This is a genomic window from Halorubrum marinum (genome assembly GCF_048381195.1).
GTDB lineage: Archaea > Halobacteriota > Halobacteria > Halobacteriales > Haloferacaceae > Halorubrum.
Genome location: NZ_JBLWMM010000008.1, coordinates 1 through 55,616 on the forward strand (window position 1 = coordinate 1; position 55,616 = coordinate 55,616).

Sequence of the window (55,616 nt, forward strand, 5' to 3'; positions counted from 1 at the left end):
ATGCAATGTATTGAGTATTTCCAGCGGCTCGAGGCTGAAGGGCAAGGCTGGGAGCTAGAATCCAGAACGCGAGAAGAGATTGAGGAAATCGAGTCTGGAAAAGGCTCCTCATCACTGTACGCAAAGCGAACGGCCATACTCAACAATTTGTACGGAGTCGATATCGACGAAGGTGCTGTTGAGATTTGCAAGCTCAGGCTCTGGTTGTCGATGGTCGCTGATATCGAGGATGAACCGAGCGAGGTGGAGCCGCTCCCCAACATCGATTTCAACGTACGACAGGGCAACAGCCTAATTGGTCAACTCGATACGGACATCGAAAGTAACGAAGACGGAGACAGCGATCTCGATTCTTGGGAGGTGAAAACTCGTTTTGAGGACGTGAAAGAGGCCATCAAGAAGCACAAGAAAGCGGAAACCAGTGTTGAAGCTCAAGAATGGCGGAAGGAGGCAGAAGACAGAATAGAGGAACACCGGGACAAATTTGACAAAATCCTTCAGCGAGAATTTCAAGACGCTGGCTTTGACGACATAACGATCGAGGAAATTCGGGAGTGGTCCCCCTTCCACTGGCCGTTGGAGTTCGCCGACGTCTTCGAAAAAGGTGGATTCGACGTGTTCATCGGGAACCCACCATGGGACATGCTCTACGCGAATCGCGACGACTTCTTCATCCGCTACGATGAGCAGTTCCGTACCTATCCGTCGGAGGAAAAAGACGGTGTGATGGAAAACCTCCTCTCAAGCCCAGAAGTTGCGTGGGAATGGGAGGACTACAAGGGCTCGATGGAAACTCAGGCAGACTTCTTCACGCAGGGAGACGTCTACAAGCTCCAATCTCCGGTGGTGGGCGGTCGGACGATGCCGACAAAAAATGAACTGTCTGCTCTCTTTCTAGAGCGGGTCTTCAGACTCTCTCGAGACGGCGTGAGGGTGAGTCTGCTCCTCCCGGGAACTATCTTCGGTGGAGTGATGGGGAAAGACCTCCGGACACATCTACTGGATCACACAGACGTAGAGAATCTCATTGGATTCGAAAATAAGGGCATCTTTGAGGCGATTGACGATCGCTATCGATTTGCTGTACTGACGTTTAAATACGGAGGGAGGACGTCAGTACTTCGCGGCCTCTTCAACCAGCATAACATGGACATCGTATATCGAATCGAGGAGGAAGCAGTTACTATCCCACGAGAGGTGCTTCTTAGCTACTCGCCTGAGGGGCGGATATTCCCTTCAATCACCTCACAGATGGAAGCAAGCGTCTTAGAGAAAGTGGTTGACCAACCGTCTTTGGGAGAAGGGGTGGAGGGGGCCTGGTCAGTAGATATGCTGACGAAGGAATTTGTAGAATCGACTGACAAGGACCGATTACAGAATACACCTGAAGGTGCTGACTACCCAGTTTACGGGGGTAAAAATATCCATCAATTCCAGCACGATAATAGCCTCAATAGTGACTTAGCGGGTCCTGAGTACTGGAGTAAGGGACTCCAGGATCCGCCGAATAGTGCACAATATCGTGTCCGGGAAAAGAAGTTCAATAGAGGCCACCTGAAACGAGCAATCTACGAGGCATTCGGTGGGCCAGAAACCAGCAAGTCACAAGTACAATTCGTGGACGAACTCCTCAAGGAACATCGTGGCCACGGATTAGAAGAAGAAGATGTACTCCTTGATTGTGACGAGTATCGCGTCGGAATTCGAGACGTTACGAACTCCACAAATGAGCGGACGATAATCGCCACTGTACTCCCGAAAGACATCATCTGCCTCCATACGATTAACACGTTCAAACCGTTCGATATTAGGCCCAAAGAGGGACACCTCTCAGAGTCTCCGCTTCGGTCACCCTACATCCGGCGATTCACGGATCAGGAACTCTTCGTGGCGACTGGACTCCTGAATAGCATTGCGTTCGATTTCCTGATGCGGACCAAGGTCGAGACGCACATCATCAAGCGAGAGTTATTGGAATCCCAGCTACCACGTCTCACCGACGGTGATGACTGGTTCCATTATATCGCTGAACGAGCTGCCCGGTTGAACTGTTACGGGGAAGAATTCAGAGAAATGCGTGAGCGACTCGGCGGAATCGAGGCAGCAGTAGAAGGTCAAGAACGTAGAAAATTACAGGCTGAAATCGACGCGGCCGCATTCCACGCGTATGGCCTGGAACGTCGTGACGTGAAGTTTGTCCTCGACGACTTCCATCGCGTTGAAAATCCGAAGCTGATGGACGAGATGTACTTCGACCTGGTCTTGGAGAAATATGATTTACTGGATCAGAAGGGGCCCCTACCGTAGCTCCCGAATCACTGTCCGACAACCCCCCAGCATACGAGCTTCGCTTGTACATCACTTTCTCCCATCAGTTTCGTCTGGTATTCAGTAGAGGCTTCGACGTTCTCGTCCAAGAACTCCTCAAGCTGACTGAGGAACTCCCCGGTTGGCCACTCTGGGAAAGAGTCGTACTGCTCGTTCTGGCGAAAGATCTCCCGTAGAATTCGGTCTTCATCTGTGTTCGCCAGCTTTACCTCCTGCAGCCGCTCTTCGATGTCGGTAGCCCATTCTCCTAGCGTTTCGAACTCTTCGACAGGGGCCGGCTCATCGCCGTAATTCGGCTGAACGTAGCGACTGATGAAATCGAGGATTGTCTCCTGTTCCTTCGAGAAGGCCTCTCCCTGTTTGAAGGCTCCCTCAACCTGGCCTTCTCGAATCACCTCAAGACGCTCGTCAAGCACTGCTTGAATCTCCTCACGGTTCGACAACACCGTATCTGGATTTCCGGTGATCGGTTCGCCGTTAACTGAAGGGTCAATGTTGAGCGTGCTCACGGGCCGCTCTTTGACCTCGTCGGCGAAGGGCTTGTAGTAGAAAGCACGACGGACGCGACCAAGCGGGGACTCGTGGTCATCATCGTCAAACCAGAGGTGGGCAAGGGCGAACACGCCCGGACGAGGACCGGCATCGTGGTCAGTTACATTCGTGTAGAGGAATTCCCGTTCTTCGGGCGGGTCATCGAAGAAGTCCTCAGCGTACTCGAAGTCTTCCGCAGTCAGGTCATAATCCTCGTTCAGTTCTCGCTTCAGAAGGTACCGCTCGAACGCAGCGTGTTCATTACTCCCAGCATTGCGGAGGAGCGGATTCTTGCTCGTGTCGTCGAGTTCATTCACGTCGTCAATTTCACGGGATTTCTGGAGGGAGTCCTCGATCTCGTCCACCTGCAATTCCCCGATAGTCTTCTCCGTGTCTACACCCGTCTTTTCAAGAACCTGGTCTTCGTTCGGATCGAGGATGTTGTTCTCCTTTCCGACGATGAGCGCGATATCGTTGATCTTTGCCTGTAGGCGTTTCAGGAGCTTAATCGCCGCCTCGATGTCGCCGTCCGGGTAGAAGTTGTGGACGTGTTTCTCGGCGGTACTCCCGATCCGGTCGACTCGCCCGACACGCTGGACAATCCGCATGGGGTTCCACGGCAGGTCGTAATTGACCACCACATGAACGTCTTGAAGATTAACCCCTTCACTCAGCGTGTCAGTGGCCACTACGTACTGTAGCTCTGAGTCCCCCGACTCGGCGAGCGTTTGCTGATAGCCTGACGCCTCGGGGGCAAAGCGTTGAATGATGTCCTGTTTATTCTCGTCGCCACCCTTGACGACGGCACTGTTCGCCTCTGTGAGTGGTGAATCCTCGTTATCACAGAGGGTTCGATAGACGTAGTCTGCAGTTGCCCGATACTGCGTGAAGATGAGCACCTTCTGATCGTGGTTAGTGAGGACATCTGCAAGTCGGTCGATCTTCGGGTCGCGGAACTCGCGGAGTGAAAAGACGGCCTCGTAAAAGTCGCGTGTAGCAGGGTCGACTTTGCTCAAGTCACTATTCGGGTAGAGAATCGGATTCATCTCTTCTTCAGGAATATCTGGGAGGACACCAGCGCCGTGGTCAGCGAGCCATTGGCGCGTGGAGACTGCATAATCGCTCAAATCACTCGCATCACGGGCCACATCACCGATGAACTGCGAGAGGAAGTATGAGAGAAGGGTGAGGTCCTCCCTGATGTATGTCTTCACCTCGCCGATGGTGGCGTCTGCCAGTTCATCTCCCTCGGTATCAGCTCCTTCTTCCGATTGAATAGCGGTGGTATCGAAACCGAATTCTTCGAGTGTTTGTTCGAGATCTTCAGCAGCGTCGGCTCCTTCGACAAAGTCACCGAGTTCAGAGTCATCCCCCTCCCGAACAGTTCGGAGCATATCGATGTCTTCGTCTTCGGGGAGTTCACCAAGAAGACCGAGAAGCTGGCGTTCGCTCTGATGTAGCGTCTCGATCGACTGGACGAACGCGTACGTTGAGGACTCGAGCCGTTTGAGGAGGTTCAGCTTGTAGAGAGCTTTCAGCGTGCTCCCTGCTTTCGGGTTTTTGACTGTGATGTGGGGTAGGTGGAGGGCGTCCATCACGTCGGGAAGCATCCGATATATTGGCTGGTAGGCCGCCGGCAGGGAGTACTGTTGCTTGTTGAGTTTCGGCGGCTTGAAGCTCATCTCGAAGTCTTCGCTGTCCTGTATCTGGTCTTTGACGTGCTTGCGTGTCCGGAGAACCATCACTTCATTCAGGATATTCGAAATCTCAGAGGAGTGTCGCTGTAGCTGCTCGGAGAGTTCTTGCTGTTCGTCGTCGCCGACCTCTTCTTTCCCGGATGCGATGCGTTTTCGCGTCTCCGAGAGTTCGATATATTCGCCGAACGCATCAAAGTCGAGTGACGCCTTGTTCCGAAGTTCCTCCGGGCTGGTGAACAAGCTGATGAGGTTCTTTAGGTCGGTAGCGCTGTTATTGATCGGGGTCGCGGTCAGCATAATCATCGTCTTTCCGCGGAGTTGCCTGAGATTCGCGTGTCGTCGCGTCCCCTTGTAGTCGTCATCGTGGTCCGGGTTCGGTCGCCACTTCCCGTAGTTCCGGAACCGATGGGCCTCGTCAATAAGCAGGACATCGAACCCGTCTTTGAGGTCCTGCACCTCGTCGTAGGAGAGATTCTGGAACTTGCTGATACTCATCACGTCAAGGTGCGTGCCGTCTACCTCTAACCCGAAGTACGGATTGCCGTCTTCGTCAGTGTCGTTCTGGAGTAGGTCTTCCCACTGATCAGTCAGATTGGCCGGGACAATGAGGAGACAGTGGTCGCCACGTTGGCGGTAGTCGTGGAGGAGTTCACCCCCAATAAATGATTTCCCCAGGCCGACCGAGTCGGAGACAATGCACCCGTTGAACTGGGAGAGCTTCTCCTTTGCACTCTCGTACCCGAGCTTCTGGAAGTAGTACAGTGGGCTGTCACGGATGTTGACGTTCCCACTCAGTTCGTCGTAGGCGAGCAGCTTGTAGAGTTCGAACGGTTCGAGATACGTGCCCAGCTCCTCAGATGACGTCTCCTGGTCGGACTCGTCCTCCTGCTGTTCCTTCCAGTCCTTATACTCCTCGCTATTCTCGATGATTCGGATGATCTCCTCACTGAACTCCTCAGCGTTGGCCCACTGGTTGTCGTACCACTCCTCGAACGCTTCGGCCTTGTGTCGATCCTGGCTCGTGAGGTTCAGCTCGATGTTGTTCTGGTGGCCGCTCTTGGTGAAGTTCGAGGAGCCGACAACTGTAGCACATGGGCGGGTGTCTTCATCCCCGTCGTGTCCCCAATCTTCGTCATCTTCGAGTGGCGCTCGAAATGATGCACCCTTTGCGTGGAAGTAACCGTTTTCAGGATTTCGCACACGGACGCTCACCTCGCCTTCGGCGATAAAGTCTCGCAGCCGGTCTATTCGGCCGATCTGAGCGTTATTCAGCTCCGAGATGCTTTCTCTCACCTCTCTTTTGAGTTCCTCTTTGAGATTCTGTCCCTCACCGATTTCGTCAGCAGTTCCCCTATTCGTCTGACGACCCATCAAAATCCGAAGCGGAGCGTGGCCGAGCTCATCGGGGTCAGCCAGGTTTTCAAGGTCTTCCCGGTAGAGGTCAAATCCTGAGAGATAAAAGTAGCCAGTTGCGATACGGCCTTCCTCAATCTGGGGAATAATCCGTTTGTAAGCGTCTTCTAGTGTTCTGTTGGCGTTATCGACAAGCGGAGGAAGTGAGAGCATCGTAATGCCGAGATGTATTCAGTACGCGAACTTAGTGTTTAGTGACCTCCCTACAGAGGTGGCACCAGACAATAGTCAATCAAACTGGCCGAAGATCCCGCCAGCGAGCGTCAACGGTGTCACCATTAGCGATTTCAATCCGAAAAAGATAGCCCTCTCGTTGATCATCAGTCACAGCTCCCGCATCGTCTGAGATGATCTCAACGACTGTTCCTCGACGTCCATGGAGGCGCTCGTGATCTGGATCTGTCTCGTCCGGGATATCGATTCGGACCGTGTCTCCAATATCGAATCGTTTCATAGTAGGTGTCATCAGCTCCGCATCCAGAATAGCCCTATCGAACCAACCATAACGGTTGCACCGATTATTAGCCCGACTGTGGTCGGAGACGGAAGGGAATAGCCTGCATTCGTGAGCAAAGGAGTTAGAATGAACCCGCCAGCGTATCCTCCGACAGTAAGATATCCAGCGGCAAGGAGACGGACAAACCACTGTTCGACAATCGTATGCGAGCGGTGATCTGGGTCGTCATCAGGTCGGGGCTCAACGATTTCCGGATCGGGCTTTTCCCGCTTGAGGTAGCGCCATTCATCAAGATACATTTGGACAGGAAGGGCAGACTCGATTTGGTTGAGAATAGCATATCGGGCCTTGTTCAGCCGGCGATACGACTGTAAACTCTGATACCAAAAGTAACAGATCAGACTTCCAAATCCAGAGGCGAATAGAACGATTGCAGCACTCGTAGTCGTCAAATTTCCTCGGGCGAGAGCGAAGAGTCCGGCTAGTATCGACGTCAAAATCAAGCCGAAAAATCGGTTCATCTGAACCCGCTGATTCGCAGTCTCGATTGCCACCTCCCCATAGTGGATGTATTGATCCATCAAGCGATCCGTCTCTTCGTCGTTCAGATCCGTTAACGGCCCATTCTCTACGGCATTGGGCTCGGCCGATTCAGCCGGGTCTCCCCCAGTAACCTCTTCGGGGTGTTCTGGCTCTGTTTCAGGCGTGTCTTTGTCCTCGGTATTTTCGGCAAGATTTGCATTATTCGGCTCGCTCTCGCCAGAGGTCTCGTCAGTTGGTTCAGACATATTCCGCTAAGGTGTCGGCGAATGATGCTTTGCGCCATCCTAAGAATAGGGGACCGTAGAAACAGTTCAGTTCCAAACGCTGTTCGGTCGCCATTGCGCTTTCTGCGTAGTGCCTATACTGATTGATGAGCGTCTTATCACGCACTGGCCGTTTGGGTGAAGATCGTGTACGGCCATCCCTCTGTCTTGGGCCATACTCGACCGAGGGTGAATTATGCATGCTTCGCGATGGCGTTCACGATAGACTTCTGCCGCCAACCGACAATCTCATCGGCTTCCTCCTTTACCACAGCTGGAAGTCGCTCGTTCCCGTTCGGTCGCACACCGATAATAGGTTTCTCGAAATGGTCTGCCATCTCAATCTCCTCCTCGATCCACTCGCTGTGCGAGACGTACATCCCAGCGACGACGACGACCACATTTGCCTGCCCAACCTGCTGATAGAGCTGCTGACGAAGATCATTCTTATCTTCAAACTCCATCGGATCGTCCTCTGGGACACTGAAGTTCTGCCAGTCCAGCCGATTTTCATCATCGAGGAACTCCTCGATGCGTTCACGCTGTTCGGAGTACTTCCACGAGTGACTCACAAACACCCGATACGGCCGATCTTCCAGAGGGAGACGCGGCTGCGTCGACGTGCCGGTCTCATCTGTTGTTGAACCTGATGAAACTAGGCCACCAAGTCCTTGAGCACCCTTGTATGTGAAATAGCCTGCCACAGCGGCAGCGATAATGAGTTCAGGGGCGTCGTGCCAAAGGTAACGAAGTGGATCATCGTGTGGATCATGGTCAACTTGTCCACCTTTCCAGTCGGCGTATCCGGCGAGGAGGTCTTTTCCGAGATCGACGACATCCGGGTTTTGCTGGTTTGCGGTTGGAACTGATGTTGTATCGGAGCCGTCTGTAGTGTCCTCGAACAGGCCAGCAAACGGATCGTCTTCCCCGTTTGATTTGATAAGGGTATTCACGTCAAGGCTTCCGGTGGGGCTTTGCACCTCGACGGTTGGGGCGTTGGTGACAGGGTCGTTTTCGTTGGGTGTCACAGGCGATACATCGCAATTTGGATATTTAAACCCAAGGGGATATTTGCTATTCAGGAAGGTTCGTGTTTTCGTGAACTTCCGAAAAGCCATCACGACAGATTCCTTCCGGATCACCACAAAGAGACCCGGTATTCAACGATGGCCAATTGGTGAGATTTGCTTTCCGGAAACAACCCGGTCACGTATTTATGGCCTGACGCAGAACCAGTCACTTACTAACATAATGATCCGCGATGCTCGCGTACTCCGCGCCGGGTTCGTCCCTCGGGAAGTTGAGCATCGCGACGCCGAAGTCAACCACCTTTCCAGCGTTCTTGAGCCCATCACGAACGGGGAACCCGCCGACACGGCCATCGTCACTGGACCCAGCGGCGCCGGCAAGACCTGCATCTCGCAATTCGTCACCGAACGACTCCGGGAAGAGGTCCTCGACGTCGAGACCACCTACGTCAACTGCTGGCGCAACTACACGCGGTTCCGCACGCTCTACCAGATCCTCGACGACCTCGGCGAGACCATCGACATCCACCGGCAGTCGACGCCCCACGACGAACTCGTCGACCGCCTCCAGCAGCATGACGGCCCGCGAACCGTCGTCATCCTCGATGAGGTCGACCAGCTCGAAGACCCCAGCGTCATCTACGACCTCCACAGCCTCCCGCAGTTCGCGATCATCTGCATCGCGAACAAGGAAGAGGAGCTGTTCAGCCGCGTCGACGACCGCCTCGTGAGCCGCCTGCGCTCCAGCGAACACGTCCGGATGGACAAGTACCACGACGAGCAGCTGTACGACATTCTGAGTGCGCGGGCGAAGTGGGGCCTCGATGAGGACGTCATCACCGACGACCAGCTCTACCGGATCGCCGACGCGGCCGCCGGCGACGCCCGCCTCGCTATCGGCATCCTCCGAACGGCCGCCGGCAAGGCCGATCGCGAGAACCACGAGCGCATCACCGACGATATTCTCCTGGACGCCGCCGAGGATGCTCGGGCCCAGATCAAGCAGAAGAGCCTCGACTCGCTCACGCCGCACCAGCGCGTCGTCTACGACATCGTTCGCGAGCACGGCCCAGTCGGGCCGAGCGAGATTCACGAGCGCTATACCGAGGACGTCGATGACCCACGGACGAAGCGGACTATCCGCACGTACCTCTCGAAGATGGAGCAGTACAACCTTCTCGAGGCGGAAGGGACGAGTCGGGACCGAGAGTACTCGCTCGTCGATTCAGCGGCGGCGTCACCGATGCAGTAACGGTGACCCCGTCAGCTATCAGGAACTGAACTCGCCGAGGCCCGATTGCTCGTGGTCCAGTGGCTCGATGACCTGGGGATCGTCGTTGCCGGGGTTGTTGACCCGCGTCGAAATCTCGTAGGCGTCCAGGTCGTCCTTCGGGTACGGCTGGCACAGTTCCTTGCGGGTGTCCGGGTCTGCGGCGAGCCAGTCAGATTCCGCGTCCTGCGGGAGGACGACCGGCATCCGGTCGTGGATTGAGTTCATCAGGCCGTTCGGCTCCGTCGTGAGAATCGTGACGCACGAGATCGTCTGGTCGTCGCCCTCCCAGACGTCCCAGAGCCCGGCCATCGCGAATGCGGGGTCGTCCTCCCTGTAAATCCGGTAGGACTGCTTCGACCCGCCGTTCGGCGATTTCCATTCGTAGAACCCTGACGAGGGGACGAGGCAGGGACGTGATTCCCACGCCCGCTCGAAGACGCGTTTCTCGTCGGCAGTCTCGGAGCGAGCGTTGATGATGCCCTCCTCGGGTTCGTCCGCCCAGAACGGAATCAGCCCCCAGTGGTAGGCGTCGATCTCGTCGGAAGCCTCGTTCGTGATGATGTGGAGGTCGTCGCCAGGCGCGATGTTGTATCGGGATGTGTACCCGCCGTCCGCGACGACCTCGGCTTCGAAGCGGGCCTCGAGGTCTGCTTGGTCGATGAAGAGCGAGTTCCGGCCACACATACCGAGGGGTTCGGAGGGAAGCATCTTCAACGTAATCGCACAGGTATCTCACCGTTAACCAACAGATCGTCCCGATGGGCCTGAGTTGTTGGTTAACGACAACGGGGAGGAGAATCTCCTAATGACAAACGGTACACCTAAACAAACGATAGAAGAGGCCACACTAACTACGCTCATACAAAATGACCCACATACTCGCCGTATCTGACTGGCGCTCTCAACCTATTGACGATCTCTACACCATTCTCGAAACTGTTGAACCAACTCCAGATTTACTACTATATGCCGGCGACGACCTCTCACGTTTCAAAAACGCCGATACTGAGACAGATCATCTTGCAGAACTTGCTCGCCTCACGAAGCACCAACAATCGCTCTATGTCCGAGGAAACGACGACTTCCCCCCGTCAACCGGCCCGCAGTTCGATGCGGAATTTACCACCGACCTCCACAGGACACCATACATCTACGAGGATCTCGTGTTCATCGGCCAGGAAGGATCAACCCAGGGACCTGGTCTCATCACCTATACCGAGGACGACGTCCAACGGCACCTTTCCGAACACCGCACCGCTTATGAAGACAGAACTCCGATTCTTGTCACACACACTCCTCCCTTCGGCATTCTCGATATCGGGAAGCGATTCGGGCAACAACATATCGGGTCGAAGGCCGTCAGGAGCTTCATAGACGACATCCAGCCCCCAGCTACCGTCTGCGGTCATTGCCATCAATTCGGAGGTAGAGCTGAAACCCTCGAGTACGGCACGGTGATCAACATCGCGTCCCACGACGGAGTAGACGACCCAGGAAGATACGCACTCATCACCATCGACGCCTCGAACGAGTCAATCGAATACGAGTTCTACGACACTCGCCATCTGCTAGGCAGTCGCCTGACTGATCTCGTCCAGGTCGGGAGAAACCGAGTAGAACAGTTCAGTGAGTTAGGGATCACTAACCCAGATGAAATTACCGAAGAACGGCGTGCCGAACTCGAAGCCCTCCCTGGAGCCTCGTCATGGCACGTGGACCGGTGGATTGCTCATCGACAGGCTTTCGAAAACGATGAGGTCGTGATTCTAAACAAGTCCGCCTTCGACGACCTTCACGATACGGAGCCTCTCCTCTTGGACATAGAAACGGATCTTCAGCAGGATCGGATCTGGCTGGTCGGCACCTACAGTTACCAGAACGATGCGTACCGACAATTCTTCGAGCCGGACGACGAGTCAGCACTTCTTCAGGATCTGTCTGAGTACCTTGATGATCATGGCTCCGAGCCGATCATCTACTACGGAGGGAACTACTTCGACGAACAGTGTCTCAGTCGCAGATTCGACGAACACGGCATTACTGAGGGGATCGACCATCTGGAGCGAGCACACGACCTCGGGATTACTGCCCAACAGGAACTCTTTGGGCCCTTCAATCGGCATAAATTGGACGTCGTAGCGAGCGCACTCGGCTTTGAATATCAAGACCCGACCGTCGACGGGTTTGTGGTCGGGAGCAAGTACACGCGATATCTCCTCGACGGCGAAGAACCAGACTGGGATCGACTCAAACAGTACAATAACGACGATGTAACCGCGCTGAGAACAATCGTCGATCACATCAGATCGTAGGCTCGGGGGATATGCGGGGCCGTCAACAGAATTACGTGAGGGCGAGATCACCCTACGTTCAGGGAGTCTTAACCAACAATCGAGTTGGGATCCCCGGTCTGTTGGTTAAACCGACGATACTGTCTGCCTTCCTCTCTGGAAACGTTCTCGGAAACGGTCGGACAATAGCAGAAATCAGCTGCCTGGGTCCGGTTCTACATACCTCTCAGCTCTTCTCTGAAACGCGGAAGCGCCACGCCGCGGCTTATCGGGAACGTAGACAACTAATCGGGTATGGGAGAACACTCAACGTCGAACCGATTGGCAGTGGACCAGCCGACACGGGGCGCTGACCGCAATCGGTCCCTCGCTGATCAGGCCGATCCGGCTATGGACGAAATGTTGTTGCCGCAGCTCGACGACGGCATCACGCTGCTTGATGTCGAGGGAGGCCGCGGCGTCCCGATCCTGCAGTCGCTCGTACTCGACCATCTCCTCCTGCACGACGGGCCCGCCTTCTGGGTTGACGCAAACGGGCACGCGACGACGACGACACTCGCCCAGATCGCGCCCAGTCAACGGTTGCTCAACCGAATTCACGTCGCCCGCGGATTCACCGCCTACCAGCACTACGGCGCCGTCTGTGATCTCCCGACGGCAGTGAACAAGTCGATCCAGATGTCCACCACTGACGCCGGGGCGGCCGGTCGAGGGGAACCAAGTCGTGACGAGGACACGTCGCCCCACACGCCCACCCTCATCGTCGCGCCGGCCGTCGACGCCCAGTACCGCGCCGACGATACCCTTGGCGAGACTCACGCGAAAACCCTCCAGGCTCGAACCCTTGCCCGGTTGTCGACCTACGCCGAGGGGTACGACACCCCGGTGCTCGTTACGCGAAACGAACGAAACGAATTCACCGAGTCAGTCGCGACGGTCGCCGACCACCACCTGGAGTGCGAGCAGACTCGGATGGGGCCACGGGTCGTCGGCAAAGACTTCGAGACGCTCGTCTATCCCGTCGACGACGGCGCGTACTACCAGACGACGTTCGCGTACTGGCGGCAGCTGCTCGCGGCACGCGCCACGCAGGTCGGCGTGGAACCGACAACGCCGACGCCGTCGACGCCGACTCCGGAGGGTGTCGGGACAGGCGTCACCGCTGACGGTGAGACGGTGGCGGCCACCACGGATCCCTTGCTCGATGCGTGGACCGCGACCGGGACAGGAGGCCGATAGCGATGGGGCGGACGAACCCGACATACCGGGATGCGCTCCGGGCCATCGAAGAGCGGTGGGCGGAGTTCCGCCGGGCACTGCGGCGTCGCGACCAGCCGCGCTTCGACCGGCTGTTCGAGTACGCCCGCGAGCACGCCGACGCGAGCGGGCTGTTGAACCACCAGAATCCGCTGCTGCCGGCGCTACTCAGCATCGATCTCGAACAGGAGGCCCGACTCGACGACCACGAAGAGCGCCTCGAGGAGCTCGAAGCCGCGGTCGCAGCACGCGATGATCAAGAGAGTGCCCCACCAGACTCGGACCCGTGACGATGCCGTTCAGTATCGACTTCCTAGACGATGGCCGCGTCCTGGAGTGGGAGGCAACCGCCAACGGCGCCGTCGCGACCGAGCGCGATGACTACACTCCCCGCTTCTACGTCGCCGCTCGCGACCCAGCGTCCGACATCGATCTCACGACGCTCCAGTCGGTGTACGACCAGCACCCGGACGTCGTCGCGACCGAACTGGTTGCGCGACGCCCCGGCTTTCGACGAGACGAGGAGGCCGTTCTCGCAGTCGACGTCGCCCACATCGACCGCGTCACCCCACTCGCCCGGCAGGCACGCCAGCTGTCGGACTATCCAGTCGGGGATCTCGCCTGTTTCAACGTCGACTTCTCGCGAGAGTTCCGGTACTGTCTGGAAACCGGCGCCGATCCGACGCTGGCGAGCGAACTGTCGACGCTCCGGCTCAGTGTTCCGGTGACCGAAACGAACAACGACGTCTACGGAGAGTTGACCGTCGCCGGCGATACTGTTACCGGCTCGCCGACGGATATCCTGACCGCCGTCCAAGGGGCACTCGACGCACACGATCCGGACGTCCTCGTCTGCTCGACGAGCGAGATCGTCCCGACCCTGTACGAGATGGCGACGGACGCCGGCGTCGACGACTTCTCGCTGAGTCGGTGGCCGGACGTCGATTACCAGCAGCTTGCGAGCCGGTCGACGTACTCGAGCTACGGTCGTGTCGGTCACTCGCCGGCGCGGTACAACGTGCCCGGCCGGGCGATCATCGACGAGTCGAACACGTTCTTCTACGGGGAGACGAACCTCGAGGGCGTCCTCGATCTCGTGTCGCGCTCGAAAAAGCCCGTCCAGGAGCTCGCGTGGGCATCGATCGGGAATGTCCTCACGGCGATCCAGATTTGCGAGGCCCACGACCGCGGCGTCCTCGTGCCGTGGAACTCCTGGCGTCACGAGTTCTACAAGCCGATGGGGACGCTCCACGATGCCGACCGCGGCGGCTTCATCTTCGCGCCCGAGGTCGGGCTTCACGAGAACGTCCACGAACTCGACTTCTCCTCGTTGTACCCGAACATCATCTGTACCCGGAACGTCTCACCGGACGTCATCCGGTGTGAGTGCCACAGCGACCGCGACGACGTCCCCGGCCTCGGGTACTCGATCTGCGACGACCGGGGTTACCTCGTCGACGTGCTCCAGCCGATCATCGACGCTCGCGACGAGATCAAGGCGGCCATCCGTCGCGAGAAGGAACGAGACGACCCCGATGAGGATCGGCTGGCGGAACTCGAAGGGCGGTCGGGAGCGCTGAAGTGGATTCTCGTCGCCTGCTTCGGCTATCAAGGGTTCAGCAACGCGAAATTCGGCCGCATCGAGTGTCACGAAGCAATCAACGCGTTCGCTCGTGAGATTCTGCTGACGGCGAAACAGCGGCTGGAAGCTGGCGGCTGGCGGGTCGTCCACGGCATCGTCGACTCCATCTGGGTGACGCCTGACCCCGACGTCGACGACGATGACCGAGAGGACCTCGGGACGCTTGCGACGGAGATTACGGAACGCGTCGAGATTCGGCTCGAACACGAGGCTCACTACGACTGGGTGGCGTTCGTCCCGCAGCGCGAGAGCGACGCTGGTGCGTTGACGAAATACTTCGGGAAGGTCGCGGGCGACGACGACTTCAAGGTCAGAGGTATCGAAGCCCGACAGCGTTCGACCCCGCCGTTCATCGAGGACGTCCAGCGGGATTGTCTCGACCGGCTCGATACCACGCGGTCACCGGACGCAGTGCTCGGACGGCTCGAACGAGCTATCGACGAACTGCAGGCGGGCAACGTAGCAGTGGAGCAGCTCGTCGAGCGGAACCGTGTCTCGAAGCCCCTGGAAGGCTACTCACAGAACACCCAGAACGTGGCAGCCTTGAAACGGGCTCGTGAGCAGGAACTGGCAGTCCACCCGGGCCAGGATATCGAGTACGTCGTCGTCGACGACGAGAAATCCTCGCGAGACCGGGTCGCCCTCGCCCACGAAGCGATCGAGACCTACGACGCCTCGTACTACGAGACGCAGCTGGTCAGAGCAGTCGAGAGCGTGCTTTCACCGCTCGGGTGGGACCGAACCGATATTCGCCGAGAGCTCTCCGGTGAGAGGGGCGCCGTTTTGACCTCGTTCGGAGCCTCCAACGAACTGTCGTAGTGGACTCCACCCCTGGTTTCCGTCGTTTCGATCCAACCCCACGTTTCCGACGTAATTTTCGACCCCCCTCGTTTCCGTCGTTTCCTCACGCCCCACCCCGGATTTCCGTCGTCCGCACTCACTCAGTAGTAGGGGGTCACTACTCGCGAGTCCAATCCTGCATCCGGCTGTCCTCGAGGATCGTTTCGCGGACGACCTGGGGATCTTCGATGAGTCGGTTCTGGAGGTGGATGCCGCCCGCACTCCCCTTGTTGATCTTCTCGATTTCGACAACCCCGAGGAAGGCTTGCTCTTTCAGGATGTCGCGGAACCGGCGGACTGAGAGGATATCCATATCGAGATGGTTGCAGATGCGTTCGTACTGGTCGTACACCCGACTCGTGAGGAACGCATCGTCGTTGCTGTTGACACTCAGCTCCGTGAGCGCCAGCAACGCTGCCTTCGCCTGCGTGGGTGCGCCGTTCACGAGTTCTCTGAACCGGTCCTTTTCGGCATGCTGCTGTGCCTGGCGGACGTGTTCCTCCGTCACCTGCTCTGCTCCGCCCTCGTAGGCGACCTCCCCGGCGTGGCGAAGAATGTCGATCGCCTTCCGAGCGTCACCGTGCTCCTGCGCGGCGAAGGCCGCCGAGAGCGGAATCACGTCCTCGGAAAGGACGCCGTCCTGGAAGGCGTCCTCACGGTTGAACATAATCTCCCGTAACTGGTTGGCGTCGTATGGCTTGAAGAACAGCTCCTTGTGCTGGAAGCTGCTTTTCACGCGCTCGTTCACGTTGTCGACGTACTGGATCTTGTTGCTGATCGCGATGACACCGACGCTACAGTCGATTTTTCCCGCCTCCTCAGCGCGCGAGAGCTTCATCAGCACGCTGTCGTCGTTCATCAGATCGATCTCGTCGAGGATGATGATCACAGAATCAAATTGGGCGTCGAGCGTCTTCCAGAGGAGTTTGTAGTATTTCGACGTACTGAGGCCGGTATGTGGGACGGAGATTCCAGTCGAAGATTCATCGTTCAGCTTCGCGGCCAGTGAGGAGATTGCTTGAGTCTCCGTGTTGTCTTCAGCACAGTCGATATACGCGGTTCCAATCTCGACGCCATCCTGAGCGGCATTCTTAGCTCGTTGGCAGACGTGTTTTGAAACGAGAGATTTACCGGTCCCAGTTTTCCCGTAGATCATCACGTTTTCCGGGGAGTACCCGTGGACAGCACCGTTGAGACGTTTCGCGAGCTTCGAGATTTCCTCGTCGCGACCGACGATCCGGTCAGCCTCCGGCACGTGGCCGATTTTCAGGAGATCCTTGTTCGCGAAGATGCGATGCCCGGATTCAAAGAGTGGATCGTCGACAGAACTGGGTGAAGAGTCGGGCGTCATTGAATATCACACGGTGTGAGCGGGGGGAGTATAAATCTAGTGGAGAACGCCACCCCGCGTTTCCGACGTTACTTGTACGATATCAGCGGGAAATGCCGTAATTCGGTGGAATTGGATTGCTGACAATATAGCCGCGTTTCCGACGTGAGGGAGGAAACCCGTAGACGGAAGCGTCGCCTCGATGTCGAATCCCGAACCCACACACCCCACGTTTCCGTCGTAATCACCGAACAGGTGGGGAGGGGGCTCGAAGAAGACGTCCACGACGAGATACCAAAGACGAGAGCGGCCTAGCCGTCCAATACTGGCCGCCTACAGACGCAGCTGGAAAGGATCGTTTCATCTGAGGGGGCGAAGTACTTCGCCCCCTCCTTGGTCGAAGTACACTTAATGAGCGTTTCTCAGCTATACTACTTTAATCTATGTGTTGCAGAAGTTAGTTCATCTCTAGATTGGTTCTAGGTCAACAGAATTAGTGGCTGCATAGCACTATCGTAGTCTCCCCCTACGCCGTCGTGGAGAAACGACGGAAACGCGGGGGGTGTGGTCCCTTCGAAATCAGCGTCACCCCCTCCACCAACATCCAGTTACGACGGAAACGTGGGGTGGGTGTCCTCCATCATCGAGTTTTACTCGTCCGGGTTGACCGGACCCTTGTACTGAGAACGAATCTTCTCTCCCTCCCGCCACTGCCAGTAGTAGTAGCGATTGTCGTTGATTTCCTTGATCGTGATCGTCGCTTTTGCAGGGACGTCGTCCGGGAGATCGTCCAGTCGCTCTTCGACCTCTTCTTGATCTGCCGACTCCTCAAGACGGGCCTCTCGTTCCTTGTGCTCGGCGAGCGCCTCAGCGTACGTCGCAACGTCTCGGAGCTGCTCCGGGCTCGACTCGTTGAGCGTGTTGACGATCTCCGTCGGGAGGTTCGCCGGTGGGGTCGGGGGTTCGTAGGACATCGGCTACTCTCGTGTTAACCAACACGACCCGCGAATCCATAGTTTTGTTGGTTAAGACGATAGAGACGGCTCTCGTGCCTGCTGACTGTAACACTACTCGAAACTTATTTATATATAAGTTTCGTACTATGTTACACCGTGCTCCGGCGTATCGAACTTGAGGTCCTCGCCACGGTCGACCGCGGCGACACGATCTCCGAACTCGCGACGAAGCTCGACCACAGCGAGAGTTACCTCTCTCGTGCCGTCGCCGACCTCGTCGAGAAGGGACTCGTCTACACGGAACGCGACGGCCGCCGAAAACGAGTCATCCCGTCAGATGCTCGCGCCGTCGAACTCTACCGGGACCTCGTCCGTCAGCACTCCCACATCGACTTCCCCGAACTGCTGACCAGCAAGGCACTCGAGGTGCTGTACTACCTCGACCAGCCGCGAACCGTCTCCGAGATCGCCGGCCGGAGCGACAACTACCGCAACACGGTCAACCGCGTCCTCAAGCGTTTTCGCGACCGTGGGCTCGTCGGGACGGCCGACGGCCGCTACGAGTTCAACGCCGACTTCGACCGCCTCCACGAGTTCGCTCGTGAACTCGCACACCATCTACATCGTCAACGCCTCGAATCCGTCGCCCCGAAGGGCACGATTCTCTGGGAGGACTACGACGAATTCCTCGCCCAGGCTGAGACGGAGATCGAGGCAGAGGGATTCCACGAAACCGGCCTCGCTCGATTCACGGCCTTCGACCTCCAGTTCCTGCTCACCGGCCACCGCTACTACGTCTACTCCGAAGACCTCGACGCAGTCTCGCCGGCGGAGCTCTGCTGTCACACGATGCTGATCGACGACGGCAGCCGCCACCGCTCGTACTGTCTCCTCCTGCTCAGCCACGTCGACGTCGACGAGGCGGACCTCCGAGAGCAGGCGGCGAAGTATGGCCTCGAAGACGAAATCGACGCCTTGCTGCGCTACCTCGAGACGCACGGCGAGGTCGACGATACTCGGCTCCCGGAGTGGGACGAGTTCCAGGAGCTGGCGGCTGACTACGAAATCGAACAGTGATCAAGTGCTGACACGGAGCCGATTCTGCAGGAGTTACGCGCCGTCCGGGCGGGGGGCGTTCTCGTACTTGACCATCTTCTTGGGCTTGTCAGTGATAGTGTCGTAGATTTGCTGGAGCGTCTCCTCCGCGGCGAGCAGGTTGTGCTCGTCGAGGAAGGTTCGGCCCTCCTCTGTGAGGCCGTAGAACTTCCAGGGGTAGCCCTGCCGGCGCTGATCGTCATCGAGGGCGACCTCTTTGACGATACCTGCGTCGATCAGCTTCTGGATGTGTTTGTAGACAGTAGCGTCGCTCACGCTGGGGTTGAGTTCCTCGAGTTCGTACATCGAGGGTAGCTGATCGGGATGCTGGAGGATATTGTTGATCAGCGCGAACCGCGTCTGTTGGGTAACGAAGTGCACGAGTTCGCGGGATTCCGTCCCTTCAGCAGTCCCCAAGTCAGTGCTCATACGACACAGTACACGCTCTGACAGCAAGTAGTTTACCCTTGAGTAAACTACCTCGGAGTAAACCATAGTGGATTACTTGGTAATTTACTCCATAAACCATATCGTGTGGCGCTGAGAGAGACAATGTATGTCCGACGAGGAGCCGCCAGTCCCCGAGGAGGTCCTGAAGAGTGCGAAGGACCAACTCGACAAGGAGGAGATTTCACTGGCGGATAACGAGGAGATTCTCCACGCATTGAGTGAGCTGACGCCCGTCTACGAGAACGACCGGTCGTACTTCGTGCTGGGAAACTACGACCGGGAGCCGATCCGCCGGCTGAACCTCGTGGTCGACCGACTGAATCGGCGGCAAGACGCCTACGCCTTCCGGATGGTTGACATCCGCGGGGAGTGGGACAACAGCATCCAGAAGTTCTGCCTGATCGCCGACATCGTGACATATCTCGTCGGCGTCGCCGAGAAGGACCCGAGCGACTTCCTCGTTGAGCAGGGGCTGCTCGTCGGCACGACGGAGTACTTCGCGAAGAGTTACGTCCTCAAGCGAGAGTACGAGGACGAAGAACACCCCTTCGGCTGGATGCAAGATGGCGTCTTCGAGCTATTCGACCTGGATGGACGGTTGTATCGGTGGCAGACCGAGGAGCAGCTCGTCGACGTAACTGCGGAACTCCCGTGATGGTGGGTAGGTCAATTTCTGTCTGCGTTACCCAACGCAGGCGGTGACAGAAGTGACCTGTTGGGTACACAGGATTAGTCGGCAACAGCCGGGAGTCGACCGTCTGGTCGGGGAACACGGCCCCGTTTGATTTCGTGATCGACGCGGCGCAGGTGCTTACAGCCACCCTCGGGTGAGCGCTGTTGCCAGTCGGGACAGGTACACGACTCGTCGATGACGTCGACTTCGTACCTGTTGCCGGATGCGGACTGTACCTCGTAGCGGCCACCTTTCGAGAGGAGCGAGACGTCCATCGTTTCGGTGACGGCACGCTTCGTGCGGGGCTCGATATCGTCCTGTGACTGTGCGTTCTCGTCGACGACCAGTCGGTCGCGAACGTCGCCCGTTCGGCCACCGTCGGGAGCGACGGCTTCCGCAGGGCCACTGAGCCGCTCGTGGAGTACTTCCTCCACCGGATGGCCTTCCGGCCACAGATGACATCCTCCCCGGCGTTTACGCCGGGGTTTCCTCCGTGGGAATCTCAGCCGGTCTAGGACTCACCGGAGGCAACATTCCCGTCACGGTGGACGGTACTCGGGTCTGTGCGCTGTTCTTTGGGACTTTCGTGAGGGTGTGGTGTCCCCGACCAGTTGTGGTCGTCCCACTCGAACCACACGGGCCGTGCCATCGACCTGACTGCCTTCTCTGTGTGCCGCTTCAAGAACGTCTCTGACGCTGTGAGGTCGGCATGCCCCTCGAATCCACACGGACACGTTAGTGTGTCCTGATGTCGTTTCGTTCGGTCTGTTGAACCGCACTGCGGGCACTCCTGGCTTGTCCACGCTTCCGACTGGACTTCCACCGAGATACCGTATTCCTCAGCAGTACATGCTAGCCGCTCAGTAAACTGCTTGAACGCCCAGAAGTTGTGGGTCTTGGCATTGGTTTCGACCGACCAATGCGTGTCCAGCACGTCGGTCAGTCCACCGATATACACCGTGTCTACGCCGTCCTCGTACAGCCGTTCGATTAGGTCACGACACAACGCTTCCTGTGCGTGGTCGCGGCGGCGGGTTCGCTTCCGATACAGCCGTCGGATACGCTCGCTACTGTATTGGCCTTCCTGTAGCTTGGACTGTAACCGGGCGATTTCTCGCGTTGTCTCACGGAAGCGGTTGAACAGGTCCCGACCTTCGTACAGGTATTGGTCGCTGGTCGTGGTGGTACAGGCGACGAGATTGTTCGCACCAATATCCAGAGCGGCCTTCTCGTCGGCCAGTGGAGTCTCCCGTGTATCTGTAACAGTCACGGGTTGGGAAGCTCGGAAGATGCTGTCAGTCTCGTCATACCACAGGTCCAATCGTCCTTGTTTCTCGTAGTCGGGCCAATTCGGGTCGCCAGCGATTTCGAGTCGGAGACGCCCGGTGTGATCGTATCGGTCTTTCAACTCGCTCCCGACCAGGATCTCAAGCCGGGATCGCTCGCCCCACTCAACAGTGTATGCGTCGTTGCGAATGACGCCTTTGAGGACACGCCCATCGTCTTTGTTACCACGGAAGCCCGGCGGTTCCGGGTGTTCCGTAACGGATGTGTTCGATCCGTCGTGATACGCCTTCTTTGTATCGAAGAACCCGCGCCACGCTTCGCTGTTTTTGCGTATTACCTGTTGGGCGGTGGACGCGCCAAGCACACCTTTGTACTTGCCTTCGAGACTGCCGGTGTCAGCGTTCCACACGTCCTCGTCCTCAAACCCGTCTTCGTCGTTGTAGCGCATGAGGCGCTGATAATTGACCTCGTTCCAGAGAGCGGCGGAAGCGTCCAACAGGTCCCGTAGCAGTTGCTCTCTCGTATCGGAGAGGGGACGCACGGCGAACGTGTTGGTGCGCTTCATCACCCATTTCCAGATATGTTCGTTTGGAACTTGAACATCAGCCAACCACGGTGAAAGTAGAACCCAATCATCTCGTTGGAGGCTCAAGACCAGCATTGATGCAGTGATTCTCATCGGAGCTTACGTGATTCACGCACGCCGTGAACGGCAGGACTCTCTCGCTGTCAAAGGTGGACTTCGTGACGCTCGCGATGGTCGTAGGAGCCGCACGCGGCTGCGCACCCAGTCCAGACGCGCCAGGAACCAAGCGCGGCCATCACGTCGACGATGTCACGGGGAACCGTCTGGTGGTCGTCCGGGAAGAACACCCGGAAGCGGGTACACGCCTCCTGGGGCGCGACAGTTTCCCACCAGTCTTCGCTGGAGCCCCAGCTGTCGTACATCGCCTCGTCGCTCCCGTAGCCGACTGTCACGCCATCGATCGGCGTCCAGTCTGCTGGGAGGTGGTCCGACTCGCCTTCGAGCACCCGGAGGACGGCGTATCGGAGGTATTCGTGGGCTTGGTTGTCTGTCGTTCGGGCGACCTGATCGTGCTGCTCGGCGACGTGCTTGGCTTCCTCGAGGACCGTCGTGAGATAGGGTTCAGTGGCCTTGTTGAAACCCTCTGGTGATGACAACTCAGCCCATTCTGCCGAGATCTATTCCCTTCTTATTGAAGACGACGCTCACTAAACCAACTGTAGAAGGTTACGGCCAGTCGGTTGGCAACTCGTCCTGATGGTCGTGCATCAATCTGAGAAGGGGCTCGATCTCCTCGAACTGTGGGCCGCGTGTGATAGTCCCGGTATCCCGATCCCAATCGACGAATCCTGCATCGGCCAGTTTTGGGAGATGGGCGTGATAGAGTTGCAGGTGTAGTGTGTCTAGCGCGTCACCATCTTCCTCGTGCCCATCCGCGCTCAACTCCGATGCGATGTCGTCCTCATCCTGCGGGTTTTGCTCTGCAACAGCCATGAGAATGCGGCGGCGGTACTCGTGGCTGAGAATCTCGAACAGTTCACTCAGTGATCCGCTATTCCCCTCGATTCTTTTTGCTGACATTTGCTGATCGCTCTTGTTGCGAAACGCGTCACCTAGTGATGCGTTCCGCGCAACCGATGCGCGAAGAGAAATGGATGACTGCAAACGGGTAATCCCGTTTCAAGCAACCCCGCCGTTGGGGCTAAACGCACAGTGTGTGCTGAGTTCCGTACGGTGTCTTGGTTCCCGAGAGGGAAATGGTTGTGGGTGTTGTAGCATGATTGTCGAATTACTGCGACGTGGTTTCAGCAAAGCTACCATGTCTCTTCACCATCCGTCGGTATCGGCACTACGCCGATCCACAGTTGTTCTCGGCGACTGCGAACGCCCGCTCGATGTTATACACGACGCACTTGATGACGAGTTCGCGGAATTGCTTCCACCAGCGGCGCGACCGCACGAACGCGCCGAATTTCTGCTTAATCGCCGCGTTGACTGTCTCGTTCATGTTTCGTCGATTGTAGAGATCGCTGTCCAGTCGGGCATTCCCCGCCTTGTGGAGGGGTGTGAACTCGCGGTGCTTGATGACCGGGCGAATATCGAGCTCCCGGGCGAGTTGCCGGAGTTTCTGGTCGTCGTAGCCCCTGTCACCGGTCAAGATCGAGATGTACTGTGCGTTCCGTTTCACTACCTGTGGTGCAATCTGCGTATCGTGCTTTCGCGTTGTCGTCACGTGAACATCGAGAATGGCGTTGGTCGCTGTATCGACCAACAGCGTCGTCTTCAATTGCTGTATGGTGAGGTTGGTTCGCTTCGTGTAGTGAGTTGATGCATGCGCCCGCTCGAATCCGGACGCATCAATGCCGATGACACCGTTCAGCGGCACGTCCGCAAGTGAACCGTTCAGCAGAACCCGCCAGACGGCCATCTCTAAGCGGTCGAAAGCCTTGCAAAGTGTCGAGGGCGCGGGGATCGAATCGAGATCAAGGGCGTCACGAATGCGAGGCATCTCGATGAGCTCATCAACGAGGTCGCGGTAGGTGGTCGTCTTCTTCACCTTGAGACAGAGCAGAACGACGTGCTGGCGGAGCGTGAATCGCTTCCGTGAATATCGAGTCGAAAACCGAGAAACGGTACGGCGAGCCAGCACTATAGCTCGTTCAACGAAACGGAGGAGACGTGACTTCGGAAGGGAAACCATCCTGTCTCAGACTACTCGTCCATCATGTTTGCCAGCAAGGGTTTCAACAAGGCCGGTTCAGTCATTATTCGACGGAGGTCAGAACGCGCCTCCGCCCCTCCGCGGGCGCTGAAAAACTTAACCAACACAACGGAAGGAACCCATCACATTGTTGGTTAACTGGATTGGGACGAAGATTCGCTTTCGAGCACGTCGATGAGCTCTTCTGCTGTGGAACTGATCCGTCCGAGCCGCTCGCGAACGACCTCGGGATCGTCCGACTCCCACGCAGCGAGGTAGAACGCCGACCCACTAGTGTCGATCCCGCAGTACCGCCCGACGACGTACGCGACGGCTTCGGCCTCGACTTCACGTTTCGACCGCTCCGTATCGTCGTCGACATCGAAGTGGAGCAGGGCGTGTGCGTACTCGTGAATCAGCGTTCGCGCGAGGTCGGCCTCGTTCTCCCGATCACGCACCTCGACGAGCGGCTGAACGTCGACGAGGCTCAGTTGCTCGCAGATGCCCTTTGCCTCGCCGTGGGTCCACTCCTCAGTTGGAACGATCCGCACCGTCACGCCGAGGTCATCAGCGGCGGCAGTCAACTGTTCGACGAGGTCGCCGGCGTCCCCAGTCGCTTCAGTGTCTAGGTCGGGAAGCGGTTCGCCCTCGGTCTGGGAGACATCGAACACCGGCGCGGGCTTGAACCCGACCAGGCCCTCGGACCACTCCTCGGGCGACGTCTCATCGTAGTCACAGTCGCTGTCCTCGTGATAGCTCGGCGAATTCTCGCACTCCGGGCACTGCTTGGTGATGATCGGCGCCCAGATCCAGATGGCCGACTCACCCTCCGTGACGTGACGGTCGAACTCCTCCTGCCACGTCCGGTAGCCAGCCACGCGGGTTGCCTCGGGACACTGCCGCTTGATGAGGAGCGTGTTCCGATACGAGTAGTCGTGGAAGCGACTCTGGACGTCAAGCCACTCCTGGAACTCCGCGCTGGCCTGCGCGTCGTCGACGCCGGCGACGAGGTCGTCGATCCACTGTTCGATCGTACTGTTCATCTCGTCGGATCGCGTGTCGGTCTGGTCGAAGGAGACCGACGAATCACTGGTCGTAGCCATTGTGTTCACCGAATCTAGTTCACGGCAACTGCGTCTGCTCAGACCGCGCCGCACCCCTCAGGGGCGTTCAAAAAACCGCTCTGTCGGTCAGCGGAGCTCGTGGCGTTCGTCCGCAAAGCCAACCGAGACGAGGTACTCGAGGAACTCGTCGAACCGCTCGACGTCACTGGGGGTGTCGGTCGCAAGGTGACGTGCCCACTCGATGGCCCACTGGAAGGCGGGATCCGTGCCGCCCTTGCCGTGAATGTACCACCACCGGGCCGCCTTGAGAACCACTATGGGATTCGTCGGCGGCTGCTCACCGGCGAGCCCACGGGTGATGGATTCGATTTCGTCGGGGACGTCGGCGGGATCGACCTCCGATGATTGCGTGTTGTCGATATCGACCGGGATCTCGTCGATCGAGAAGTTGTCAGGACGCTGTTGTTGACTCACTGGATGTCACCTCTGAGAGCATTCGAAGGAGCCCTCGCCCTCTTCGGGGGGCACGAAAAACAGGTCGCTAAGTCACGCCGGCGGGAGGTAGACGCTCTGCTCACCGGCGATCTCCTCCAGGTTATTCCGATGACGGTGGCTGAAGTAGCACTCGTAGCTGCAGTATCCACAGATTGCGCCGGTATCGTATTCGGCCACGTACGGGCCGCGGCGAGTTCGCCAGACGTTCGTCCCGCATTCGGTACAGGCGGCGTCCTCGAGATCGGCAGGACTCGGTCCCTCGTACTCGACGTCGAGCCCCTCGTCTTGCGGTGTCGTTTCGGGCCAGATTCCGTGGGCCCTCCAAAACTCACGGACACGAGCGAGGCTGTGGCGCACCGTCTTTCGGACGGTGACGTGGTCGGCATCGCGACCGCTGTCGTCCCAGCCGTCGGCCGTCCAGAACTCACCGAACTGTGCGCCGCGATGCAGGCCGTTCCAGTCGACGCCGACGATGTCGGCTGGTGGCTCGTCCGTGAGTGTCGGCCTGGTCAGCTGTCGAATGGCGTCGAGCTGCTTGGGCGGACTCCCGCCGAGGATGTGGACGCGCCGCCCTCTCCAATCGGCAGGGTCGGAGAACTCGTGGGCCAGGCGGTCGGCGTATCCGCGTGAATACCCGAGGACGAGGGTCTCGGGGATCGCGTCGAGCACCGGTCGCGACTTCGGAACGACGATGAGCTCGGCCTCGGGGTAGCTCGCTTGGATCTCACGAGCAGCAGCGACGTGGGCGTCGACGTCGTCGATTTCGTCGACGTCCCCGATGACCCCGACCTGAGGTTCGTACTCGAAGAAACGGTCGACGAACCGCTCCAGATCGGGATTCCGGAAATCGTTGTCGAGCATCCCGACGGGGAGGCTAAGGTTCTGATACTGCGCCTCCTGGTACCCACAGTCCTCGCGAAACCCGGGAAGGAAGCCGAGGTCGACAGCGTCGACGACAAACGGCGCTCGATGCAGAAACGCCACATAGTCTGCTTGTCTGGCGGCGGCGATTTCACGGGCGGTGCTGGCGCTGGAGCTCAGCTCGAGGGACATGATTAGGCTCGCGAGGCCGCTGCTGGCTGCCCCGCACCCATTCAGGGGCCCGAAAAACCGAGACTCAGGCAGTTAACCAACAATAGGGAAACTCACGTGGAGCGTGTTGGTTAAGAATGGAGCTTACTCTTCGTTCTCACGCAGCTCTTCAGCCTTCCACTTGAGCCGGCGCAGAATTTGCGTTCGATTCTGGTGGGCGTTCTCGTAGGCAACGCACTCCTGGAGGGTTTCCATATCCGGAATCGTCGCGATCCCTGCCTTGATCAGGCGCGTGTTCGGTGCCTCAAGCCGCTTTTCAGGCGGAAATTCGTCTGACGCCTCTGAGTCGTCTGTAGAAGTACCCATAACGGATGCCTCCACCTATCGAGGGCACGAGCAACAGCAGAGAATTGAAGCAGTAGATCTTGGGAAGGTGCACCCACTGCGAATGAGACCATCAAAATAGAGGCCTTCACGACAGGATTCGAGCTGTCTCGAAGCCGAATCAGGCTTCCGAGGATTCGAGCAAAACGAGGTTCTGAACAGGGTATGGGTTATTCTCGGCGGCGAACTCGTCCTCAGGGACGTAATGCCAGAGGTGGCCGTCTACCTGGTAGAGAAACGACTCGCCGCCTTCTGCTTCAACTCGTACCCGCTTCCCGACATTATCGTCTTCTTCCCAGCCGATCACGGTCACCGGCTCGACGGGCCATTCAAAGAATTTGACCGAGTCACCACGCTCCAACTCTTCAAAAGTCTCTATATCCCCCTGCTGTGGCTCTCGCGCGTCGAGAGTCGGATTATGCTCAATAGACATGGTCTCTGGGTACGCCCCTACTCACTTAATACTGTCAGCAGTGGATTCCAGCCGCTAGAACGGAAGCACGCCTGGCGAATTTTCTCTTCAACTGGTCTTAGCCCATCGCCTCTTGGAACCGCTCACGCAGCGCGTCCTCGCGTTCTTCGAACTGCTCGACTTTCTCCTGCAGGTCGTCGCTGACCCGTTCGATGCTCGCCAGCGCTCGTTCGCCGGCCAGTGAGGCCTGTGACCCGTCGTCACCGTCTGCCTCTAGCTGCTGCTCGTACGCCTGCTCGACGCGTTCGATCGTACCTTCCGGGTTGAACAGAATGTCGTTGGCGATCCGAACGTACTGATCGAGGGATGCCCCCTCTTTCCCCTGGAAGAAGTGGGTGAGGGCGTACGTCGCGCCGGAATGCAGCGTCCACATATCGATCTCGAAGGGCGACGCCGCATTGGCTTCCGCATCGCCGGCGGCACGCTCGGCCAGGTAGTCCGGGAACCCCAACAGGGTGTAGAACTCCGTGACGGTGAACGGGAGCTCCGAGAAGTCGAGGTCGATATCCTGAGCGTCCCGGATGAACTCGAAGAGGTCGTCCGCGACGAGTTCGACCTGTGCGAGGAGCTCCTCCCACCAGGTGCGGAAGTTCCGCACGTCGCCGACGTGCTTGATAACCTCCTTGTCGGTGAGCGAGCGCATCGTGTTCGAGCAGTAGCCGTCCTGGGCGAACCCCTCCACGTAGACGGCGTGCTCGCCGAAGAAGTCGTAGCCAGATGTGACGCCCATCGTGATTGGGTCCGACCGGCCAGGAAGGCGCACCTCGAGGCCGTCGAACATAATGTCCATGTGGACCTCGCCGCCGCCCCGGTAGCGCCGAATCTCGCCGAACATCACCTCACCCAGCGGCGTCCCGTCGATGGTCTCCTCGCGGAGGACCTCCTCCAGCGGCCCGTAGACGTCGACCGGGTTGATGATCGAGTACGAGTCAGTCGGGATATGGAATAACGGGTCTGTCTCCGCGTCCGCGTCAGGGCCCTGCGAGCGGGCGCGACTCGGCTCGACGAGCGCGTTGAACCGCTCCGTCTCGACCCACTCATCGGTGTGTGGATTCTGGTACGCCACGGTCGTCTCGACGGCCTGCGGAAGATCACGAACTGCCTCGGCGAAGGTCACGCGGTCTGAATCTCCATGGCGCTCTCGATACCACTCGGGTAGTTCGGTGTCGGTACGTCCATCGACGCCAGCGAAGATGGTTCTGGACTCTGGATCTTTCATCTCAGTCACCTCACTTCAGGAATCCTCGTCGACGTGCGACTGCATCGTCTCGCGCCCTGCGCCCCTCTCTCGGGCGCAAAAACAACACCACGTTAACCAACACCCGAGCTAAACTCTCCCATGTTGGTTAAACTGTAAATTGGGCTAGTCTGGCGTGGCCGAAAATTCCATCCTCAGAATGGGTCTTGAATTCGGAAGTCCCCTGTACCAAGGACCACCTGCCCAGCACCACAAGTCCGATTACTAAGTGCCGACAGCAACGGTTGATGAGCAGCGCTGCGTCATTTTCTGATATTATATGTATTGATAATCACTCCGTTAGGATGATTACGATTACGTTTGGAACGTATTGTAGAGACGTTACATGGCAGATCTAACCAGAATTCTCGTGCCAATTCGATATCCTCTCACCGACCAGAGCGCGCAAACCCTTGCAGCAGCTGGCCGACTCGCACATGACCACACACCAGCGGATCTTCGGGTTCTCCACGTCAATTTGTACCAAACAGGGGACAGAACACAAACGGAGGAACTCACCCATGCGATCTCGGCGACGCTCGATGGTGTCGAGGCATCCGTAACTACACGTCAAGGCTTTCTCGTCGAAGAAGTGATTCTCGAGGAGGCCACTCAAACTGAAACCGACATCATCGTCGTTGGTGCGAATCAGCAGGCGACTTGGCAAAAAATCCTGAGTAGAATCCTTCGGAACGGTCCTGCAGTCGGTGCATTCCTTCGTGAGAACACAGCTGTAGATACCGACGTTATGGAGGTAGACCCCGCGGCTGAGATTCCTACCGTCGAGTCAGCCTAACAGTATAGGTGGAAACATCGAACCGCGATTTCGAGACTTAGTCCTGGATGAGTTTTTCACATTCCCCAATGAACGTATTGAGGTCCCGCGCCGTTTCAGGCTCGAGGGAGACGATGATGCCACGGTCGTTTCCTTTCGGGAAGTGGATAATAATCGCTTCTTCAAACAAACGGACTGTGGCATTGAGTTCTCCAAACGGGAAGGAGCGTTCCTCTTTTGGGGACGATTCTGGGCGAATGCGCTTTAGCATCCGATCGATTTGGCTCGTCAGACGTGTTTCTCTCACGTCTTCTCGAAGGTGTAGAATATCGGTATCGTTTCCATCGTAGCGAACTGTCCCACGATGGTACTCACCGGCCTTCCTTTCGAGGTAGTCAATTAACGCACTTTCAGCCATATTCGGATATTATCAAGCTTCATCTTAATGCTGGTTCCCCCAGATCGCGCTATTGATACTCACGCCTAGAATGCAAGCATTGGAAAACTCTACCAATAGCTGAGGGTTCCTTGAAAGGCCGATGTCCAATGGTTGCTATTGGCGTTCCTCCATCACGATTGCCCTCGCTTCCGCGACGAGTCCGTGGGCATCGGCCATTGCCTCAGCATCAAGTGCAACCGCGGCCCCAACCCCGTCTTCGAGAACAAAATTCATCTCGATAACGTTCTCAAAACACTGCACAAGACAGGTGAGTTGCCCGTGGTCTTCCGAGTAGGTGTCCTCATAGATTGGCGCAGTTAATGATTCCATCCGAGAATCATCGACCGCGGATTCAATCTCCTCAGTAGTATACTGCTCAGCGACATCATCCCTGAGATAGACGATATCGTAGGACTCCTCCTCGTACTTCACGATACTACGGAGATTCTCGTCCGTTCGTTGCTCGAAGAAGTTCTCGAGGCGGGTGGCCATCCTTGTCGCCATATTACCATCTCTCGTCTCTTTCACTATATGTCTACGGCAAAGAAAGCGACGTAATATTTCGAATATTCGACTTCTAAGGGTCAGTACTCCGATGACGACGGACCTGTTCGGGATTTGGAACCCAGGGATGTGTTTCCCAGCAATGCCGGGCGTGGCTTTGCGGTGAGTCGAACTCTCTACTACAGGATCCACATTTGTAGGTGGCATCGGGCCAAGGCTCGCTGACGAACATCGCTGTCACCGTCGTCGCCACCGGCTCGGGGGCCTCGCTCCGCGTAACGTACCTGTAGCCGAGAACCGTCCGTTGGCCCATCGCTGTTCGGGCGATCTCGGTTGGCTTGTCCTCGGGGAGATACACCCAGCGAACGAAGTCGTCGACCGATTTCTTGGCTGAGGGCTGGAGGATGAACCATCGCTCGTGGTCATCTCGGAACAGGTAGCGTTCGGTCCCCCTGTTTTGGAGGTATATTGGGTCACCCCTGCCCGGGACGAGCCGTAGTCCGAGCGACGGCGATACCGGTTTCAAAAGCTGGTCGACGACCGATGGGCCGTCATCTGTATGGCCGTCCGAATCAGCCTCCGCTACGAATTCATCGAGACTGGCATTCGTGGTCACGGGGACCACCTCCCGAGTGAGGCCTGTTCCTGGTCGGACTCAGCTGGAACTTCGCAGAGAAACCGCCACTTTGGCTGCTCTCGGATCTGCTTATCGGGGCGATTTCCCGCTTGGCCGGGGTCCGTTTTACCGGCACAGTGCCAGCCCTTGTCTCTGAGCGCTTTGATCATCGAGCCGTCGAAGTCGGCTCGCACGAACGTCAGCAGGAGCCGAACGCCTCGTCGCCGACCGTGCCGACGCACGAATCGTTCCATCGACCGGGCGAGGGCGGCAGAGGCGAGATTGGGGAAATCGACGCCGATGCAAATCCGTGCTGCCTCGACGATTTCGTCACCCTCGAATCGCGTCCCGTCGTACTCCAGCGAGCGAATCAGCGGATAGCGCCACGTAATCGCACCTAGGAGCTGGTCCTGGTAACAGAGTCCGTGATGGACGAGATTCGTCCGGGGGATATCGTCCATATAGGAGTGATGCGCTTCGTAGATCGCGCCGGCGACGTGGCGCGGGATCGATTCGATATGGACGCGCTCTGCGAACCCCAAACCGAGCGGCGCCGTGACCGGCTGGCCTTCCCGATGGATGGGACACGAACACCCATCGGGGGTAGGCGTATACTGGAAGCCGGTACTCCGTATTTGGTCTAGAGAGTGAGTTTCGGTCACGAGTCGGTGTCTTCGGTGCGCTCCTGTCGGTCGTTGTATCGCTCCAGTTCGCGCCCGATTTTCTCGAGCGCCTCGACACCACGTTCGAGGAGCTGGTGGGTGGCTCGCGCCAGTCGAAGCGTCTCCATCAGTGCTCCCCCTCCGGGGGTTCGATGAGGTCGTTGCTATCTTCGGCGAGTTCCCGGATTACCTGTTCCACGTCAGCCTCTTCGGCAACCGTCCGATGTGCGAGCGGGGCAGGATATGCCCGATCACCCTGGCTGCAGAGTACGACCAGCCACTCCTCGCTTCCATCCCCGAGCACGATGTAGTGGTCGCGATCAGCGCGCTGGAAGACCCGCCGGTCCGGGCGAGAGACGGTTCGCCAGTTCTCGGGGAGCGTCGGTGACGGCCATCCACCGTCGGGGAGCGCGACGACGTCGTCGGTAAGGGTCGCCATCGCGGTGTCGATCTCCTCGCCGGGGAGGTGCCAGCACGCCGCTGCACCGTCGCACTCCAACTGTGAGACCACCTGATTCCGGAACGCGATGTAGTGCTCACGGGCGAACTGCTCGTCGTCGTAGTAGTCGAGGAGGAGCGCGCACGCGAGCTGGGCGGGCCCGCTACCACTGTATCCCCACTCGAACCCGCTTGGACTGTGGTTGACGAGGTCCAGACTGCGCTCGAGGGAGAGTCGCCGATGCTCCGAGAGGTTCAGCACGACGGCTTGGCCGTCGACGCGGAAGCCGACGTATTCGACTGTGGCTTGGTGAGACTGAGCGGCCGATGCTACTGGAACCGATTCCGAACTTGCTACAGGTACATTCCCGTTCATTCGTTGCTCGCGGGCGGTTCGGTGACCCCCGCACCCCTCTCAGGGGTTCAACAAACAGGACGGCGCAGCGTTCACCAACGTATTTGGCAGTTCCAACGTACTGTCCACATAATTGAGGATGGCTGTACTGGACGATCTCTCTGGCTTCGAGTTCGAGGACGTGATGGAGGACGTGTTCCGGAACCTCGGCTACGAGAACGTCCGCCAGGCCGACCGCACGGCTGACGAGGGTCGCGACGTCATCATGGAGGAGGTCGTCGACGGCACGCGGCGCGCGATCATCGTCGAGTGCAAGCACACGGGGACGGTCGGGCGGCCGGTCGTCCAGAAGCTCCACTCGGCGATCGCGACGTTCGACTTCGACGGCCCCAAACGCGGGATGGTCGTCACGACCGGCCGGTTCACTAACCCTGCTCAGGAGTACGCTGACCGCCTCCAGCAGAACGACGACCCACATCCAATCGAGCTGCTCGACGGCGAGGACCTCCGGGAGATTGCCGACGAGATCGGCCTCGACCTCTACAACGGTCGCATCGAGATTCTCTGTGACGAGACGCTCCGCCCGTACGACCCGGCCGCCGACGTCGATGCGGCCGTCGCGGAGGCGTTCCGCGACATAGAGAACATCGAGGTCGTCGACCTCCCGGAACCGCACTCATCGGTGACGTTCCGCCCGGTGGTCGCGGTCACCGCGGACACGAACGCCGTCTTCGAGACGTCGGTGGGCGTCATCCACCGGATCAACGACCGGACCCGATTCGTCGCCCACGCCGAACGCGGGCAGCCGCAGGTCGTCGATGAGGACGTCGGGACGCTGGTCACCGAGAACCTTCACGCGACGGTCGACCTCGATACCGAGCAGTTCGGAGAGGTGTTCGACGATGTCGAGGAGCACCGGTTCGGGCAGACCCAAACGGAGTACAAGGAGTGGGCCGTCGAGCGGCTCCAGCAGCACCACACGACGACGGTGACCTACACCGGCGACAACAACGTCACGTACAACAAGACCTGTGAGCCGAACCGCTCGGACATCTCTGTCCAGTCGATCGAACCAGTGTACCTCCCGGAAGTTCGGCACACTACCGACGTCCAGGAGTACACCTACCCCTACGAGTACTACGCGGCAGGCCCGTCGAGAGTGACCGCCGAGGACGGCATCCATCAGTGCGTCCACTGTGACACACGTGGCGTCACCGAGACGTACACCTACTGTCCGAACTGCGGGGCCATCGCCTGCTCCAGCCACACCAAAACGGAGCGGCTGGAAGGCGAACCGGTCTGTACGGGCTGTGCGGTGACCGAGCGGTTCGCGCTGAAGACGAAGTACTTCTACGACGACCAGAATCTGGAGGCGTTCCGCGAGGAGTACGCCGACATGCCCCTCCACGAAAAGGTGATGGAGAACAAGTGGCTGGCCGGGGGGAGCGTGGTCGCGACCCTGCTACTGGTCGTCGGCCTTCTCGTCATCGGCGGCATCATTTAGACCGGTTGCGTTCTCACGCGGATAGATACGGAGGGCTAAACTACTTCAAACAGCCCTCTAAATCATAATCAAACCCAAGAAGCCGAGTATGGATATCCACTTTGCCCCCGTTAGATCGACGAGTCCTACTGAGGATACGCTAAAGGTACAGATTGGGGGACAGGAAGTTGTTGTTGAAGATAATACTGAAGGTGATAGATCGGTTGGTGACCTAGTTGAAGTCTGGATTACTCAAGACCGAAGAGCGGCGGCTGACGCAATTGGGCGGGCATCCCCTTCTGTCGGTATTATTCGAGAGCGTGTCAGCGAAAGCGAGTACCTCGTTGAGCGAAATAGTCGTGTAGAAATATGTGACTCTCTTGATTCTGAAAATCCAGAGAGTGGTGAGACGGTTAAGATCTATGGAGGTATGATAACCTCAACAATCTCAAGTGAAGCGGTTGCGCCAAAGGGAATAGAAGACCGGTTTGAAGAGAAGAGCAGAGCAGAATCGTATTTAAAAGAACCTGGGGAGATTAGTGAGGTTGATTCAGGGTACGATGATGTCGGGGGATTAACAGAGACGATAGAAGAGGTAAAGGACGTCGTCGAGATACCACTGCGAGAGTCTGATAATGATATAAATAGGTTTGAGAAGCATGGGGTCAAACCTGACACAGGAATACTTTTCCACGGACCTCCAGGGACGGGAAAGACCCTGCTCGCTAAGGCTGTAGCTAAAGAAACAGAATCTAGTATCTATCTCGTCAATGGACCGGAGATCATCAACAAATGGTATGGAGAAACAGAAGATATTATACGAGAAATATTTTCACATGCCAAAGAACAAGAACGTGCTATCATCTTTATGGACGAAGTGGACAGTATTGCTCCAGATCGAGGAGATACAAAACAGTTTCAGCGCAAAATAGTTGCCCAACTTCTCACAGAGCTGGATGGATTCGAACCACTGAATGATGTTGTCGTAATTGGTGCAACCAATGCCCTTGATGAGGTTGATCCTGCCATCATTCGACCAGGACGCTTTGATCGGAAAATCGAATTCTCGAAACCGGCACAACCTGAGAGAAAAGAGATCATCGAAAAAATCACTAAGGATGTCGATTTCAGCGAATCTGTTGACTTAGAATTACTTGCCCAATCTACAGAAGGATGGACTGGAGCAGACTTATCGGGGGTCATTAGCCGTGCCGTCACAATATCGATTAGGCGAGAAGGGGATCTTGTAACTCAAGATGACCTCCTTCGGGCTGTTGAAGCAACAGGTGAATGATATGGGTGTGATAGATTGGATTAAATCGAGATTCTCTGAGGAGAGTGATGATGAACCTGAACCACTTCGCGAATTCATATATCTTGATGAAACAAGCGTTGTGAGTTTACTGGCCTCTTTGGAGGGCGAGATCACTGAGAGCCTAATCACTCGTTCAGAGTCCGTAAACCGAGAGCTCGGGAAGAGTAATAAAGGCCTCTCGTACAAAGGGACCGGCTATAATCGAATCAATGAGTCGGAAACTCTGGAGAGGAGTGGCTCTGAAACTATCCAGAAGTCCGTAATTCAATCCCGATTTGATGAACTCTATGAATCACGACAAAATCAGCTTCTTCTCCCTTCTGAGGAAGGGCTGGAGGTTGAGGAAGTTACGAGAAGTGAAATCATCGAATTGGATGGCTATGTAAATGTAGCTGAGTCGTATAGAGTTTTCAAAATACTTGAATACATGACTAATACGTTTGAGGATATTGAGGAACTGCAAGAGTCTATTGAGGATATTCCACGTGAGGAGCTTGACGCTGTTTCGGGGTTCCTCTCTTCACTATTTGGCAATCAGGTTCCAGTAAAGATTGATGCCGCCAACTACAGGATAGTAGAGGGCCATATTCAACATATACATAATCTCGACTCTGCTGAAGAAGGTAAGCCAATTTCTATCGTAGCGTATCTCAATCGCGACTCCCTTTGGGACGACCCATTAACAGTGTTTTCCGACAATACGGAGTTTACAATATATGGGCGCGTGATCTCAAATGAGGTGGATTGGACCCCTCTTAGACTCACGCGAGTTCTTGAGGACCATTTCCCTGATCAAGCAAGACAGGTAAATATGGCATTAAAAACTGCCCTGCTGAACTTAGAAAAAGAGGGCGGAAAATCAGAGGTGTCAATTGATGTTGAGAAGAATCTCGAAGAGCTATTATCTGATCTGCAATCGGGTCTCGAAACCCGAGGATATTCTCTTGAGGATTCTGACCTTACAACATTCGCTTCGGATGACGTTACAGCTGATAGCGAGTTTGAGGACTATACTGAGGCTCGTGATGAGGTAGAACATGTATTAGAGGAACTTGATGCCGATGTAGATAGTGACGATAAAGCCGAATTGCTCTGGGAGACTATAACGGGAGAGGAAGACCAGGTCCAGAATGACGAGGATGTGGAGTTTGAAATCAAACCAATTGGGATTTATTGGTAGATACTACGCGAGATGCGCCACCTCGTCTGACTCCTCAACGTCGTCGAATTCGCCACGTTCGACCGGCTGCCAGTCCTCATCCGGCTCTGGACTCCACCAATCGACCTCGTAGGCGCCCGGTGCGCCGAGGATTTTCACGCGCGCCGATCGATCGGGCAGGTCGCGACGCAGTTTCTCGTCGACGTGGAGGTTCCAGGTCGTGGTAGAATCGAAGCAGGCGAGCACGGCCTCCTCGTAGCCGCGTGTCTCTCGGGATTCTTGGAGTTCGACCTGGGTGTTGCAGTTCTTGCAGAACACCCCCTCGAAGGGGATGTGGGTGAAGACCTCCTGCCCGCAGACGGGACACCAGAGGAACTCGAATAGTGCCCCGCTGTGTCGGTCAAGTACTTCGAGACTCATTGGTTGACTCACCCGGTCGTACCGGGCCACCACCTCGTGCCCGGCCGAAAAACAGCGCCCACCGCTCACTCACTCACCGTTCGGCGCCATAGACGATGCGTGAGGGGGCTTCGTACCCACAGTCGGGGCAGTCGTACCATCGCTGGATTTTCGCCCCGTCTGCTGCCTTCTCGCCGACGCGAACGTCGTTGTTCGGACACTCCGGGCAGCTGAGGTCCGGGACCGGCCGCTCCCGGAGTTCGTCACGGAACGACGTCGCGTCCTTCGTCTCGTACCCACGTGACCACACCGGGTAGCCGTCCACGAGGATTGCCCCGCGCCACTTGTACCGGTAGGAGTCCGGGGCTCGATGCAGGACGGCTCGCGCCCCGGTCTCGGTGTTCCGATACGCAAGCGTCGGCGAGCGGCTCTCGCGTCGCCAGTTGGTGATGCGAGGCATTATTCAGAAGTGGACGTCAGCGGGTACGATCCAGAGCTCTTCACTCTCCTCGAGGAGTCGATCCAGCTGTCCACGGTGGCGAATGCCGGTTCCGCGTTCGGTGTACAGGAAGATCGTCGGGCCGTCGTACGCACCGACCTGGTGGAAGGCATGCCGGGCGAGGTCCTCGTCGCGCATGATCTCCTCGTCGGAGAGCTCCTCGATGGCCTCTTTCACCCGGTCGAGATTACGCTCGAATTCCTCCTTCGTCGCCTCCCAGCCACGCTCGAGGAGGTCTTCGCCGTCATCAGAGTCGACGGGGGCTGCAGTTGGGAGCTCACCCCATCGCGCCTTCCCCGCAACGGACGTGTCCTCCTCGTCGAACGTGACGTAGTAGTCGAAGACGGCGCCGGCGTGTGGGTCCGCGCCGACCAGGCGGTCGAACACCGACTTTCCGGTGGCCAGCGCGTCGTCGTGCGTCGATGCCTCTACGAGTGCGTATATCACTATATGCATCTCGAACACCTCGAAACGCCGACGCACCGGGGGTCATTGCTCGCTCCAGCTGCGCCGGCACCCATCGCCGGCGCTCGAAAAACCTGCTCGTGACGGCGGATTCTCAGGCTTCGTCCGTTCGTTCGACAGTGATGGTCAGGTCGCCCGATTCGTAGTCAGCCTCGAAGTCGACCATGAACGTGTCCGCCTCGCAAGCGGCGTGGTAAGCACGGTGGCGTTCGAGCGAGCCAGTCGCCTTGAAGTGGAAGAATGCGGCCGCCGTGTAGGGCTTGCTCTGTGTTTCGACCTGCGACTCGACGGATGCGGGGAGCGCGATTTGGGGCGTCTCCGTGTCGATACTCGCAGTGAACTCCTTCGCTTCCTCGACGGTTGCTTGCGAATGTGCCGGTGTCTCGCCGGTGAGCACGTTCACCGGAGTTTCCGTCTCGTCGGTGAATAGGACGTCTTCGAAGGTGTGTGTCCCGAGGATCGCCTCGGGATCCAATTCGCAGTCGTGAAACGGGTCGTCGTCTGAGGTCATCGAATCACGAGCCTATGGCGGGGCTCACCCATTCTGACCCCTGAAAAACAGGACCTGCCACGAAGCAGATCGAACTAGAAGTGGTTCAGGCTCGCCTTCTCGAAGGGTGACTCTCCGGTCGGAATGAGCAGCTCCTGTCGGTCGCCGACTCGCTCGGCCAGCTTCCGTTTCAGGTACTGTCTCGCCGTCGACGGCGTGAAGACGCCCTTGTCGAGCATATCGCCGACGACGTCTTTGAGGGCCGCGAACTGGCCCTGGAGGTGGCCGTCGCCGACCGGCTCGCCGTCGTACCAGCGCACCGTCGCGAGCGCGCCGTTCCCGACCGTCTCCGAGTCGTACTGGAGCCCGAACCACAGCGTCCGATAGGCGGTCACCTCGAACGTCGTCGACACCACGAAGAACGCCTCATGGTGGAGGTAGTCGAGATGGTCAGCGACGATCTCGTCGAGGGTGAGCCCGGTGGCGCGGGGCTTCGGCTCGACGACCGTCGACGGTCGATCCTCGCCGGCGAGGTAGGCGTCGACCGCATCTGCCTCGAGGCCATCGGCAAGCTCTGCGAGGAGCTGTTTCGCCCACTTGGAGTCGGTGTCGTCGCCACCGAACGGCGACTCAGCAGAGATTCGGTGCTTGAGCTTCAGGTTCGCTGCACCCCAATGGCTGTAGTGGAGTGTGTACTGTCCGTCCGTGCGTTCGTACGCAACGAGTGCGCGGTGTCCCATCGAACAATCACCTCACTGGGCGACCGCGACTGGATCGCCCCGCACCCCTCCCGGGGGACGAACAACGCTACCAGTAGTTGCTATCGAGGCTTCTTTATTCGGGATGAGTAGTGAAATCGGGGCGGCTAAATCGGTAAGTAGAATTGCTTAGTTATTTGAACGAAGTCAGTGTAAATGCGTGTATGGATATTGACGCCGGCGAGTTCAAGAAGAACACAGAGAAGGCGTTAGAGGAGCAGTCAGGGCTCCGGATGAACGAGCAGAATGAGATCCCGTTCGAGCAATTGTTCACAGAGGAGTTCATGCAGCTGTACACAGAATTCGACTCTTTCGAAGCGTTGCTTGAGGCAAGTCAATGGGATGTTGAGGACGAGGACGATTTCGAGGCCATCCCGGAGGATGAGTTCGATACCTATGTCGACGAGCACACGGATTTCCCATCGTGGGAAGTTATGTCTCAGACTGCGGCTCAGCGGTTCCTTGAACGTCAATTCAACTGAAGTGGGTTACTGACTGACCTGCCGCCCGAGCTTGGTGATCTCCGCCTCACTGTACCCGCCGTCACTCGAATTGATGTAGGCTTGTGTCTCGACGTATCCTTTCTCTCGGAGCAACCAGAGGTTATGATCCACGACGTCTGACGACCGGCCCACTGCCTCAATCAACTCGTCACGATCAACCCGTGGATAGGTAGGATCCGATCGGTATGACTGGAGTAACACGTCCAGGATTTCATCCTGAACCGCGTCATCCAACAAGAGTTCCTCACCCAACTCTTTTGCTCGCCACAGCGTCGTCGGTGTAATCGTCAGTGACCGCTTCCCTGGCCGCCGCTTGAAGAACCCATCATCCTTTGAGAACCGCCACACCTTATCGATCACGTCCTCATCAACGTCCTCGAATTCATCGTTGAGATAGCTGCGTAGCCGTTCACCTTGTGGACTCGGCCAGAACGTAAACGGCTGCTCTGTAAACCTACGATATGACTCACGGATCAATTCATTCTGGACCCGCCGCTCGGTCGCCGATAACCCCTCTGTCGCACCTACGTCATGCTCCGTCGATGTCCCATCTCCATCCCCATTCACCACATCGTCACTGGTATCGGACCGATCAGTCCCGTCCACGTACTCGCCAGCGTCCTCCGGCTCGACTCTATTGTTCGACGTGTTGTGGACTTGGATCGCTAGAATACCCAGAGTGCCTAACATACCGATCACACCAGCAATCTCCACGAGCGAAAAAGGTGTATAGACGGTTCCGATCCCTGCGAGAATCAAGGCAGCAAGCCAGGCAAGGATGAGCTTCCCGATGAACCGCTCAGTCACGTACTGCCCAACCGACATCCTATCACTGCAAGTATTCACAGACCAGTATTATAAGTCGTAGGAGATCAGCCTCAATCAGACATACCCACCTGATTTTTCAAGAGTTGCTGAGAAGTACCGAATTATGAGTCAAAACGACAGGACATCTTGGTTCATCGATTCCGAGGGGCCAAATGAGGAGGCTGTCGAACTGGCCTTCGCGTGGGTGCAACAGCTCGGTGAGCAGCATGAAGAGAAACGAGATGCTGTCTTGGCAGTAAACACGAAAAAGCAGCTGGACGGTGTCGTATCTACTGTGATCGGTGACCAGGCAGCAAAGGCGTTGAATAAAAAGAAGCCGGTCGGCGTCGGTGAAGCAGAGATCCAGCTGATGACGAAACGGATTGATCCATCGGGGTGGCAAAGCGGTCCTGTCCTTGCTATCTACCCAGACAAAGACCTGCTGGACAAGATTGACGGAATGTATGGTGTGACCGATGTGCTCGTCGTGCCTTGGTCGAAGGACACCGTCCAGTTCTGGATCGATACCTGGGGCGCGTCAGCACTCCAATCAGATGCGAGTGGCGATGCACCAGAAATCGATAATCCGGTCGCCAAGGAAGCTGTCGACACGCTCGATGCATTGGTCAACACCTCGACTGGGATCACGCATTCGTCAGATCGTGCTACCTGTATCGAGATCTTCAAAACCCTCCATAGCAACGGCATCAGCTTCGATCCTGAAGCAATCAGAGCCTGGTTAGTCGCTGAAAAAGGCTGGGACCCGGATTATGCCGATGACGTAAAAGAGGTCGCCGAAGGCGTCCAAACGGGGAAACGCTTCCAGTACGACTCTGGCCGTCTTAGCAACGACATTATGAACCAGTGGAAAGACGCCGCAAATGTTAATTAATCCAATATAAATGCCGGAGATCGTTTTCACTCCGTTTGCTCACGTCCCTGTAGTGGCGGCTCTGATGCATCTATGCTCTGTACTGACCAGCTGTTTCAGCTCTCACTCTAAATAAAGAAACAGTATCGGAAACTAATGCTACTCGTCGATCGGGTCGGGGGAACTGAGGTCCGCGTGGAGGACTTCGCCGTCGCGAACGACGTACCGCTTCGCCAGGACTGGGAAGCGGCACTTGGTGAACCCCGCCGTCTGGATATCGAACTCTTCGTCGGCTTCGAGGTGGTCGGCGAGTTCTCGCAGGAATTCGTGGGTCACGATGCCCCCCTCGTAGTCCGGGAGGCCGTTCTCCCGCGCCTCGTACACCTCGAAGTCGTCGTACCCCCAGATGGTGAGCTCTCCGTCTTCGGTCACCTCCCAGTCGAGCGTCCCGAAGCAGTAGCTCTCACAGAGCTCGCGGACTGCCTGCGGATCCGATACGATCGCGCCAGTCGACGTCGTCGCAGCTTGCAGTGTCGCCATGTCTGGACTTCACGGGGTCGCCCCCGCACCCCTGTCGGGGGCGATAAACCGACGCGAGAGGTGCCCCCCTGGTCGTGGTCGGCGACGCCAGTTAGGAATCTGCGTGGGCGTCCGCCCCGGCTCCGTCGCCCGGCCGCGTGAGAAGGCTCACCTCTTCCAGGAGGTCTCTCGCGGTCTCGACTCGCTCTCGATCCGCGTCGTCCAATCGGTCGACGTCGAGTCGGTCGAGATTGCTGAGTATCCGATGCATCCGGTAGCCCTGTTTGAACTCTTGCTCCATCGGAAGCGCCTCACCGCTCGCCGGCGCGGAGAGACTCCCTATCGAGACTGGCGTCGGGCTTGCAGGAGATCACGCTCTTAGCAGTAGGTCAAAGCACTCTTTCTTCATTCTAAAACCGGTCTGGAACGTCTGGTAAATAGGTGTGCGTAGTTTACATTAACCGCTCTATCATACCGGCCGATGGGAGATCAGCTCTCACAGGCCTTGCATTCGAGGATGTCTCGGCTGAACTTCTGTGCGGCGTTCACGCTGTGTTGGTAGTAGAGACTCTTCACCCCTTTCTTCCAAGCCTCGATGTAGAGTTGGTTGATCTCCTTGACGCTCACTTCGCTCGGATCGATCGAGACGTTCAGGCTCTGTGCCTGATCGATATGTTTCTGCCGCTGCGCTGCCTGGTTGATGATCGCCATCTGTGGGATCTCGGCGAAGGTTTTGAACACCTCCTTCTCCTCGTCGGTCAGGCAGTCGAGGTGTTGCACGCTCCCGTCGTTCTGTGCGATGCTGTCCCAAACCTCGCGCTCGTCTCTGCCTCGCTCTTTCAGTATCGCCTCGAGGAACCGGTTCTTCTGCGTCGACTTCAGCTTCGCACCGTCGCGGACGAAGTAGTTCGATTTCAGCGGTTCGATGCTCGGACTGACCTGCCCCAGGATGACACTGCTGGATTTCGTCGGGGCCACGCTCATCGTCGTCGCGTTCCGGCGACCGTAGCCCTCGAGCACCTCCGGCTCGCCGAACTCGTCGGCGAGCCGACGACTCTCCTCGTAACTTCGCTCCTTGATCGTGCGGAAGATTGCCTCGTTTTTCTCCATGGCCTCCATACTGTCGAACGGAATCATCTCGCTCTGGAGGTAGCTGTGCCAGCCGAGGACGCCGATGCCGATCGCCCTGTGCCGTTTCGCAAACCGTACTGGGCGTTCCATGAACTGCGTCCCCTCCGCCTCTTGGATGAACTCCTCCATGACGGCGTCGAGGAACCGCGTCAGCGTCTCTACTGCGTCGGTATCCTTCCACTCGTCGTAGTGGAGCGCGTTCATCGACGAGAGACAACAGACGAAACTCTCGTTTGGCGTGGCTGGCAGCGCGATCTCGGTACACAGGTTGGAGCCGTTGATCTCGTAGCCCCTGTCCTTGTAGACCTGTGGCTTCCCGTCATTCATGTTGTCCCGGAAGATGATATACGGGACACCGATGTTAATCCGCGTCTCTATGATCTCTGCCCACGTCTCTCGCTTCTCCTCGTCGCCATCGACCATCGCCCGGAACCAATCGTCACCGATGATGACGCCGTAGTAGATGTCCTGTACGGGGTCGCCCTCGGTCTTGATGTTGAGCCACTCGTCTAGGTCGTCGTGTTCAACGTCGATGTACCCCGCGAACTGGCCGCGCCGCGTCTCGCCCTGGCTGACGACGTTGATGATCGTGTCGAACAGCTCGGTGAAGCTGTAGCTCCCGTTGCTCTTGCCGTTGTTCGTGATCGGGCTGCCTCGGGGCCGGATCTCGCCGAAGTACCCGCTGGTCCCGCCGCCCAGCTTGGTCATCTCGCCCACTTCGGCCTGCGTGTAGAGGATGCTCTCCATGTTGTCCTCCATGTAGCTCCCGAAGCAGCTGATGGGCAGGCCTCGGTCCAGACCGAAGTTCGCCCACACCGGACTCGCGAGGCTGTAGAAGCCCCGACTCATGTAGTCGTAGAACTTGTCCGCGAAGCCGTCGTCGTCCAGGATCTCCTCGGCCCGCTCTGCGATCTCCCTGACCCGCTCCTCGGCCGTGACGCCCTCGATCAGGTACCCGTCGTCGAGGAACGCCCGGCTGTCCTCGTTCAGCCAGTAGAATGGTTCCTCGTGCTGCTGGTTGACCTCGTCGAGTGCTGGTTCTGTTTGTGCCATCGTTAGAACATATCCTCCGCGGTGACGCTCTGTGCGTGCTTGTTGTACGTGGTCGACCGCTTGCTGAAGAAGTCGTTATCCTTTGTCATCATGATGTCTTCATCGAACCACCGTGTCTCCTCGAGCAGGTCATCGTCCGGCTCGAAGATCGGCTCGACACCGATGTTCTTGAGGCTCTGGTTGAACCGGTCCCGCAGGAACGCGTCGACGTGCGCCCGGGGAAGGAACTCCAGTTCGCCCTCACTGAAGATCCAGTCCAGTATCTTCATCTCTGCCTCGAACGCCTGCTGACAGGCTGCTTGGACCTCTTCATCGAAGTCCTCGTCGAAGAGGTCCGGATTCTCCTCGCGAATCGTCTCCACGAGTTCGACACCGAACAGTCCGTGAATCTGCTCCTCCTTGCTGGTCGCTTCGACGGCGTTCGCGATCCCCTTGAATTTCTTTTCGTGTTTGTCGAAGCTCGTCATGATGAGGAACTGCGAGAACAGCGAGACGTGCTCGACGAACGTGGAGAACAGCAGGAGACTCATCACGTACTCCTGTTTGTCGTCGCTCTCGCTCTTCTCGAGGTACTCGTCGAGGTAGTCGATCCGCTCCTCGATTGCGGGGACCTCAGTCACCTCCTCGAAGTCCTCCGTGATCCCCAAGATGTCGAGGAGATGGCTGTACGCGTCCATGTGTCTGACCTCGCTCTCCGCAAAGGTCATGCCGACGTTCCCGATCTCCGCTTTGGGCATCTCGTCGTAGATTTCTGCCCAGAAGGTCTTGACCTGGACCTCGATCTGCGCGATGGCCAGCATCGTCCGCTTGATGACGGTTTTCTCGGCCGGAGTCGTGTTGACCTTGAAGTCTTGAACGTCTCCTGAAAAGTTGAACTCTGTGTGAACCCAGTAGCTGTTCCGTATCGCGTCTTTGTACTCGAGGACGTCGGGGTACTCGTACGGCTTTAGGTGTGTTCGTTCGGAGAAGATGTCGGTCTCCGGATCTCCGCCTTTGGTTTTGTTTTCAGTCATTGGCACGTACCCCGGAGGAATCGTTCTCTGTCGGTTGGTTTCTGTTTCCGTCGTTCTCTGTACGTCTGGACGTGGGTCATGCTCGCCCGGTCAAGGATTGACCGAACATTCGTTTGAGCTGCGTATGTTTGTGTCATAGTGCGCTGTTCGAGGCTTCGAAGTCATCGAGTTCTGCATCCAAGACTGCGTCAAGTTCTCTCAGGAACTCCTGTGGCTCAGAGAATGCTTTGTAAACGGAGACAAATCGAATGTAGGCTACCTTATCGAGCGTACGGAGGTTCTCAGAGACGAGTTCGCCGATAAGACTCGAAGAGACGATACGTGCCTCTCGATCTTGCAGTTCGCTCTCGATATCGTCGACGAGAGCGGTCACTGTTGTCTCGGCCACGTCTCGCTTCTCAACGGCTCGCTCGATCCCTGCGCGGAGTTTCTGTCGGTCGAACGATTCGATGGTACCGTCGCGTTTTTTCACTTGGAGGGACTCCCACTCCGGACGTTCGTAGGTCGTAAAGCGGAACGAACAGCGTTGACATTCGCGGCGCCGTCGGACGGAAGTTCCGTCGGCACTGGTCCCTGTATCGATGACGCGTGTTCGCTCGTTCCCGCAGTCCGGGCAGTTCATAGTTGTCACTACTTAATCCTCCAGGGTCTTAACCCCCAGATGTGGGGTCTCTCGACTTCGACCGCAATATCTGCTGGTGAGGACTGCCACATAAAGCTTACCCAATTAAATTGATGTAGTACAAATAAACTTGATTAGTGGGCGCGGAAAATTGGGATCATATGCATTGAGTGACCCAGCCTCAACTACTGCTCTCCATCCCCTCACGTAGCGATTAGTATTCTATCTGTAATTATCGATTTTACACCAGTTAGCGGCTGCGAGTCTGAACAAGGAAATCGTACTTCCTATTACTGTTAACCAACGAAACCCGGGGCCACCTGCAGAGATGTTGGTTAATCGAGGCCCAACACTGGCCCTACTCGAGACTAGGTCCGTAGCGGGCAGAGCCACACACCCGGCACTCCCAGATCGGTTGCCCCGTCCACGCCGCATCCGGGACCGACTCGTGGGTCTTGAACCGATGGTCGGTCGCCTGTCCACAGTTTTGACAGTCGAGTTCCTGCGTCGTCGGTACCGACGACTCCTGCCGATCAGCCCCAGATTCGCCGGCGGATTCGGTCAGCGCTATCGCTGGAACCAGCCACACCGCGTCGTCGGCGTCGTCGAGGACCGCGTCGAGACGCGACGCGTCGCGGATGCGGTCCCCACGCTGGTCGTAGAGCCGCGTCGGGGCCTGCTCCTGACGCTCCGACGCTTCCTGCCCGTGCCACCCAGTCCGGTCACGGGCGGCACTGAGAAGCGGCTCTCCCTCCTCTGACGACACCTGTACCGCGTCGGGGAGTAAGGGCCATTGCTCGACCAGCTGGCGAGCCGGTGCTTCGTCGAGATCGTAGATGAGCGTGTAGTCGTCGACGGACGGCTCCACCTCGTTGGCGGAGAGGTGGTTCGCTGCGGCGCCGCCCTTCGCCACGGCGCCGTAGAACGTGGTCGACTCGACGATCAGGTGGACGATACCGAGGAACGTCGTCGACGCTGTCTCGTTCGTGCTAGTGGCGCCACTCCCGAGATGGTTGGTGAGACAGAACCGGCATTTCGTCTGGCCGTCTGGGACTGCCGCCCCACACGACCGGCACTCGCCGTCGGCGGCCGTCGGCGCATCAGGGTAGCCACCAGCGCTCGTCGCGACGCGTTGCCGCCGGGGGGCACCCTCACACCCGTCGTCCAGCCTCGTGTCCGGAATGTGGGACGCCTCGCCGGTCGGCCGCAGTTCCTCAAAGTCGGAGTAACGACCGTTCATAGATACCACCCTGTGGAAACCGATTCCCGCAGCTGAGGGAGGGAGTGTGTTCGCTTGCCTACGCTACCGCCGTTGCCGGTGGAGGGCAGCATCCCCCACCTGACTATATTAATACATTTAAGCATAGATCGAGTTGTGAGTTGTATGGAGGTCCGTCGAACTGTCCCGGTCAAACTCGACGTGACCGATGAGCAGGCGGACCTGCTCCACGAGACGATTGATGAGTTCCTGTGGGCGGCCAATTACGTCGTGGACTCCGCGTGGGACGGCGAGTGGGCTGAAACCCGTTCGTCCGTCCTGCATGAGATGACCTACGATGAGGTTCGCGAGCAGACGCGACTCCACAGCAACCACGTCCAATCGGCTCGTAACCGTGCTGTTGACGCGCTCAAGAGCGTCGTCGCCGAGTGGAAGAACGGCGAGTACGCTTCGCTTCCGACGTTCTCCTCGTCGTTCTGCGAATACAACCAGCGTAACGCCACGTTCCACGACGACCACGCCGTGATGTCTACTGTCGATGGGCGTGTCACCGTCGAGTACGTCTTGCCCGACAAGACCCGTGACACGCCCCACTCGAAGTACCTGCGTTCTGAAGGGTGGGAGACGACAGGTGCAACACTCCACTACCGTCGTGGTGACTTCTACCTCCACGTCCGAACAAAGGCGGACGTGGACGATCCCAAACCGGCCGAGAACGGAACGGTTCTCGGTGTGGACCTCGGGATCGAGAACATCGCCGTCACCTCGACTGGCGCGTTCTGGTCTGCCGACGAACTCAACCACTGGCGAACGGAATACGTCCAGCGCCGCAAGTCGCTGCAGGAGTGTGGCTCACGGTGGGCCCACGAGAACGTCCAAGCGGTCGGACGCAAGGAGGCTGGGCGCTTCGAGCAGTATCTTCACCGTATCGCGAACGACATCATAGCTGAAGCGAGCGAGAGTGGTTGCACGGTAATCGCCTTCGAGGACCTGACGGATATCCGTGATCGGATGCCCGACGCCCGCAAGTTCCACGAGTGGGCATTCAATCGGCTGTACGGCTACGTCTCGTACAAGGCCGAGGGACGCGGGATTCAGGTTGAACAGGTGAACCCGAAGAACACGTCCCGGCAGTGCTCGTCGTGTGGGTTCACCCACGAGGACAACCGCCCGTCGCAGGACACCTTCCGCTGTCAATCCTGTGGATACGAGAACCACGCGGACTACAACGCAGCGAAGAACATCGGCTATCGACTCCTTCGCAACCAAACTGGCGGCGAAGGAGGCGCACCCGTAGGCGTGCGCTTGAACACCGGGATGCTGAACGCGAACGGGATCAAACCCGTACCAGATTCGGTTAGAGCGGGAGTCCATGGTGAAAGTCCGCCTCTTTAGGTGGGCTAGCTTACAGAGTAGTCTACAGAGAACATGGCTCGTCTTCGTGTTTAAATCGTAGCGTGGATAGAACGATGTGCAGTACAGACGGAGAGACAGTGGGCTGCCTCAGGCGACCTGTTCCTCCAACGTATCCCGGTGTGCCCGGACGGTCGCCTTCGAGGCGTTCGCCACGTCCGCAGCCTCGGATTGCGTCAACCATCGGCCCTCTTCGCGACCGGCCTTGTAGAGGCAGGCCGCGGCGAACCCAGCCGGATGGACGCCCGTTGTGACGCCGTGCTCCTCGGCCTGTTCCGCGAGCGCTCGAGCACGCTGTCGGATCTCGTCCGGACACTCGAGGTCCGAGGCGAGTCGCGGCACGAACATGCTGGGGGAGACGGGCTCAGCGGGGAGGCCCAGCTCTTCGTTCAGCGTCTTGTACGCGTTCGTGACCCGTGACTCCGCGACGCGGGCCATCTCGCTGACGTCATCCACCAACCGCGAGCGGCCGTTGCACCGGCAGGCTCCGTAGACGCTGGCCGCGGCGATGGCCTCGATGGATCTGCCACGAAGCAGATCCTCGTTCTGAGCGCTCCGGAAGAGCTGACACGCCTGGTCACGGATCGAGTCCGAGAGTTCGAGGGCACTCGTCAACCGACGCACTTCGCCCAATCCGTGGGCGAGATTCCGTTCCGCTTTCGACCGCCAGCGCCCACGGGTCTGCTCACGGCGCATCCGGGCGAGTCGCCGTCGCTTCTGCCCAGAGATCTCGTTCCCCTTCGCGTCGGTGCCGCGACCGATTTCCGTCGACAGGCCGCGATCGTGGCGGGCCGCAGTGAGTGGAGCGCCCGTTCGCTCGCGCTCCTCGTCGTCGTACGCCCGCCACTCCGGCCCGTGATCGATACGCTGTTCGTCGATGACCAGGCCACAGTCCTCGCAGACCGTTTCGACCGCGTTCGTGGTGACCCGGCCGTCGCACTCGGGGCATTGGTTCGCACTCGATTCCGTTCGGACGTCTTCGTCGAATCCGCTTTCGTAGATGTCTCTGGTTGCCATCGTTCTCACCGTGTTCAGGGAACCCGCCAGTACAGCGAGCCCCTCACCCATTCAGGGGTTAATAAACACGTCGTGGAACGGGGGCGATATACTGGCCTGCTTTGGTGGATTCAGACGTGCTAGTCGATCGCTTCAGATTGAAGCCTCTCGACCATTGCAGAGACTACCAGCGTCTGAACCACGGCGGAGAGCGGGAACCCGATGACTACCACGATGCCGCGGAATACTGTTGTCACGAGGGGGGGACGATTCGATGCCAGCTATTGAGAACAGGACAGCGAGGGGGAACGACGCCATATAGAGCACCCACACCGGGAAAAACAGCAGGAAACTGAGGGGCAGAACGATTGGCTTCCAGACCGCTTCGTAGAGCGAGAGCGTATCGAGGGCTACGAAGCCAACAAACCCGACGAACACTCCCATGAGTATCCCGCCAGCGAGAAGTGGGGGAGACTTAAACCAGCGGGCGATCCGGTGAGTGTCTCCTCGCTCATTGAATCTGAAGCGCGTTACGAGGCCACCCGCAACCAACATCAACACGAGGAGGCCACCGAACAATGTGACCATGCCCACTGCTGTCGGCTCGAAGCACAACGGCTGGCAGTACTGGCCGCCTTGGAAGAACAGGAATGTGAGCGGATACGCGAGCAGCAAGAACGGGAGGACACTCTGCCGGAGCCAATTGCGGTCCATATCGTATATCGTCACCTCTGTATCATAAGGGTGACTCAGAAACGAACATGGTGATATTCACCGTTCGAACGGCTCTAATACTTCTTATGGAGGTCTGACAAACCTTGTGAGTTGTCGATTCGAGTTCCTACCTTGGCGCGCATTTATGCTGTTGAATTCGTTCTGGCAGTCCGACCTTTCCACAGAGAGGACACTCTTGCAGCGGTGTCGGAGGCAAGTTTTCCCATTCCTCCAGCGCAGCCTTCAGATGCTGCTGGACGTCGTTTGAGTCTGTACGAGTCAGTGCTTGCACGAGATGCATTCGCAGTCGCTCACGACTTGTCGTTGTCTGCTGATCACTCATAGCTGGGTCTGAGAGAACGAATTGCATCGCCCTCCACTCCTCTGAGGGTAGGACAAACACCACGGACTACGAATTCGTCCTAATCAACCGTTGGCGGTGGACTCGCGGGTAAGGAAATTGCTGACGTGATTAGCCGGCTATGAATGGCGAACATCGGGTTGTAGTGGTGAGATTTGCTCCCACCGAGCGTGGTGCTCGGTGCAGAGCGTGACGAGATTATCGAGTGCATTCGCTTGCTCATAGTCAATCTCACCGGTTTCGTTTCTGAATGACCGCAGCGGGACAATATGGTGTACGTGGAGGTCGCGCCCGTACTGGTTTCGGTGGCTTGCCCGTGTGTGGCCACAGTTCGGCCGCTGGCACTCGAATCCATCTCGTTGTACCGCTCGTTCGCGCTGCTGATTCCATTTTGGCCCATACCACAAGCGATCCCGCTCTTTGCCACCGACCCACCGCGGATGGTCAGAGCCGCGAAACGGGGTATGTGGCTCGTAGCCTGCCCTCGTGATTGCTGCATCCCACCCACCGAACTCCCGAAGATAGCCCTTGATCGAGTACTGTCCGTGTTCGTCTAAATCAGCAATGGCTGGGACGTGACCGAGTTCCTCAGTGAGTCGATGAATCTCTGCAAGAAGGTCTTCTCGTGGGATTTCCTCGTTGTGTGGTTCGAATCCAGCACTCCGTAGGGCGTCGTTCCAGCTACCAAACCGCTTGCTGGCAGTTTTCCGCGAGTACTTCCCGTGCTCGTTCATCTCATCGACTGTTGGTGGGTGGCCGAGTTGGTCGGCGAGCGCCTGGATGGCTTCGATAATCCGATCTTTCGGGACGTTTGTGGGGCGTCTGATCTCGAGATCTGCTGCCCGTAGCGCGTCATTCCATGTTCCGAAGTGGCTGAGATACGTACTTCGCGAGTACTCTCCCTCGGTGTCCATCTCACTCATTTCCGGCGGACGCCCTTTCTCGGACGCAAGCCGTTGGAGTTCGGTTATCAACTCCTCTTCTTGGCGATCATCCCGGTGATACCACGAGATGTGTCCGGCTTTCTTGCTGCCTGTTTCGAAGTCTTCCCCACAGAATTCACAGACGTACTCATGCGGATCATTGGACATGGTTGATTCAAGAGCGCGATGTTGTCGCGCCCGCACCCCTCTGGGGCTCGATAAACCCGCTCGGGTCGCGCATCCCTTCCCGCGGTTTCCCGGATAAATGTTGGACTGGTGCGTAAGGTCGTGGCTGCGCGCGCAGCGACGGTAGGAGCGAGCACGGAGCGGAGGGTGGGGCGGTGGGGTCTGGGTCGGTCCGGCACACAGCAAAAAAGAAGGCAGCTCCGACTGGCTATGCTTCCCACCAGCGACCGCGCTCCGGGAAGTGGATGATGCTCCACCCCGTCACGGCCACCGAGATCCGGCCCTCGTACCAGTTCGTGGCCGCTTCGTGGATGCGCACCTTCTCGCCTTCCTCGATCCACGGCGCGTCCGATGCCTTCCAGATTGTCACCTTCGTTTGCCCGCTCTCGTCCGCGATTAGCCCGACTTGTTGGATGGCCGGCGAATCACTGTCCCAGAGCGTCTCCACACGACCTTCGATCGTGACCGTGCCGCGATCGACGTCCTCGAGAGCGTCGATGGGCACGGTGCCCCCCGGGGCCGTCTGCAACTCCTCGAACACCCGCACGACCGCACTCGTCATGTCCGTGCCGTCGACGACCGCTTCGGCCAGGCGTCGACTGATCGCCGCACGCGACCAGCCATCCAACCGCGTCGCGAGTCGGTCTGCCTCCGTGTTCACCGTCGCCAGTTGATCCTGGGAGAGCTCCGCTCGGGGATCCTCTCGTTCGGGGTCGGCCATCGGGTCCACGCTTGCGGCCCGCTTCTGGAACTCCCGCCGGCGCTTCGTGCTCCCTTGCGCGGCGACCTCCCGCGTGCGCTGCTCGCGACCGTCCTGCGTCCCAAGTTCGGCCTGGGCACTGATGCGCTCCAGTTCGGCTTCACGCGCCCGAATGCGCTCTTCCTGTTCGAGGGTGACACCGTGAATCCGGTCCTCGCTCGTGTCCGCGATCCCGTCCGGGTGGTTCGCATCCACCTTCGCCTGCGTCTCCTGCTCGACCCCCGCCTCGAACTCCGGCGTCTCGTCGACGACCGGGAAGCCGTCTTCATCGACCGCCTGACCGCCCGCTTTCTCGAATGCCTGTTCATCCACCGTAACGACCTTGCTACTAGAGCTGTTACTTGACATTGGGACTTCACCAAGTTCCGAAGGCGCTCACGCGCCGACACCGCGATGCTCCTACATCGCGGTTTTCCGACGACAACGACCGACAGAACCATCTGCGCGCTCTCGCTCGCGCCTTCGCGAGCGCCCTACCGGGCGCGAGCGAGAGCGCGCCTGCATGAGGTGGCCCCAACCAGCACCGCGCGCCGACCCGCCCGGAGCGAGCGGCCAGCGCATTCCCCGTTCGCCGCGACGCAACCACGTCCGTCGCGGTCGGCTTTGCCGAGGTCCGGAGGACCCGAACGGGTGAAGCGCTGGCGTCGAGGGCACATGCACTTTAGCCCGGAACGGGCGCGGGCGGTGCGGAGAGCGTCCGCACGCCCGGAATGGTCGGTCGCGAGCGACGCGGAGGGCGGAACGCGGCGAGCGGTGCGAGCCGTAGAGTACCACACCAGTCAGCCGAGAGAGACTAATGCCGGCTTAATAAACCGCAGCTGAGTCGTTCGGTCAACTGCCGAATTCCGGCCAAACAACGCCCAAGAAGAGCGGTACTGAATGCGCTAGCAGCTGGAAAAGCGAGCGACCAGCGGATCGACATCCACTCCGCGTTCACGGAGCGTCCGCTCGCTGGCGTCACGGCGACACCACGGCGGCACCTTGCGGGTCTGTGCGCTATTCTTTGGGAGCCACCACGTCCCCCTCAACGGGGTACCACTGGTGGTCGTCCCACTGGAACCGCACGGGCCGTGCCGTCGGCCTGACCTCGGTGTTCGTCGCCTGTTCGAGCAGCGTCCGCGACGCGACGAGGTCGGCGTGCCCCTCGAAGCCACACGGACACCGCAGCGTCTCGCGATGCCGGCGGGTCTGCTCGCGCTCACCACACTCCGGACACGTCTGAGAAGTCCACGCCTCAGAGGTCGACGCCACCTCGATGTCGTACTCCTCGCAGACATTCGCAAGTTGGTCGAGACACTGTCGATGCGCCCAGAAGGTACGCGCTTTGAGATTGGCCTCGACCGACCAGTACTCGCCGAGAACGCCGGTGAGATCGCCGTGGTAGATGGTTTCGACGCCGTCGTCGTGGAGTCGCTCGACCAAATCACGAAGGAGCGCGTTCACGGCGTGGTCGCGCCGGCGGGATCGCTTCCGATAGAGCCGCTGGATCCGCTTGCTCGTGTTTCGACCCTCAGGGAGCTTCGCTTTGGCGTCGGCGATACGCTCGGTCGTCTCGCGGAACTGCCGGAACGGCTCTTGGCCGCTGTACCAGTACTGGTCGCTGGCCGTCGTCGTACACGCCACGAGGACGTTCGCGCCGATATCGAGCGCGGCGACGTCCGTCCCCGTCGGCGTCGTCTGTTCCCCCTCGGGGACCGTCACCGGCTGGTGAGCCCGGTACGTCTCGTCGACGTCGTCGTAGGTGAGGTGGAGACGGCCCTGCTCGCCCTGCCAGTGTGGCGCACCGCGAACCGCAATCCGGAGCCGATCGAACCGACCGAAGCCGTACTCGTCTTTGAGCTGGCTGCCGATGGGCACTTCGAGCCGGGAGCGCTCGCTCCAGTCGATCGTGTAGGCGTCGTTGCGAATGTAGGTCCGCAGGTCGCGCCCGTCGGCGTGGTTCCCCCAGTAGCCGGGCGGACTGACCTCCTGGTCGGCCTCCTCGACCGTCTCGAAGAACGACCGCCAGGCGGCGTCGTTGACGCGGGTGACCTGCTGGGTCGTCGCCGACCCCAACACGTCGACGTACTCGTCGTAGTAGCCCGCACAGTCCCAGACGCTCTCGCCGGCGAAGAACTGCTGCCGGCGCGCATACGTCAGCTGGTTCCAGAGGCTGGCTGACGCATCGAGGAGTCGGCGAAGGACGGCCTCGTCTTGTTCCGACTGTGGGACGACCTCGAAGGTGTTGGTTCGTCTCATCGCTCTGACTCACCCCACATCCGCGGCACGTAGCCGAGGTGTTCGATGTCGTCTGCATAGTCCCGAAGGAGTCCTATCAGAACGATTTCCGGGACGCCGTTCTCGGCCTGTTTGACCAACCACTCCTCCAGTTCGACCTCAGCCTCCTCAATCTCGTTAAGATTGACCGACATCGGTCATCGCCCCTCGGGCTGACGGTACACCTGTTGCTGGTAGTGGTGTCGCATCTCGAATCACCTGTGTCGTGCAGGCGCAACCGAGCGCGCCTGCACCCTCTGCAGGCGCTAAAAAAACTAATACGGTGCTCCATCATTCTCATAAAGGAGAACTATTTAACGGACACCCATATCAACAGAAGATATGACACCAATTCGCAGGCGACTTTTTGCGGGGTCGGTTGCTCTACTTCTCTTGGTTATCGGTCTTTTTGTTGGATATTGTCTCCCAGGTTATTCAGCAACTTCTGGAATGATTAGCAGTACGCTTCAAACGCTTATCACAGCCCAAGCATCCGTACTGGCAATCGTCTTTTCGGTTGCGTTCGTTGCCACCCAAATTGTCAGTGCTCGATATTCTCCAGCATTCATCAAGCTATTTGTCAAGTCACCTTTACTCCGTGAAGCTCTGTATCTTGCTATTGGGTCGATTTTCCTTTCGCTCGGTATATTGGTATTACTTCCAGTTCTGGGGTTGGATGCTCAGCAATCCTTGTTCGTCTGGAGTGTTGAGGTAACAGGCGCAGTTTTACTAGGAGTCGCGATTTATGCTGGTATCTTCTTTGAACAAACAACCCCAACAAATCTATTGCGGCAATACCAGACCCAGCTGTCGTCTACAGATTATCGAAATCAGTCTATCGATGCTGGCGCAGAAAACTCTCTTGCAGACCATCCGTTACAGCCAGTATATGACTTAACTCGCACCTCTATCCAGAGAGACGAACTTGCTGTTGCATCCGAAGGTGAAGAGGCCATTCACGAAATCACCGACAAGACTGTTGAAGACCTGGTCAAAACGAACGAGGTCAACACTATCAACGTGCCTGAGAGTTACGATGATCAGTATGCAACGACTGGGGATGCCGAAAAAATTGGAATTTTGTACACTCCTGTATTTAGTGAATATCTCCCTCGTATCGCTCTGAGTGCTGTAGATAAGAACTACAT

57 protein-coding genes and 2 pseudogenes (1 of these 59 running past the window's edge) are annotated in these 55,616 nt (G+C 57.9%); 16 read left to right on the plus strand and 43 right to left on the minus strand.

Annotated features, from left to right (window positions below; genetic code table 11):
* Positions 1–2,307: Eco57I restriction-modification methylase domain-containing protein (locus tag ACNSN4_RS15995; RefSeq protein ID WP_418286843.1), on the plus strand; the 2,307-nt coding region annotated here is incomplete at its 5' end.
* A gap of 8 nt (positions 2,308–2,315) precedes the next feature.
* Here the strand turns inward: ACNSN4_RS15995 and ACNSN4_RS16000 are convergent.
* The 4 genes from ACNSN4_RS16000 to ACNSN4_RS16015 form a co-directional block, all read right to left on the minus strand.
* Entirely contained in the window at positions 2,316–6,122 is a 3,807-nt protein-coding gene (locus tag ACNSN4_RS16000) for a helicase-related protein (protein WP_418286844.1), read from the minus strand.
* A gap of 79 nt (positions 6,123–6,201) precedes the next feature.
* A complete protein-coding gene (locus ACNSN4_RS16005; RefSeq protein ID WP_418286845.1) occupies positions 6,202–6,423 on the minus strand; it encodes a DUF8139 family protein in 222 nt (73 codons plus the stop codon).
* A gap of 11 nt (positions 6,424–6,434) precedes the next feature.
* The gene (locus tag ACNSN4_RS16010) at positions 6,435–7,214 is read right to left on the minus strand and encodes a RipA family octameric membrane protein (protein ID WP_418286846.1); all 780 of its coding nucleotides are present in this window, start codon (positions 7,212–7,214) and stop codon (positions 6,435–6,437) included.
* Between the two features lie 212 nt (positions 7,215–7,426).
* Complete coding sequence (locus ACNSN4_RS16015; RefSeq protein WP_418286847.1) at positions 7,427–8,260, minus strand: TIR domain-containing protein; 834 nt, start codon at positions 8,258–8,260, stop codon at positions 7,427–7,429.
* 223 nt (positions 8,261–8,483) lie between these two features.
* On the opposite strand from ACNSN4_RS16015, the gene ACNSN4_RS16020 reads away from it, so the two are divergent.
* The gene (locus ACNSN4_RS16020) at positions 8,484–9,512 is read left to right on the plus strand and encodes a Cdc6/Cdc18 family protein (RefSeq protein ID WP_418286848.1); all 1,029 of its coding nucleotides are present in this window, start codon (positions 8,484–8,486) and stop codon (positions 9,510–9,512) included.
* 18 nt (positions 9,513–9,530) lie between these two features.
* Here the strand turns inward: ACNSN4_RS16020 and ACNSN4_RS16025 are convergent, their stop codons facing one another.
* The gene (locus ACNSN4_RS16025; protein WP_418286849.1) at positions 9,531–10,217 is read right to left on the minus strand and encodes an SOS response-associated peptidase; all 687 of its coding nucleotides are present in this window, start codon (positions 10,215–10,217) and stop codon (positions 9,531–9,533) included.
* A gap of 182 nt (positions 10,218–10,399) precedes the next feature.
* Between ACNSN4_RS16025 and ACNSN4_RS16030 the strand changes: the two genes are divergently transcribed.
* From ACNSN4_RS16030 to ACNSN4_RS16045, 4 genes are all read left to right on the plus strand, one after another.
* Entirely contained in the window at positions 10,400–11,845 is a 1,446-nt protein-coding gene (locus ACNSN4_RS16030) for a ribonuclease H-like domain-containing protein (RefSeq protein ID WP_418286850.1), read from the plus strand.
* A gap of 378 nt (positions 11,846–12,223) precedes the next feature.
* A complete protein-coding gene (locus ACNSN4_RS16035; RefSeq protein WP_418286926.1) occupies positions 12,224–13,063 on the plus strand; it encodes a hypothetical protein in 840 nt (279 codons plus the stop codon).
* A gap of 2 nt (positions 13,064–13,065) precedes the next feature.
* Positions 13,066–13,371, plus strand: coding sequence for a DUF8156 family protein (locus ACNSN4_RS16040; RefSeq protein ID WP_136718530.1), 306 nt, complete (start codon positions 13,066–13,068; stop codon positions 13,369–13,371).
* A 2-nt stretch (positions 13,372–13,373) separates the two neighbouring features.
* Complete coding sequence (locus tag ACNSN4_RS16045) at positions 13,374–15,542, plus strand: type B DNA-directed DNA polymerase (RefSeq protein WP_418286851.1); 2,169 nt, start codon at positions 13,374–13,376, stop codon at positions 15,540–15,542.
* A gap of 139 nt (positions 15,543–15,681) precedes the next feature.
* On the opposite strand, the gene orc4 is transcribed toward ACNSN4_RS16045, so the two are convergent.
* On the minus strand, positions 15,682–16,914 hold the full coding sequence (orc4, locus tag ACNSN4_RS16050; protein ID WP_418286852.1) for a DNA replication protein Orc4: 1,233 nt from the start codon (positions 16,912–16,914) through the stop codon (positions 15,682–15,684).
* Between the two features lie 629 nt (positions 16,915–17,543).
* On the minus strand, positions 17,544–17,867 hold the full coding sequence (locus tag ACNSN4_RS16055) for a DUF6788 family protein (protein ID WP_418286853.1): 324 nt from the start codon (positions 17,865–17,867) through the stop codon (positions 17,544–17,546).
* A gap of 138 nt (positions 17,868–18,005) precedes the next feature.
* Here ACNSN4_RS16055 and ACNSN4_RS16060 point away from each other — a divergent pair, with 138 nt between their 5' ends.
* Entirely contained in the window at positions 18,006–18,926 is a 921-nt protein-coding gene (locus ACNSN4_RS16060; RefSeq protein WP_418286854.1) for a helix-turn-helix transcriptional regulator, read from the plus strand.
* A 33-nt stretch (positions 18,927–18,959) separates the two neighbouring features.
* Here ACNSN4_RS16060 and ACNSN4_RS16065 read toward each other — a convergent pair whose 3' ends face one another.
* Positions 18,960–19,373: a PadR family transcriptional regulator gene (locus tag ACNSN4_RS16065; protein ID WP_418286855.1), complete on the minus strand. Its 414-nt coding sequence runs from the start codon at positions 19,371–19,373 to the stop codon at positions 18,960–18,962.
* Between the two features lie 127 nt (positions 19,374–19,500).
* On the opposite strand from ACNSN4_RS16065, the gene ACNSN4_RS16070 reads away from it, so the two are divergent.
* On the plus strand, positions 19,501–20,049 hold the full coding sequence (locus tag ACNSN4_RS16070; protein ID WP_418286856.1) for a DUF8170 family protein: 549 nt from the start codon (positions 19,501–19,503) through the stop codon (positions 20,047–20,049).
* Positions 20,050–20,123: 74 nt separating this feature from the next.
* On the opposite strand, the pseudogene ACNSN4_RS16075 reads toward ACNSN4_RS16070, so the two are convergent.
* The 11 genes and pseudogenes from ACNSN4_RS16075 to ACNSN4_RS16125 form a co-directional block, all read right to left on the minus strand.
* A pseudogene (locus ACNSN4_RS16075) lies at positions 20,124–20,531 on the minus strand (hypothetical protein); the annotation flags it as partial.
* 47 nt (positions 20,532–20,578) lie between these two features.
* On the minus strand, positions 20,579–21,919 hold the full coding sequence (locus ACNSN4_RS16080) for an RNA-guided endonuclease InsQ/TnpB family protein (RefSeq protein WP_418286857.1): 1,341 nt from the start codon (positions 21,917–21,919) through the stop codon (positions 20,579–20,581).
* A 170-nt stretch (positions 21,920–22,089) separates the two neighbouring features.
* Positions 22,090–22,536 (minus strand): annotated as a pseudogene (locus tag ACNSN4_RS16085) (hypothetical protein); the annotation flags it as partial.
* A gap of 70 nt (positions 22,537–22,606) precedes the next feature.
* Positions 22,607–23,044 (minus strand): DUF7344 domain-containing protein, encoded by a 438-nt coding sequence (locus ACNSN4_RS16090; RefSeq protein ID WP_418286858.1) that lies wholly within the window; start codon positions 23,042–23,044, stop codon positions 22,607–22,609.
* 184 nt (positions 23,045–23,228) lie between these two features.
* A complete protein-coding gene (locus ACNSN4_RS16095) occupies positions 23,229–24,080 on the minus strand; it encodes an IS5 family transposase (protein ID WP_418286859.1) in 852 nt (283 codons plus the stop codon).
* 155 nt (positions 24,081–24,235) lie between these two features.
* Entirely contained in the window at positions 24,236–25,183 is a 948-nt protein-coding gene (locus tag ACNSN4_RS16100) for an ArdC-like ssDNA-binding domain-containing protein (protein ID WP_418286860.1), read from the minus strand.
* An 87-nt stretch (positions 25,184–25,270) separates the two neighbouring features.
* Entirely contained in the window at positions 25,271–25,618 is a 348-nt protein-coding gene (locus ACNSN4_RS16105) for a DUF8013 domain-containing protein (protein WP_418286861.1), read from the minus strand.
* 72 nt (positions 25,619–25,690) lie between these two features.
* The gene (locus ACNSN4_RS16110) at positions 25,691–26,692 is read right to left on the minus strand and encodes a DUF6610 family protein (protein ID WP_418286862.1); all 1,002 of its coding nucleotides are present in this window, start codon (positions 26,690–26,692) and stop codon (positions 25,691–25,693) included.
* A 123-nt stretch (positions 26,693–26,815) separates the two neighbouring features.
* A complete protein-coding gene (locus tag ACNSN4_RS16115; protein ID WP_049983752.1) occupies positions 26,816–27,037 on the minus strand; it encodes a DUF8129 domain-containing protein in 222 nt (73 codons plus the stop codon).
* A 139-nt stretch (positions 27,038–27,176) separates the two neighbouring features.
* Positions 27,177–27,488, minus strand: coding sequence for a hypothetical protein (locus ACNSN4_RS16120; RefSeq protein WP_418286863.1), 312 nt, complete (start codon positions 27,486–27,488; stop codon positions 27,177–27,179).
* 97 nt (positions 27,489–27,585) lie between these two features.
* Positions 27,586–28,746: a hypothetical protein gene (locus ACNSN4_RS16125; protein WP_418286864.1), complete on the minus strand. Its 1,161-nt coding sequence runs from the start codon at positions 28,744–28,746 to the stop codon at positions 27,586–27,588.
* A 364-nt stretch (positions 28,747–29,110) separates the two neighbouring features.
* Between ACNSN4_RS16125 and ACNSN4_RS16130 the strand changes: the two genes are divergently transcribed.
* Positions 29,111–29,560 carry a universal stress protein gene (locus ACNSN4_RS16130; protein ID WP_418286865.1) on the plus strand — a complete coding sequence of 150 codons (450 nt, stop codon included), beginning with the start codon at positions 29,111–29,113 and terminating at the stop codon, positions 29,558–29,560.
* Between the two features lie 37 nt (positions 29,561–29,597).
* On the opposite strand, the gene ACNSN4_RS16135 is transcribed toward ACNSN4_RS16130, so the two are convergent.
* The 6 genes from ACNSN4_RS16135 to ACNSN4_RS16160 all read right to left on the minus strand — a co-directional run bounded on the left by ACNSN4_RS16135 (position 29,598) and on the right by ACNSN4_RS16160 (position 32,574).
* Positions 29,598–29,957: a DUF7522 family protein gene (locus ACNSN4_RS16135; protein ID WP_418286866.1), complete on the minus strand. Its 360-nt coding sequence runs from the start codon at positions 29,955–29,957 to the stop codon at positions 29,598–29,600.
* A 135-nt stretch (positions 29,958–30,092) separates the two neighbouring features.
* Positions 30,093–30,482, minus strand: coding sequence for a DUF7522 family protein (locus ACNSN4_RS16140; protein WP_418286867.1), 390 nt, complete (start codon positions 30,480–30,482; stop codon positions 30,093–30,095).
* 73 nt (positions 30,483–30,555) lie between these two features.
* Complete coding sequence (locus tag ACNSN4_RS16145) at positions 30,556–31,098, minus strand: hypothetical protein (RefSeq protein WP_418286868.1); 543 nt, start codon at positions 31,096–31,098, stop codon at positions 30,556–30,558.
* Positions 31,095–31,640: a hypothetical protein gene (locus ACNSN4_RS16150; protein WP_418286869.1), complete on the minus strand. Its 546-nt coding sequence runs from the start codon at positions 31,638–31,640 to the stop codon at positions 31,095–31,097. The genes ACNSN4_RS16145 and ACNSN4_RS16150 overlap by 4 nt, the downstream gene beginning before the upstream one ends.
* A 116-nt stretch (positions 31,641–31,756) precedes the next feature.
* Positions 31,757–31,888: a hypothetical protein gene (locus ACNSN4_RS16155; protein WP_418286870.1), complete on the minus strand. Its 132-nt coding sequence runs from the start codon at positions 31,886–31,888 to the stop codon at positions 31,757–31,759.
* Positions 31,888–32,574 carry a DUF6166 domain-containing protein gene (locus tag ACNSN4_RS16160; protein WP_418286871.1) on the minus strand — a complete coding sequence of 229 codons (687 nt, stop codon included), beginning with the start codon at positions 32,572–32,574 and terminating at the stop codon, positions 31,888–31,890. The genes ACNSN4_RS16155 and ACNSN4_RS16160 overlap by 1 nt, the downstream gene beginning before the upstream one ends.
* A 118-nt stretch (positions 32,575–32,692) precedes the next feature.
* Here ACNSN4_RS16160 and ACNSN4_RS16165 point away from each other — a divergent pair, with 118 nt between their 5' ends.
* The 3 genes from ACNSN4_RS16165 (at position 32,693) to ACNSN4_RS16175 (ending at position 36,531) form a co-directional block, all read left to right on the plus strand.
* Positions 32,693–34,057 (plus strand): restriction endonuclease, encoded by a 1,365-nt coding sequence (locus tag ACNSN4_RS16165; protein ID WP_418286872.1) that lies wholly within the window; start codon positions 32,693–32,695, stop codon positions 34,055–34,057.
* Positions 34,058–34,145: 88 nt separating this feature from the next.
* A complete protein-coding gene (locus tag ACNSN4_RS16170; RefSeq protein WP_418286873.1) occupies positions 34,146–35,330 on the plus strand; it encodes an AAA family ATPase in 1,185 nt (394 codons plus the stop codon).
* Entirely contained in the window at positions 35,293–36,531 is a 1,239-nt protein-coding gene (locus ACNSN4_RS16175; RefSeq protein WP_418286874.1) for a DUF6414 family protein, read from the plus strand. Before ACNSN4_RS16170 ends, ACNSN4_RS16175 begins: the two co-directional genes overlap by 38 nt.
* A 3-nt stretch (positions 36,532–36,534) precedes the next feature.
* On the opposite strand, the gene ACNSN4_RS16180 is transcribed toward ACNSN4_RS16175, so the two are convergent.
* From ACNSN4_RS16180 to ACNSN4_RS16200, 5 genes are all read right to left on the minus strand, one after another.
* Positions 36,535–36,930 carry a DUF7567 family protein gene (locus ACNSN4_RS16180; protein ID WP_418286875.1) on the minus strand — a complete coding sequence of 132 codons (396 nt, stop codon included), beginning with the start codon at positions 36,928–36,930 and terminating at the stop codon, positions 36,535–36,537.
* 73 nt (positions 36,931–37,003) lie between these two features.
* On the minus strand, positions 37,004–37,369 hold the full coding sequence (locus ACNSN4_RS16185; protein ID WP_145843646.1) for a DUF7568 family protein: 366 nt from the start codon (positions 37,367–37,369) through the stop codon (positions 37,004–37,006).
* A gap of 3 nt (positions 37,370–37,372) precedes the next feature.
* Complete coding sequence (locus ACNSN4_RS16190; protein ID WP_418286927.1) at positions 37,373–37,864, minus strand: DUF7995 family protein; 492 nt, start codon at positions 37,862–37,864, stop codon at positions 37,373–37,375.
* Between the two features lie 103 nt (positions 37,865–37,967).
* The gene (locus ACNSN4_RS16195) at positions 37,968–38,384 is read right to left on the minus strand and encodes a DUF8025 family protein (RefSeq protein ID WP_418286876.1); all 417 of its coding nucleotides are present in this window, start codon (positions 38,382–38,384) and stop codon (positions 37,968–37,970) included.
* A 74-nt stretch (positions 38,385–38,458) separates the two neighbouring features.
* On the minus strand, positions 38,459–39,103 hold the full coding sequence (locus tag ACNSN4_RS16200; protein WP_418286877.1) for a DUF6735 family protein: 645 nt from the start codon (positions 39,101–39,103) through the stop codon (positions 38,459–38,461).
* Positions 39,104–39,285: 182 nt separating this feature from the next.
* On the opposite strand from ACNSN4_RS16200, the gene ACNSN4_RS16205 reads away from it, so the two are divergent.
* Positions 39,286–39,603: a hypothetical protein gene (locus ACNSN4_RS16205; protein ID WP_284063848.1), complete on the plus strand. Its 318-nt coding sequence runs from the start codon at positions 39,286–39,288 to the stop codon at positions 39,601–39,603.
* A gap of 6 nt (positions 39,604–39,609) precedes the next feature.
* Here ACNSN4_RS16205 and ACNSN4_RS16210 read toward each other — a convergent pair whose 3' ends face one another.
* A complete protein-coding gene (locus ACNSN4_RS16210; RefSeq protein ID WP_418286878.1) occupies positions 39,610–40,449 on the minus strand; it encodes a hypothetical protein in 840 nt (279 codons plus the stop codon).
* Positions 40,450–40,555: 106 nt separating this feature from the next.
* Between ACNSN4_RS16210 and ACNSN4_RS16215 the strand changes: the two genes are divergently transcribed.
* Positions 40,556–41,323, plus strand: coding sequence for a DUF1889 family protein (locus ACNSN4_RS16215; protein WP_089649930.1), 768 nt, complete (start codon positions 40,556–40,558; stop codon positions 41,321–41,323).
* Positions 41,324–41,461: 138 nt separating this feature from the next.
* On the opposite strand, the gene ACNSN4_RS16220 is transcribed toward ACNSN4_RS16215, so the two are convergent.
* From ACNSN4_RS16220 to ACNSN4_RS16245, 6 genes are all read right to left on the minus strand, one after another.
* Positions 41,462–41,842: a hypothetical protein gene (locus tag ACNSN4_RS16220; protein WP_026046123.1), complete on the minus strand. Its 381-nt coding sequence runs from the start codon at positions 41,840–41,842 to the stop codon at positions 41,462–41,464.
* A 91-nt stretch (positions 41,843–41,933) separates the two neighbouring features.
* Positions 41,934–42,122 (minus strand): DUF8012 family protein, encoded by a 189-nt coding sequence (locus tag ACNSN4_RS16225; RefSeq protein WP_284063846.1) that lies wholly within the window; start codon positions 42,120–42,122, stop codon positions 41,934–41,936.
* Between the two features lie 188 nt (positions 42,123–42,310).
* A complete protein-coding gene (locus ACNSN4_RS16230; protein WP_418286879.1) occupies positions 42,311–44,005 on the minus strand; it encodes a ribonucleoside-diphosphate reductase subunit alpha in 1,695 nt (564 codons plus the stop codon).
* Between the two features lie 2 nt (positions 44,006–44,007).
* Entirely contained in the window at positions 44,008–45,018 is a 1,011-nt protein-coding gene (locus ACNSN4_RS16235; RefSeq protein WP_418286880.1) for a ribonucleotide-diphosphate reductase subunit beta, read from the minus strand.
* Positions 45,019–45,151: 133 nt separating this feature from the next.
* On the minus strand, positions 45,152–45,640 hold the full coding sequence (gene nrdR / locus ACNSN4_RS16240) for a transcriptional regulator NrdR (RefSeq protein WP_074879646.1): 489 nt from the start codon (positions 45,638–45,640) through the stop codon (positions 45,152–45,154).
* 358 nt (positions 45,641–45,998) lie between these two features.
* Positions 45,999–46,880 carry a biosurfactant protein 1 gene (locus ACNSN4_RS16245; protein WP_418286881.1) on the minus strand — a complete coding sequence of 294 codons (882 nt, stop codon included), beginning with the start codon at positions 46,878–46,880 and terminating at the stop codon, positions 45,999–46,001.
* Positions 46,881–47,024: 144 nt separating this feature from the next.
* On the opposite strand from ACNSN4_RS16245, the gene ACNSN4_RS16250 reads away from it, so the two are divergent.
* A complete protein-coding gene (locus ACNSN4_RS16250; RefSeq protein ID WP_418286882.1) occupies positions 47,025–48,254 on the plus strand; it encodes an RNA-guided endonuclease InsQ/TnpB family protein in 1,230 nt (409 codons plus the stop codon).
* A 108-nt stretch (positions 48,255–48,362) separates the two neighbouring features.
* Here the strand turns inward: ACNSN4_RS16250 and ACNSN4_RS16255 are convergent, their stop codons facing one another.
* The 6 genes from ACNSN4_RS16255 to ACNSN4_RS16280 form a co-directional block, all read right to left on the minus strand.
* Entirely contained in the window at positions 48,363–49,289 is a 927-nt protein-coding gene (locus ACNSN4_RS16255) for a transcription initiation factor IIB (protein ID WP_418286883.1), read from the minus strand.
* Between the two features lie 132 nt (positions 49,290–49,421).
* Positions 49,422–49,982: a hypothetical protein gene (locus ACNSN4_RS16260; protein WP_418286884.1), complete on the minus strand. Its 561-nt coding sequence runs from the start codon at positions 49,980–49,982 to the stop codon at positions 49,422–49,424.
* Between the two features lie 480 nt (positions 49,983–50,462).
* Positions 50,463–51,434: a homing endonuclease associated repeat-containing protein gene (locus ACNSN4_RS16265; protein ID WP_418286885.1), complete on the minus strand. Its 972-nt coding sequence runs from the start codon at positions 51,432–51,434 to the stop codon at positions 50,463–50,465.
* A gap of 226 nt (positions 51,435–51,660) precedes the next feature.
* Positions 51,661–52,560, minus strand: coding sequence for a DNA-binding protein (locus tag ACNSN4_RS16270; protein ID WP_418286886.1), 900 nt, complete (start codon positions 52,558–52,560; stop codon positions 51,661–51,663).
* Positions 52,561–53,208: 648 nt separating this feature from the next.
* A complete protein-coding gene (locus tag ACNSN4_RS16275) occupies positions 53,209–54,450 on the minus strand; it encodes an RNA-guided endonuclease InsQ/TnpB family protein (RefSeq protein ID WP_418286887.1) in 1,242 nt (413 codons plus the stop codon).
* Entirely contained in the window at positions 54,447–54,623 is a 177-nt protein-coding gene (locus ACNSN4_RS16280; RefSeq protein WP_172863986.1) for a hypothetical protein, read from the minus strand. The genes ACNSN4_RS16275 and ACNSN4_RS16280 overlap by 4 nt, the downstream gene beginning before the upstream one ends.
* A gap of 187 nt (positions 54,624–54,810) precedes the next feature.
* Here ACNSN4_RS16280 and ACNSN4_RS16285 point away from each other — a divergent pair, with 187 nt between their 5' ends.
* A protein-coding gene (locus ACNSN4_RS16285; protein WP_418286888.1) for a DUF2254 domain-containing protein crosses the window boundary here: on the plus strand, positions 54,811–55,616 show its start. It continues 1,042 nt past the right edge of the window; the window shows 806 of its 1,848 coding nt (coding positions 1–806); its start codon is at positions 54,811–54,813; its stop codon lies beyond the right edge, outside the window.

Bases quoted from the DNA above. Each gene is read 5' to 3' on its own strand.
- ACNSN4_RS16120 (WP_418286863.1), bottom strand. From the start codon at position 27,488: ATGTCTATTGAGCATAATCCGACTCTCGACGCGCGAGAGCCACAGCAG.
- ACNSN4_RS16080 (WP_418286857.1), bottom strand. From the start codon at position 21,919: ATGAAGCGCACCAACACGTTCGCCGTGCGTCCCCTCTCCGATACGAGA.
- ACNSN4_RS16125 (WP_418286864.1), bottom strand. From the start codon at position 28,746: ATGAAAGATCCAGAGTCCAGAACCATCTTCGCTGGCGTCGATGGACGT.
- ACNSN4_RS16275 (WP_418286887.1), bottom strand. From the start codon at position 54,450: ATGAGACGAACCAACACCTTCGAGGTCGTCCCACAGTCGGAACAAGAC.
- ACNSN4_RS16220 (WP_026046123.1), bottom strand. From the start codon at position 41,842: ATGGCGACACTGCAAGCTGCGACGACGTCGACTGGCGCGATCGTATCG.
- ACNSN4_RS16195 (WP_418286876.1), bottom strand. From the start codon at position 38,384: ATGACCTCAGACGACGACCCGTTTCACGACTGCGAATTGGATCCCGAG.
- ACNSN4_RS16170 (WP_418286873.1), top strand. From the start codon at position 34,146: ATGGATATCCACTTTGCCCCCGTTAGATCGACGAGTCCTACTGAGGAT.
- ACNSN4_RS16225 (WP_284063846.1), bottom strand. From the start codon at position 42,122: ATGGAGCAAGAGTTCAAACAGGGCTACCGGATGCATCGGATACTCAGC.
- ACNSN4_RS16030 (WP_418286850.1), top strand. From the start codon at position 10,400: ATGACCCACATACTCGCCGTATCTGACTGGCGCTCTCAACCTATTGAC.
- ACNSN4_RS16140 (WP_418286867.1), bottom strand. From the start codon at position 30,482: ATGGCGACAAGGATGGCCACCCGCCTCGAGAACTTCTTCGAGCAACGA.
- ACNSN4_RS16135 (WP_418286866.1), bottom strand. From the start codon at position 29,957: ATGGCTGAAAGTGCGTTAATTGACTACCTCGAAAGGAAGGCCGGTGAG.
- ACNSN4_RS16160 (WP_418286871.1), bottom strand. From the start codon at position 32,574: ATGAACGGGAATGTACCTGTAGCAAGTTCGGAATCGGTTCCAGTAGCA.
- ACNSN4_RS16175 (WP_418286874.1), top strand. From the start codon at position 35,293: ATGACCTCCTTCGGGCTGTTGAAGCAACAGGTGAATGATATGGGTGTG.
- ACNSN4_RS16155 (WP_418286870.1), bottom strand. From the start codon at position 31,888: ATGGAGACGCTTCGACTGGCGCGAGCCACCCACCAGCTCCTCGAACGT.
- ACNSN4_RS16210 (WP_418286878.1), bottom strand. From the start codon at position 40,449: ATGTCGGTTGGGCAGTACGTGACTGAGCGGTTCATCGGGAAGCTCATC.
- ACNSN4_RS16215 (WP_089649930.1), top strand. From the start codon at position 40,556: ATGAGTCAAAACGACAGGACATCTTGGTTCATCGATTCCGAGGGGCCA.
- ACNSN4_RS16040 (WP_136718530.1), top strand. From the start codon at position 13,066: ATGGGGCGGACGAACCCGACATACCGGGATGCGCTCCGGGCCATCGAA.
- ACNSN4_RS16280 (WP_172863986.1), bottom strand. From the start codon at position 54,623: ATGTCGGTCAATCTTAACGAGATTGAGGAGGCTGAGGTCGAACTGGAG.
- ACNSN4_RS16255 (WP_418286883.1), bottom strand. From the start codon at position 49,289: ATGGCAACCAGAGACATCTACGAAAGCGGATTCGACGAAGACGTCCGA.
- ACNSN4_RS16095 (WP_418286859.1), bottom strand. From the start codon at position 24,080: ATGGTTTCCCTTCCGAAGTCACGTCTCCTCCGTTTCGTTGAACGAGCT.
- ACNSN4_RS16035 (WP_418286926.1), top strand. From the start codon at position 12,224: ATGTTGTTGCCGCAGCTCGACGACGGCATCACGCTGCTTGATGTCGAG.
- ACNSN4_RS16020 (WP_418286848.1), top strand. From the start codon at position 8,484: ATGATCCGCGATGCTCGCGTACTCCGCGCCGGGTTCGTCCCTCGGGAA.
- ACNSN4_RS16260 (WP_418286884.1), bottom strand. From the start codon at position 49,982: ATGGACCGCAATTGGCTCCGGCAGAGTGTCCTCCCGTTCTTGCTGCTC.
- ACNSN4_RS16245 (WP_418286881.1), bottom strand. From the start codon at position 46,880: ATGAACGGTCGTTACTCCGACTTTGAGGAACTGCGGCCGACCGGCGAG.
- orc4 (WP_418286852.1), bottom strand. From the start codon at position 16,914: ATGACGCCCGACTCTTCACCCAGTTCTGTCGACGATCCACTCTTTGAA.
- ACNSN4_RS16005 (WP_418286845.1), bottom strand. From the start codon at position 6,423: ATGAAACGATTCGATATTGGAGACACGGTCCGAATCGATATCCCGGAC.
- ACNSN4_RS16200 (WP_418286877.1), bottom strand. From the start codon at position 39,103: ATGGGACACCGCGCACTCGTTGCGTACGAACGCACGGACGGACAGTAC.
- ACNSN4_RS16185 (WP_145843646.1), bottom strand. From the start codon at position 37,369: ATGCCTCGCATCACCAACTGGCGACGCGAGAGCCGCTCGCCGACGCTT.
- ACNSN4_RS16045 (WP_418286851.1), top strand. From the start codon at position 13,374: ATGCCGTTCAGTATCGACTTCCTAGACGATGGCCGCGTCCTGGAGTGG.
- ACNSN4_RS16190 (WP_418286927.1), bottom strand. From the start codon at position 37,864: ATGCATATAGTGATATACGCACTCGTAGAGGCATCGACGCACGACGAC.
- ACNSN4_RS16000 (WP_418286844.1), bottom strand. From the start codon at position 6,122: ATGCTCTCACTTCCTCCGCTTGTCGATAACGCCAACAGAACACTAGAA.
- ACNSN4_RS16265 (WP_418286885.1), bottom strand. From the start codon at position 51,434: ATGTCCAATGATCCGCATGAGTACGTCTGTGAATTCTGTGGGGAAGAC.
- ACNSN4_RS16025 (WP_418286849.1), bottom strand. From the start codon at position 10,217: ATGTGTGGCCGGAACTCGCTCTTCATCGACCAAGCAGACCTCGAGGCC.
- ACNSN4_RS16110 (WP_418286862.1), bottom strand. From the start codon at position 26,692: ATGTCCCTCGAGCTGAGCTCCAGCGCCAGCACCGCCCGTGAAATCGCC.
- ACNSN4_RS16100 (WP_418286860.1), bottom strand. From the start codon at position 25,183: ATGGCTACGACCAGTGATTCGTCGGTCTCCTTCGACCAGACCGACACG.
- ACNSN4_RS16055 (WP_418286853.1), bottom strand. From the start codon at position 17,867: ATGTCCTACGAACCCCCGACCCCACCGGCGAACCTCCCGACGGAGATC.
- ACNSN4_RS16180 (WP_418286875.1), bottom strand. From the start codon at position 36,930: ATGAGTCTCGAAGTACTTGACCGACACAGCGGGGCACTATTCGAGTTC.
- nrdR (WP_074879646.1), bottom strand. From the start codon at position 45,640: ATGAACTGCCCGGACTGCGGGAACGAGCGAACACGCGTCATCGATACA.
- ACNSN4_RS16230 (WP_418286879.1), bottom strand. From the start codon at position 44,005: ATGGCACAAACAGAACCAGCACTCGACGAGGTCAACCAGCAGCACGAG.
- ACNSN4_RS16165 (WP_418286872.1), top strand. From the start codon at position 32,693: ATGGCTGTACTGGACGATCTCTCTGGCTTCGAGTTCGAGGACGTGATG.
- ACNSN4_RS16070 (WP_418286856.1), top strand. From the start codon at position 19,501: ATGTCCGACGAGGAGCCGCCAGTCCCCGAGGAGGTCCTGAAGAGTGCG.
- ACNSN4_RS16115 (WP_049983752.1), bottom strand. From the start codon at position 27,037: ATGGGTACTTCTACAGACGACTCAGAGGCGTCAGACGAATTTCCGCCT.
- ACNSN4_RS16270 (WP_418286886.1), bottom strand. From the start codon at position 52,560: ATGTCAAGTAACAGCTCTAGTAGCAAGGTCGTTACGGTGGATGAACAG.
- ACNSN4_RS16235 (WP_418286880.1), bottom strand. From the start codon at position 45,018: ATGACTGAAAACAAAACCAAAGGCGGAGATCCGGAGACCGACATCTTC.
- ACNSN4_RS16130 (WP_418286865.1), top strand. From the start codon at position 29,111: ATGGCAGATCTAACCAGAATTCTCGTGCCAATTCGATATCCTCTCACC.
- ACNSN4_RS16065 (WP_418286855.1), bottom strand. From the start codon at position 19,373: ATGAGCACTGACTTGGGGACTGCTGAAGGGACGGAATCCCGCGAACTC.
- ACNSN4_RS16250 (WP_418286882.1), top strand. From the start codon at position 47,025: ATGGAGGTCCGTCGAACTGTCCCGGTCAAACTCGACGTGACCGATGAG.
- ACNSN4_RS16205 (WP_284063848.1), top strand. From the start codon at position 39,286: ATGGATATTGACGCCGGCGAGTTCAAGAAGAACACAGAGAAGGCGTTA.
- ACNSN4_RS16010 (WP_418286846.1), bottom strand. From the start codon at position 7,214: ATGTCTGAACCAACTGACGAGACCTCTGGCGAGAGCGAGCCGAATAAT.